The following is a 57111-nucleotide window of genomic DNA, read 5'->3' on the forward strand; positions in this document are numbered from 1 at the left end:
GGCCAGCAGACGTCCCTGACCGGAATCGCCGCGCACCTGTACGCTGCCTTCGGCTACCTCGATGCGCGCCTGCTCGCGCCGCAGCGACACGTCGAACGTCGTGCCGATATCGCGCACCTCCAGCCCGGCCGCATGCACCGCGAAGGGACGGCGCTCCTCGGCCACCACAAAGCTCGCCTGCCCGCGCGAGAGCTCCACGCGGCGGCTCAACAAGGTGAAGCGGATCGACAGTTCACTTTCCGCGTTCAGATGCACGACGGTGTGGTCCGGCAGCGCAAATCGCTGCGGTGCGCCGTGTGCCGCCACATAGTGGCGGGTCTGTGGCCACGCCATGTGCCCGGCGAACGCAACGCCCAGCAGCAACGCGGCCGCCGCGGCGATGCCCGGCAGGTGCCGGCGCGGCGCACGGGAGGCCGCGGGCGGTGGAGGGCGTCGCCGTACCGGCAAGGCCACCACGTTGTCGTCGGCGGGCGGTGGCCCGGCGGCGATCAGTGCGTCCAGATCCACTGCCATGTCACGCAGCGCATCGCCGAGTTCGGTGGCGACGCGGCTGACCGTGATGTACTCGCGCAGGTGCGCCGGTGAGGTCACCAGCCACGTCATGAACTGGCGTTGTTGTTCGGCGGTCAGCCCGCCCTGGCGCTGCAGCGCATGCCAGTGCGCGGCCTCGCTGGCGAGGGAAGGACGCGGTGCGGGAAACTCGCTCACCACGCCTCCGCGTGGCCGGCCAATGCACGGCGGCACACGGAAAGTCCGCGTACCACGTGCTTCTTGACCATGTGCGAGGACACGCCCAGCCGCTCGGCGATTTCCTTGTAACTGAGGCCGTCACGGTACTGCATCACCAGCACCGCGCGGGTGTGCTCGGGCAAGGTGCCCAGCAGGGCCTGCAGCTGCACGCGGCGCTGCTCGCGCTCGGCGGCATCCTCCACGGTTTCTTCGCCGCTCAGCAGCGTGGTGAGGTGTTCAAGATCGTCGATGGGCAGCATCGACCAGCGCCGCCGTGCGGCCTGCTCGCGTGCGAGATTCTGCGCGACGGTAAACAGGTAGGCCTCGGGATTGGCGATTGCCTCGCCTTGATCCTCATGTGCGCGCAGCAAGCGCAGATAGGTCTCCTGCACCATGTCCTCGGCATCCTGGCGCGCGCCGCGGCGGGTGAAGAATCCCCGCAGCACCGGCCCCTGCTCCAGAAACATGCGCGCCAAACGCCGTTTTGCGTGTTCGGCCACGATCCCACCTCGCCCCCAGGTGCGGCGAAGGTACGTGGCCCGCATGACGATTCGATGACGCAGGCGACACGGTACCGCCGCGCGGCGATACCGTGGACACGCGCCTCAGGTGGTACGAACGTCGATCAGGTCAATCAGAACGTGTGTTCCGGGCCGGGGAAGGTGCCTGCCCCAACCTCTTCCGCGAACTCACGCGCGGCCTTCTGCAACACGCCGTGCATATCCGCGTACTGCTTCACGAAGCGCGGCAGCTTGCCGGTGCGCAGCCCGGCCATGTCCTGCCAGACCAGCACCTGTGCATCGCAGTCGCTGCCGGCCCCGATGCCTACCGTCGGAATCTTCAGCGCGGCGGTGATCTGTGCGGCGACCGCGCCGGGCACCATCTCCATCAGCACCGCGAACGCACCTGCGGCTTCCAGCGCGCGCGCTTCCTCGATCAGCCGTGCGCCATCCTCGCCCCGCCCCTGCACACGGAAGCCACCGAGCTGGTGCTCCGATTGCGGGGTGAAGCCGATGTGCGCCATCACCGGGATGCCGCAGCTGACCAGCTTGCGGACCTGCGGCACCATCTCGATGCCGCCCTCCAGCTTGACCGCATGGGCGCCGCCTTCCTTCATGAAGCGCACCGCCGTGTGGAAGCACTGCTCCGGCGAGGCCTGATAGGAACCGAACGGCAGATCGGCGATCACCAGCGGTCGCCGCGTGCAGCGGCTCACCGCGCGCACCAGCGGCATCAGCTCATCAACCGTGACCGGCAGCAGCGAGTCGTTGCCGAACACGTTGTTGGAGGCCGAATCGCCGATCAGCAGCACCGGAATGCCGGCGTCTTCGAAGATCGCCGCGGTGTACATGTCGTAGGCGGTGAGCATGGCCCACTTCTCGCCGCGCTCCTTCATCTGCTGCAGATGCGGAATGCGCACGCGCGGTGCCGGGACCGGGGCGCTGCCCGGCGTCGCGTAGGGATGGAGCTGTTCGGTCATGCCAAGGATCCTCGTGGGGACAACGTGGGGGTCAGAGTGTGCCGGTTCCGCTCAGCAACAGCACGGCGATCAGGATCATGGCGGCGCCCGAGATGCGGCCGACCATGCGTGATGCACGTGGGCGGGTGCGCAGCACGGCACCGGCGCCATAGCCGACGGCCAGATAGACCGCCCCGCAGCTGACCAGGTGCACCATGCCCAGTGCGATGATCTGCACCGGCATCGCCCATGCCGCGCTGGCGGAAATGAACTGGGGCAGCAGCGCCAGAAACAACAACAGCACCTTGGGATTGAGGCCGCTGACGCAGGCGCCCTTGACTGCCCAGTGGCGCCATCCCGTCACCGCTCCCGCATCTTCGGCTGCGGCCACCGGCGGATGGCGCAGCAGGCCGATGCCCAGCCACAGCAGATACAGCGCGCCAAGCACGGTCAGCACGTGCAGCGCGACCGGCGCACGGGCGAACATCGCGCCAACGCCCGCGGCGACCAGCCCGATCGCCAGCAGATGGCCAGACAACAGTCCGGCCACCGCAGGCACGACCGCCCGCCCGCGCAGGCCGGCGGCGATCGCATGCGCCCAATCCGCACCGGGGGTGAGCACGAAGAGGATCGAGACCGCCCAGAAGGCGACGATGACGCTGGGTTGCATGGGGTCCAATGGGCGGTCTTGCCGCGATCTGCGTGCCAGACAGAAGAATATTCCCGCGACTCTGGAATGTGCTTCCAAAGACTTGCCCTGCGCCGGCCTGCAGGAGGAAACTCTTGCGCATGGATGCCACCGACCAGCGAATTCTTGCCGAGCTGCAGAAAGACGGCCGCCTCACCGTGACCGAATTGGCCGAGCGCATCGGCCTGAGCGTCTCGCCCTGCCACCGCCGCGTGCGTGCGCTGGAGCAGTCCGGCGCGATCCGCGGCTACCGCGCCGAGCTGGATCCCGCCGCCTTGGGCCTGAAGTTCTCGGCGCTGGTGTTCATCACCCTGCGCGACGGCGACCGCCACGCGGTGGACGCCTTCGAGCATGCCGTCGCCGACGTGCCCCAGGTGCTGCAGGCGCAGCGCCTGTTCGGCGATCCGGACTACCTGCTGCACGTCATCACCCGCGACCTGGCCGCGTTCCGGCAGCTCTACGACGAACACCTCTCTGCCCTGCCCGGTGTGCAGCGGCTCACATCGACCCTGGTGATGAAAGATGTGGTGATCGACCGGCCGCTGCCGTTGCACGGGCATTGACGCAACGGCGTCATACCTTCCGACCGCGGCCTGCATCCAACGGTGAGTGACCCGCCGGAAGAGATGTGCGACCGACGTACTACGCACCGGCGGCAAGGACAACCGGACAACCGGACAACGCCAAGGTGATCGCCACGTTGATCGAGCGGTGGTATGACGGGCAACCCACAGCAGCCCAAAAAGAAAAAAGGCCTGCGCATCGCTGCACAAGCCTTTGATCGAATCACCAACATTGGTCGGGACGGCCGGATTTGAACCGACGACCCTCTGCCCCCCAGGCAGATGCGCTACCAGGCTGCGCTACGCCCCGATGATGCTGGCAATGTCCCCGCCTCTCAGCGGGCCGACGAGTATAACGGGTTTGCGTGAAAAATGGTTCAGCGGCGCAGCAATTGCAGCACTTCTTCCAGTTCCATCCGCGTCTGCTTGATGATCTGGTTGCTCAGCGCCGATTCCTCGCGCGCATCGGCACCTTCCAGGCGCAGGCGCGCGCCGCCGATCGTGTAGCCCTGCTCGTACAGCAGGCCGCGGATCTGGCGGACCATCAGCACATCGTGGCGCTGGTAGTAGCGGCGATTGCCGCGGCGCTTGGCCGGCTCGAGACTGGGGAACTCGGTTTCCCAGTAACGCAGCACGTGCGGCTTGACGTCGCACAGTTCGCTGACCTCACCGATGGTGAAGTAGCGCTTGGCCGGTATCGGCGGAAGCTCTCGGTTACTGCCCGGATCCAGCATATGCCTCTACCCTTTCCTTGAGCTTCTGGCCCGGACGGAAGGTGACCACCGTACGGGCGGAAATCGGAATTTCCTCACCGGTCTTGGGGTTGCGACCCGGGCGCTGGTTCTTGCGCCGCAGGTCGAAATTCCCGAAGCCGGACAGCTTCACCTGACGTCCCTGTTCCAATGCTTCACGCAGCACATCGAAGAACGCGTCGACAAATTCCTTGGCTTCGCGCTTGTTCAGACCGACTTCGTCGAACAGCTTCTCGGCCATCTCCGCCTTGGTCAATGCCATTGCCTGCTATCCCCCATGCTTCCCGCTCAACCGCGGATCCGGGCGTGATGTTCACGCTCCATGGCAGAGACCGCCTCGGCCACCACCGCATCCACGTCGCGGTCCGTCAGAGTGCGCGACTTGTCCTGCAAAATCAAGCCCATAGCGAGACTCTTGAACCCCGGCTCGACCCCCTGGCCGACGTACCGGTCGAACAGGGTGACCTCCCGCAGCAGCGGGCCGACGGCGCGGCGCAGGGTCGCTTCCAGGTCGGCCCAGGCCGCGGCCTCGGGCACCAGGAACGCCAGATCGCGGCGCATCGACGGGAAGCGCGACAGCTCGGTCGCGCGCGGCAGCGCGCGGGCGGCCAACGGCGCCAGGTCCAGCTCGAAGGCGAACACGTCCACGTCAATCTCCATGGCCTTGGCCAGGCGCGGGTGGATCTGGCCGATCCAGCCCAGGCTGACGCCGTCACGGGAGACCTCGGCCGACCGTGCGGGGTGGCCATACGGACGCTGCGACGGCGTGAACACCAGCGCGGCGCCACTGGCCGCGGCCAGCGATTCCAGGTCGCCCTTGAGGTCGTGGAAATCGACCTTGCGGGTCGGCAGACCCCACTGCTGGGTGTCGGCATCGCCACAGATCGCGGCGGCCACGCGCTGGGTTTCCAGCGGCGCGGGCTGGCCTTCGCCGGCCTGCTGATGGAATACGCGGCCCAGTTCGAACAGGCGCACGCGGCCCAGCTGGCGCGCGGCGTTGCGGCCCAGGGTGGCGACCAGACCCGGCAGCAGCGACGGGCGCATCACCGCCAGTTCTGCGGAGAGCGGGTTGGCCAGCGCGACCAGACCCTCGCCCAGCTGCCACTGTGCAAGCAGCGCGGCATCGACGAACGCGTAGTTGATGGTTTCCTGCAGGTCACGAGCGACCAGCTGGCGACGGACGCTCAGATCGTCCAGACGGGTCTCGGTCGGCATCGCCACGCGCGAGGCACCGCCCGGCAGCGTGGTTGGAATCTGCTCGTACCCGTGGATGCGGGCCAGCTCTTCGATCAGGTCTTCTTCGATGGCGATGTCGAAGCGGCGGCTCGGCGCGGTGACCTGCCAACCATCGGCGGTCGCGGCCACCTCCATGCCCAGCGCGCGCAGGATGCGCTCCACATCGGCATCGGCGATCTGGATGCCCAGCACGCGCGCGATACGGGCGCGGCGCAGGCCGATGGTGGTGGTCGCGGGCAGGTCAGTCTCAGCCGCTCCCGGCATCCTGCCTCCCGCGGCACTGGCGCTGTCCTGCGCGGCGCGCGCCTCGGTGACCGGCGCCGGGGTGCCGCCGGCCAGATCCAGGATCAGGCGGGTGGCGTACTCGATCGCCGTGCGCGGCAGCGCCGGGTCGACGCCGCGCTCGAAGCGGTGGCCGGCATCGGTGTGCAGGCCCAGCTTGCGGCCACGGCCCATGATCGCGGCGGGCGCGAAGTGCGCGGCCTCCAGGAAGACGTTCGTGGTGTCGTCGGTGACGCGCGTATCGAAGCCGCCCATCAGGCCGGCCAGCGCGATCGGGCGGTCCGCATCGGTGACGAGCAGGAAGCTGTCGTCCAGCGCGGCGTCGCGGCCGTCGAGCAGTTTCAGGGTTTCACCCGTACGCGAACGGCGCACGCCGATGCGGCCCTGCAGGGTGCCCAGATCGAAGGCATGCATCGGCTGGCCGAGTTCCAGCATCACGTACTGGGTGACGTCCACCAGCAGCGAGACCGGGCGCACGCCACTGCGGCGCAGGCGCTCGGCCATCCACAACGGGGTGGCGGCGCGGGCGTTGACGCCTTCGATCACGCGGCCCACGTAACGCGGGGCCTCGGCGCCGGCGTCCAGCTGGATCGTCAGCTCACGCGAGCCCACGGCGGCGACCGGCGCAGCATCGAACGGCACCACTTCACTGGCGCACGCGGCGGCCACGTCGAAGGCGATGCCGCGGATGCTGAAGCAATCGGCGCGGTTGGGGGTCAGCTTGATCTCGATGCTGGCGTCGGGCAGGCCGAGGTACTCGATCAGGGTCTGGCCGACCGGCGCATCGTCCGGCAGTTCGAACAGGCCCGAGGCATCGGTGTCCAGGCCCAGCTCCTTGGCCGAGCACAGCATGCCGTTGGAGTCCACGCCACGCAGCTTGGCCGGCTTGATCTTCAGATCGCCGATCTGCGCGCCGACCATCGCCAGCGGCGCGACCAGACCCGGGCGCGCGTTCGGCGCGCCACAGACGATCTGCAGGTGCTCGCCCTGCCCCGCATCGACCTGGCAGATCTGCAGGCGGTCGGCTTCGGGATGGCGTTCGGCGGAAATGATCTTCGCCACGACCACATGCTGCAGGCCATCGCCCAGCGCATCGACCTCTTCCACTTCCAGACCGATCGCGGTCAGCACCGCGCTGAGTTCATCGCGCGAAACGGTGGTCGGGACGTGGCTGCGCAGCCAGTTTTCAGAGAATTTCATGGTGTCACCCTGGTGGGCCCGGCGCAGGCGCCTGGGCCGTGATGGTCTTCAATCCTGTCCAGCCGGGCATGGCCCGGCGCTACGCTGACGCGCTTACGCGAACTGCTTCAGGAACCGCACGTCGTTTTCGAAGAATGCGCGCAGGTCGTTGACGCCGTAACGCAGCATCGCAAAGCGCTCCACGCCCAGGCCGAAGGCGAAGCCGGTGTAGCGCTCCGGATCGATGCCAACGCTGCGCAGCACGTTCGGGTGGACCATGCCGCAGCCGAGCACTTCCAGCCAGCGGGTGCTGCCATCGGGCTGCTGCCAGGCAATGTCCACTTCCGCGCCCGGTTCCACGAAGGGGAAGTAGCTGGGACGGAAACGCATCTCGAAATCGCGCTCGAAGAACGCGCGCACGAACTCGGACAGCGTGCCCTTGAGATCGGCAAACGTGGAGTGCTCATCGACCAGCAGACCTTCCACCTGGTGGAACATCGGCGAATGGGTCTGGTCGCTGTCGCTGCGGTACACCTTGCCAGCGGCGATCATGCGCAGCGGCGGTGCGTGCTCGCCCATGTAGCGCACCTGCACACCGGAGGTATGCGTGCGCAGCAGGCGGCCGTCGCCGAAATAGAAGGTGTCGTGCATCGCGCGCGCCGGGTGGTGCGGCGGGAAGTTCAGCGCTTCGAAGTTGTGCCAGTCATCTTCGATTTCCGGACCTTCGGAGAGCTCGTAACCGAGCCGGCCGAAGATCTCGGTGATGCGCTCCAGGGTACGGGTCACCGGATGCAGGCCACCGCGCTCTTCGCGACGGCCCGGCAAGGTGATGTCGATCGCTTCAGCGGCCAGGCGCGCGTCCAGCGCAGCGTCTTCCAGCACGGTCTTGCGATCACCCAGCGCGCTGGTCAGCGCGTCACGGGCACGGTTGATGGCTTCGCCGGCGGCTTTGCGCTCTTCGGCCGGCAGGCCACCGAGCTGCTTGAGCTGGGCGGTGATGCTGCCGTTCTTGCCCAGCAGGGCCACGCGCAGGGCTTCCAGCGCATCGGGGCTCTGGGCAGCGGCCACGTCGGCCAGTGCCTGCGTGGTCAGGGATTGGATGTCACTCATGGATAGCCGGAGCCTCGCGTCGGTATGCCATCGCGATGCGCGTCGGGCCGACCCCCGTCGCCACCGCTGTCGATCGATGGCACCGGGAGGGCCACCGCCAACACAAAAAAGAATGGGGAAGGACTTGCGCCCTTCCCCATGCATTTGCCTTACCCACAGCCGTTGCGCGTGAACGGCAACGGCAGGGGAATGGACTTATGCCGCCAGTGCGCCCTTGGCCTTTTCGGCCAGTGCAGCAAAACCAGCTGCGTCGTGCACGGCGATGTCAGCCAGAACCTTACGGTCCAGGGTGATGCCGGACTTGAGCAGGCCGTTCATGAAACGGCTGTAGCTCAGGCCGTTGATGCGGGCAGCCGCGTTGATGCGGGTGATCCACAGCGAACGGAAGTTGCGCTTCTTCTGCTTACGACCGATGTAGGCGTACTGCTGTGCCTTGATCACGGCCTGCTTGGCAACGCGGAAGACCTTGCGGCGAGCGTTGTAGTAACCCTTCGCCAGGGTCAGAATTTTCTTGTGGCGGCGACGCGCCTGTACGCCACGCTTTACTCGTGCCATGGGTCAGTCCTCAGAGGTAGGGAAGCATACGGTTCAAACGGCCTGCGTCTTCTGCACGAACATGGTTCGTCTGACGCAGATTGCGCTTCCGCTTGGTCGACTTCTTCGTGAGGATGTGGCTACGGTTGGCGTGGCCAGCCTTGAACTTGCCGGACGCGGTCTTGCGGAAGCGCTTGGCCGCCGCCCGGTTGGTCTTGATCTTGGGCATTGCTATGTCCTTGATGATGTTTTGTCACTGACCAGGGCGGTGGCATTGCCACACTTTCCGTCCGTGCCCTTGCCTGCTTGTAAGCCCGGGATCCCCTATGGGAACCAGGCCGGTCCTGTTTGCCGTTGAAACAGCGTGCCTTTATGGGGCGGGAAACCGTTCAAAACAGCACCCCCGCAAAACGGGGCCGCCCATTATGCCCGTGAACACGGGAGGTTGCAAACTGTTGATTGGGCGAATGTTTACCGCGGGGCGGACGAACCTGAACGGAACGGCCGCGAGGGCCGGCGTCATGCCAAGCCGCGCACGCGGAAAACGGCAGAAGGCGCCGGTGGGCGCCCGCCGTGTGGTGCGCGAAGCGGGGAAGCCGAGCGAGCGCTCGGTGCAGCCGACCAACGGTCGGCTCTACCCATCGCCACGGTGGGGTGTGCAGCCGACCAACGGTCGGCTCTACCCCCCCGGTGGGCGGTTACTTCTTCTTGGGCGCGATCATCATCACCATCTGCCGGCCTTCAAGGCGCGGACGGGACTCGATCACGATGTCCTCGCCCAGATCACCTTCGATCCGGCTGGCCATCTCGCGACCCAGTTCCTGATGGCTCATTTCACGGCCACGGAAGCGGATGTTGACCTTGATCTTGTCGCCCTCTTCCAGGAAACCGCGCATCTTGCGCAGCTTGATCTGGTAATCACCTTCATCGGTGACCGGGCGGAACTTCACTTCCTTGATCTCGACCTGCTTGGTCTTCTTCTTGGCCTCATTGGCCTTCTTCTGCGCTTCGAACTTGAACTTGCCGAAGTCCATGATCTTGCACACCGGCGGATCAGCCTGCGGCTGAATCTCGACCAGGTCCAGACCTTCGTCTTCGGCCATCGACAGCGCTTCGTCACGCGTCAACACACCAATCATTTCTCCGTCGCTGCCGATCACGCGGACGCGCGGCACCCGGATTTCCTGATTCTTGCGGTTCTGTTTGTTGTCAGGGGTACTGATATTGCAATCTCCCAGAGGAATCAAACCGGCCCATCGCGGAGCATCCGCAGGGCCGGGACTTTCTTACACGGACTGTTCTGCCTGCAACCGCTCGATGAAGGCCTGGACGGACATGCTGCCCAGATCTTCGCCAGAGCGCGTACGCACGGCCACGGCGCCATTTTCCTTCTCACGGTCGCCAACCACCAGCAGGTACGGGACCCGCTGCAGCGTATGCTCGCGAATCTTATATCCGATCTTCTCGTTGCGCAAATCGGCGTTCACGCGGAAGCCTTGATCTGCAAGGGTTTTCCGCACTTCGCTGACGTATTCAGCCTGCGCATCGGTGATATTGGCCACCACCACCTGGGTCGGGGCCAGCCAGGCCGGGAACTGGCCGGCATGGTGCTCGATCAGGATGCCCAGGAAACGCTCCATGGAACCGACGATCGCGCGGTGCAGCATGACCGGATGCTTCTTCTGGCTGTTTTCGTCCACATACTCGGCGCCAAGGCGGCCAGGCATCATGAAGTCGACCTGCATCGTGCCCAGCTGCCAGGTACGGCCGATGGCATCCTTGAGGTGGTACTCGATCTTCGGGCCGTAGAAGGCGCCCTCGCCCGGCAGCTCCTGCCACTCCACCCCGCAGCTGGACAGGGCCGAGCGCAATGCGCCCTCCGCCTTGTCCCACGTGCTGTCATCGCCCAGGCGCGATTCGGGGCGCAGCGCGATCTTGACCTGGATCTCCTCGAAGCCGAAGTGCTGGTACACCGCCAGCGCCTGCTGGTGGAACGCGGTCACTTCCGCCTCGACCTGGTCTTCGGTGCAGAACACGTGGCCGTCGTCCTGGGTAAAGCCACGCACGCGCAGGATGCCGTGCAGCGCGCCGGAGGGCTCGTTGCGGTGGCAGGCACCAAACTCACCGTAGCGGATCGGCAGATCGCGGTAGCTGTGCAGCCCCTGGTTGAACACCTGCACGTGGCCCGGGCAGTTCATCGGCTTGAGCGCGTAGGTACGCTTCTCCGACTCGGTGAAGAACATCGCGTCCTGGTAGTTGTCCCAATGGCCGGACTTCTGCCACAGCGACACGTCCAGGATCTGCGGGCAGCGCACTTCGCCGTAGCCGGTATTGCGGTACACCTTGCGCATGTACTGCTCGACCACCTGCCACAGCGCCCAGCCCTTGGGGTGCCAGAACACCAGTCCCGGGGCCTCTTCCTGCAGGTGGAACAGGTCCTGCTGCTTGCCGATGCGGCGGTGATCGCGCATTTCGGCTTCTTCGATGCGCTTGATGTACGCATCGAGCTGCTTCTTGTCGGCCCAGGCGGTGCCGTAGACGCGCTGCAGCTGCTCGTTCTGCGCGTCGCCGCGCCAATAGGCGCCGGAAATGCGGGTCAGCTTGAAGGCCTTCAGGAAGCGCGTGTTGGGCACGTGCGGGCCGCGGCACATGTCCACGTATTCCTGGTGGTAGTACATGCCCATGGCCTGAATATCCGGCGACATGTCGTCGATCAGGCGCAGCTTGTAGTCTTCTCCACGGGCCTTGAAGATCTCGATGACCTCGGCACGCGGAGTGACCTTCTTGATGACGTCGTAGTCCTGCGCGATCAGCTCGCCCATGCGCTTTTCGATGGCGGCCATGTCCTCGGGCGTGAACGGACGCTCGGAGTAGATGTCGTAGTAGAAGCCTTCGGCGATGACCGGGCCGATCACCATCTTGACGTCCGGGTACAGCTGCTTGACCGCATGACCGACCAGATGGGCGGCGGAGTGGCGGATGATCTCGACGCCCTCCTCGTCCTTGGCGGTGATGATGCGCAGGCTGGCATCGTGGTCGATGACGTCACTGGCATCGACCAGCACGCCATCCACCGAACCGGCGATGGTGGCCTTGGCCAGGCCGGCGCCGATCGACTGGGCGACGTCCATGACACTGACGGGATGTTCGAATTCACGGCGGCTGCCGTCGGGGAGCGTGATCGCGATCATGAGAGTGCTTTGGTCTGGTGGCCCGCAGGGGGCCTGGAGAATCCGGGGGCGAGGCAATAAAAAAAGCGCCACGAAGGCGCCTGCGTCAGGGGCCGTCGGGGGCGTTCAGCGGTGGGCGGTGGTAGTGCTCATGTCACACGCTAGACCGGCGCAGGGCGCGGGCCACCTTGTTGCCTCGATAGAGATGCCCTGATCTTAAACCAATCCGCCGATGAATGCGCCGCTCCGGCGGCGGCCAGGCAACGGGACCGCCTGAATGCGCCCGTGTGGCGCCCACAAACCGCAATGATTACCATGCGCGGATTACTGTCCTGCCCAGGACAGGATTGCCGATTGGATTCCCCCATGCCCTGCCCCGCTTCCTTCCCGGCCTGCCGCGCTCTGTCGCCCATGCCGGCAGCCGCCCGATGATTACCGTCGCCCTGACCTCGCTTGGCTTCTGCAGCCTGGCGCTGGCCGGCTCGGCGTTCTCGGCGCTGGCGCTGTATGCCGCCTCACCGCACTGCCGCTGGCCGCGCCTGCGCCGTGCCGGCCGCCTTGGCCGGCAGATCAGTCTGGTGGCTGCGGTGGCGGCGCTGTGGCTGTGGATCGCCAACCTGGGCATCGCCACCGGCGTGGTGGTGATGCTGTGCAGCTGGATGCTGGTGGCGATCGCGCTGCCGCTGCTGGCCGCGTGGCATCGTCCGGCACAGGTGATGCGCTGATGTGGGTCCGCGCGGGCGCCGGCCTCCTGGCGGGATTCTTCGTCGCGGCCGCGGCCACCGGCCTGGTCGCCTGGCTGCCGCCGGGGCCGTGGCAGAGCGCGCTGGTGCCCAGCCTGATCGCCTTCATTCCGCTGTGGATGCTGGCGGCGATCTGGGCCTTCAGCTTCCGCACCGGGCTGCGGGCGTGGGCCGTGATGAGCGCGACCGCCCTGGCCGGATTCGGCCTGTTGTGGCTGCTGCGCCTGACCGGCGCGGTGCAATGAGAGCGATACGATGAAGTTCAGTTCCCATACCCTGCGCACCTTCACCACGCTGCATACGTGGGTCGGCCTGGTCGCCGGTTTCGCCCTGTTCGTGGCGTTCTACGCCGGTGCGCTGACCCTGTTCCACCACGATCTGCCGCTGTGGCAGACGCCGCATGCGGTGGATACCCCGGCCGCGAGCCTGGACGACGCGCAGCGCCTGCTCGAGGGGGTGCTCGAGCGCCATCCGGCCGCACGCGCCCATGTGGGCATGACCTTCCCGGGGGCGGATCATCCACAGCCGATCGCGTATTGGCAGGATGCCAAGGGCACCTGGCTGTACGCCTGGCTGGACCATTACGACGGCAGCGTGACCCCGCCACAGACCGGACTGGCCGAGCTGGTCAACGAGCTGCATTACAGCCTGGGCCTGCCGGTCGCGGGCACCTACCTGATGGGCATCGTCAGCCTGCTGTATGGCGTGGCCCTGCTCAGCGGCCTGGTCATCCACCTGCCCAGACTGCTGGGCGATCTGTTCGCACTGCGCCCGGGCCGCAATCTCAAGCAGATGTGGCAGGACGCGCACAACGTGATCGGCGTGCTCAGCCTGCCCTTCCACCTGATGTTCGCGGTCACCGGCGCGCTGCTCTGCCTGATCTTCCTGCAGATGGCGGCGCTGAATCCGCTGATCTTCGACGGCAAGCTGCTGCAGGCGGTGCCGGCAGCGATGGACACCGCGCCGGTACGCGAGCCCAGCGGCCAGCCAGGCGATGAAACCAACCTGCGCATGCTGCATGCCCGCGCCATCGAGGTGGCCCGGGCGCAGGGCGTGGCCGATTTCGAGCCGGCCTTCCTCAAGCTCGCCCATGCCGGCGATGCCAACGCCACGATCGAGATCACCGGCGAATCCGGGGGCACCCTGGGGCCGCTCGGCGCGGTCGGCCTGGATGCGGCCAGCGGCCGCCTGCTGAGCAGCCAGCTGCCTGGCCAGCGCGATGCCAACCACGCCACCCTGAGTGCCGCCTACGCGCTGCATTTCGGTGAATTCGGCAATGGCGTGGTGGTGTGGTTGTACTTCCTGCTCGGCCTGGGCGGCGCCTTCCTGTTCTACTCCGGCAACCTGCTGTGGATCGAATCGCGTCGCAAGCGGCGCCAGGTGGAACAGGGGCGCGCGCAGATCAATATGGCCCGGGCCACGGTGGGGGTCTGCATCGGGCTGTGCGTGGCAGTCTCGGCGAGCTTCGTGGGCGCCCAGATCCTGGAGCAGGTCGCGCCGCAGGCCGTGGATCACGGCATCCGCTGGATCTGTTTCGCCACCTGGGCCGCGTGTGCGCTGTGGGCGGCACTGCGTCGCCCCGACCAGGCGGCCCGTGAGCTGCTGTGGGCGGCCGCGATCAGCACCGCGCTGGTAGCGGTGGTGCACGGCGGCCTGACCGGCTACTGGCCATGGGCGAGCGCGGCACGGGGCTACTGGCCGCTGTTCTGGGTGGACGCGGTGGCGCTGGCACTGGCCTTTGGTTTTGCCACGCTGGCCCGTGCGAGCCTGCGCCGCGCGCAGCAGGGCGACCCGAACAGCGTCTGGAGTGCACCGCGCTGATGACCCTGGAGGCCTGCTGCGGCGGGCTTTCAGAATTCTTCAGACGCCTTTCCAGCACTTCAGACCGCGTCATGGCGTAGTCGGCCCTCATCTCGAGGAGCCTTGCCCATGCACCCCTACCGACACCGACTTGCCGCCCTGGTCTTCGCCCTGGCGGCCGCCCTGCCACTGGCTGCTTCCGCCACACCCGCGGTGCTGGACAGCGCCCGGATCACCGCACTGGAGTCGGCGCTCGCCAGCCAGGACATCAAGCAGGTCACCAGCATCCTGCTGCTGGTGGACGGCCAGGTGGCGTACGAGGGCTACTTCAACGGCGGCACGGCGGAGACCCTCAATGACGTGCGCTCGGCCAGCAAGAGCGTGACCGCGATGCTGGTCGGCGCGGCCATCGGCGACGGGTCCCTGCCCGGCGTACAGGCCCGTGTGTACGACTACTTCCCCGCGTTCACGGCTGGCCATCCAGTCGATCCCCGGCTGCGCGCGATGACGGTGGAAGATCTGCTCACCATGAGCACGCTGTGGGAGTGCGATGACGAGAATGCGTTCTCGGCCGGCAATGAAGAGCGCATGTACGTGACCGAGCACTGGCTGGACTTCGCGCTGTCGCTGCCGGTCAAGGGTTTCGCACCGTGGATGACGCGACCGGAAGACAGCCCGCACGGCCGCGCGCATGCCTACTGCACGGCCAATTCCTTCGTGCTCGGCGCAGTACTGGAACAGGCCACGAAGCGGCCCTTGGCCGACTACGCCGCGCAGGTGCTGGAGCGCCCGCTGGGCATCACCACGAGCACGTGGAACCGCTCACCGGAAGGCATCGGCATGGGCGGCGGTGGGACGCGTTACCGCAGCCGGGACCTGGCACGGTTGGGCGAACTGGTGCTGGCCGAGGGACGCTGGCAAGGCAAACAATTGATCCCGACCCGCTATGTGCGGGCGATGCTCAGCGCGCAGGCCACCGCCGGTGATGGCAGCGACTACGGCTATCAATGGTGGGGGCTGAAGCTTCCGGTCGACGGGCACGACAGCACCGTGTGGACGATGTCCGGCAACGGCGGCAACTACGTGTTCGTGATACCCGGCAAGAAGCTGGTCGCGGTGATCACCAGCCAGGCCTACAACCGCAGCTACGCCCACCCGCAGTCGCGCCGCATCCTTACCGAGTTCCTGCTGCCCGCGCTGCGCTGAGGCCGTCGAGGTCTGTTGGCCGCCATGGAGCGGCCAACACCCGGGCGCGCTGGGCGGATACGTCTTTCTCGATCATGTCGAGCAGTTCCTGCCAGCCGGCCGCACCGTGCAGCGGCGCAAACAAAGGGGTGGCGCGCAACCACGCCGCGTCGCGGAAGCCGGCGTTCACCGCGTGATGCAGGGCCACCAGCGCAGCGGCCTCATCGCCCTGGGCCTGCAGCACCATCGCACGCTCCAGTGCGGTGTCGGACCAGCCATCATCGCCTTGCCCTTCCAGCATCTGCAGGCGCTCGGCGATCCAGGTCGGGGCAGGCGCCGGATCGCCATAGAGGCCGGCCAGGGTCTGCCCCATCGACTGCTGCGGGCGCAATGCCCGGCTCTGCTCGAAGGCTTCGGCGGCGCCCTTCCGATTCCCGCGCAACAGCAGCATCTCGCCCTGCAGGCGCAGCAACTGCGGATGTGGCGTCCCGCGAGCCAGTGCCTGATCCAGCGCCTGCTGTGCTTTTGCCGACTCCCCCATTGCCAACAGGCTGTGCGGCCAGGCGATGTTGGCGAACACATTGTCCGGATAGAGCTGGAAGTTGTGCGCGTGCCGGCGAGCGGCCGCATCGGTGAACCCCAACAGCTCCAGTTCGCGTGCGACCTGTACGTCGCGGAAGCGAACCCGCTCGGGCGCGCGCAGTGACAGGTTGTCCTGCAAGGCCTGCGCGAGGTCGCCTTTTTCCTGCTGCAGATAGGCCAGCGATGCGCGCGTGCGCTCGTCACCCGGGTCGCGCCGCAGGGCCTGCCGGTAGTCCGCCATGGCGTGCGACATCGCGCCGAGGCAGTCGTGGGCATAGCCGCGTGCGGCCCAGCCGGCGGCATCTTCCGGCGCCTTGAGCACCAGCTGGCTGCTCAACACCAGCGCCTCCTGCGCACGCTCGCGCGCGCCGTTGAACAAGCAGGCATCGGCCGCCAGCGCTCGGGCGAGTCCACGCCGTGCGCTTAGCGATTCAGGGTCGATCTGCAGCGCCTGGCGGTACAACGCGATCGCCCGTTCGTTGTTGCTGGCCTGGCCGATGCCCGCGTAATAGGCGGCGCGCTGCAGCACCGCCTCCGCTGGCGACGCCGGTGCGCTGGCGGGACGTACCAAGGCGAACACAACGGCAGCAGCGACGACCGTTACCCCAGCCAGCCAGACCCACCGTGCGGGTGCGCGCGCGCCGGGTGCGACGGGAGCGCCCTCCGTGCCGGCGCTGGCAACGGCATCACGCATCACCGGCTGCGGCGAGGCGCACAACTGGTAGCCACGGCCACGAACCGAGCGGATGTAGCGCGGCCGACGGCCGTCATCGCCCAGCGCCTGCCGGAGCAGCTTCACCCGCTGGCTGATCGCATCCTCGCCGACCACCGCCGGTGCCCAGACCTGATCGGCGAGCGTGTCGAAATCGACGACGGCGTTGCCGTGGGCCAGCAGGCAGTCCAGCAGCCGCCAACTCAACCCGCCGACCGGCAATACCTGATCCCCTCGCCGCACCTGCTGGGCAGGGCGGTCGATGTGCAGATCCAGCAGGCGGACGGTCTCCATGGCGGCAAGCATAGGGCACGCCGCGTGCGTGGCGGCGGCCTTCGGCGCGCTTACTTCGCAGGTTCCCGGAACGGCGCCACCATGGCCTTGAGCAGGCTGCCCTGCGCGTCGTCACCGGTCAGCTCCCACATGAAGACGCCGCGCAGACCGCTGTCCTTGGCGAAGGTGGCGCGCAGACCGATCGAGGTCGGATCCTCATAGCTGACGAAGACCTTCCCGGTGGCGTTGTACAACCACGGCGTCTGCGCGACCGGGTGCCAGTGCCGCTCCCAGCCGGGCTGGCCGAGCATGCTGGCCTGGATCTGCCGCCAGTCGCCGGCCGGATGCGGCGCGCTGTAGTGCTGGTAGAGGCCCTGGTTGGCATCGCCCTCCAGCTGGAAGCCACGGCCGTAGAACGGCACGCCGAGCACCAGCTTGTCTTTCGGCACACCGTGCTGCTCGTAGTAGGACACCGCCCCGGCCACGCTGTTCCAGCGTTTCAATTCCGGCGCCAGCGGATCTTCCGGCACCTCATGCAGCGGCGCGTTGAAGGTGGACACCGCCGAGAAGCCGGTGCCCATGTCGTAGCTCATCAAGTTGATGAAATCGAGCGCGCGGCCGAGCTCCTTGAGTTCGTAGCTGCGGGCCGGATCATACGGGCCATCGGTCTGCACGCGGCCGGCAGGCAGCGCGGCGGTGACCAGCCGGTGCTGGCCGTCTTTCTTGTCCAGCGCATCGAGCTGGCGGCGGAACTCGCGCACCAGCAGGGTCATGTTGCGGCGATCTTCCGGGCGGTCGGTGATCTGGGTCGGGCCGCCATATACCGGGAACTCCCAGTCGATGTCCACGCCATCGAAGCTGCCGCGATGGCGCTCGAAGAACATCGCCACGCAGGAGGCCGCGAAGCGTTCGCGGCTTTCCGCGGTCAGCGCCGCATCGGAGAACCCGCCCGCGTTCCAGCCGCCGATCGAGATCAGGGTGTGCAGCGTCGGATGCGCACGCTTGAGCGCGGCCAGTGCCCTGAAATGCGCATCGGCCTGCGGCGCGACCGCGCATTGACCTTGGTCGATGGTGGCGAACGCATAGAACAGATGGGTGAGCGTATCGGCCGGAATGGTCTCCACCGGGTAGCGGTCCGCCGAACCCCCCGGGTAGTACGCGCCGATCACCTTGGGCAACGACTCCATGGCAGAGGCGGCCTGCGGCATCACGCTGGCGATCAGAACGGCCAGGACAGCGACGGTTGGACGGAACATGGGATCTCCCGGGGCGAAGGCGAAGCCACGTTAGCAGCGTGCTGTGGTGCGTGGGCGCTTTGCGCGGTGATGTCCTGCGAATCCGTCCAGCGGACACTGACGGCTGACCCACGCAGGCCTGGCGGCTGTCCACAGGCCGTACGGCAACACCCGGTACACGCCACGGACGCGTCACTCGAAGTCGCCGCCCGCAGCGGACGACCGCGCGGTCTGTCCCGCTCTGCCGCGCGGCCCGCCCGCCCGCATGTATGCCTGCATGCCTGCATGCGCGCCTGCCTGACGGCGACAGGTGTTCACCCCCGCCTTGCGTCATCGGTTTTACAGTTCAGCGATAGTGACTGCTTGCTGCGTGACACCGATGACCGACCTGCATATCGACCGATTGGACCACCTGGTCCTGACCGTGGCGGATGTCGCCGCGACCTGTGAGTTCTACCACCGCGTGCTGGGCATGGAGGTGGATACCTTCGGCGAGGGGCGCAAGGCGCTGCGCTTCGGGCTGCAGAAGATCAACCTGCATGCACAAGGGCGCGAGTTCGAGCCAAAGGCCGAGCGCCCCACGCCCGGCTCGGCGGACCTGTGCCTGATCACCTACGCGACGATGGACGAGATCCTGGCGCACCTGCAGGCGCAGGGCGTGACCGTCGAAGAAGGACCGGTCCAGCGGACGGGTGCCACCGGACCGATCCTGTCGGTGTATTTCCGCGATCCGGACCGGAATCTGATCGAGGTATCTCGCTATCTGGCGTAATGCGCCCCCACCCAACGGCAGCCATGCGTGGCATGGCATGGCACTCCACCGCGAACCGGCGCTGTTGGTTGGACATGCGGGCACAAAAAAAGCGGGCCGAAGCCCGCTTTTTCTTGTCTGCGAAAGCGTGAGGACCAACGGTCCTCGCCTACCGACCGGGAAGCGTGAGGACCAACGGTCCTCACCTACCGACCGGGAAGCGTGAGGACCAACGGTCCTCACCTACCGCGAGATCGGCGTTGGCCGATTACTCGGCGGCGGGGGCGCCCTCGCCTTCTTCGACGGCCTTCATCGACAGGCGGATACGGCCCTGCTTGTCGACTTCCAGCACCTTGACCTTGACCACATCGCCTTCCTTCAGCACATCGCCGACCTTCTCGACGCGATCGCTGGAGATCTGCGACACGTGGACCAGACCGTCCTTGCCCGGCAGGATCGTGACGAACGCACCGAAGTCCATGATCTTGGCGACCTTGCCTTCGTAGATGCGGCCCGGCTCGACGTCCGAGGTGATCTGCTCGATGCGGGCCTTGGCAGCCTGCGCAGCGCTGGCGTTGACCGACGCGATGACGATGGTGCCGTCATCCTGGATGTCGATCTGGGTGCCGGTTTCCTTGGTGATGGCCTGGATGGTGGAACCACCCTTGCCGATCACTTCGCGGATCTTGTCCGGGTGGATCTTGATGGTCAGCAGGCGCGGCGCGTAGTCCGACAGCTCTTCGCGCGGGGCGGTCAGGCCTTGGGCCATTTCACCCAGGATGTGCAGACGGCCAGCCTTGGCCTGCTGCAGTGCCTGCTTCATGATCTCTTCGGTGATGCCTTCGATCTTGATGTCCATCTGCAGGGCGGAGATGCCCTCAGCGGTACCGGCGACCTTGAAGTCCATGTCGCCCAGGTGATCTTCGTCACCCAGGATGTCGGACAGGACGACGAAGCGCTCGCCTTCCTTGACCAGACCCATGGCGATACCGGCCACCGGCGACTTCACCGGCACGCCGGCGTCCATCAGGGCCAGCGAGGAACCGCAGACCGAGGCCATCGACGAGGAGCCGTTGGATTCGGTGATTTCCGAGACCACGCGGATGGTGTACGGGAAGGCTTCCAGCGACGGCATCACTGCCAGCACGCCGCGCTTGGCGAGACGGCCGTGGCCGATTTCGCGACGCTTCGGGCCCATCATGCGGCCGGTCTCACCCACCGAGTAGGGGGGGAAGTTGTAATGGAAGAGGAAGTTTTCCTTGTACTCACCGGCGACGGCATCGATGACCTGGCCATCACGGGCGGTGCCCAGGGTGATGGTCACGATGGCCTGCGTTTCACCGCGGGTGAACAGCGAGGAGCCGTGGGTACGCGGCAGGATGCCGGTCTTCACCGAGATCGGGCGGACGGTGTCCAGCGCACGGCCGTCGATGCGGACCTTGGTGTCGAGCACCGAGTTGCGCATGGTGCTGTATTCCAGCTCGCCGAATTCCTTCGACAGCTCGGCCGGGTTCCAGCCTTCGGCGGCCACACGGCCAGCCAGCGACTCGACCACGTCCTTCTTGATCGCCGAGATGGCGTCACGGCGCTGCAGCTTGTCGCGCACCTGGAAGGCTTCGCCCAGACGCGGGCCGATGGCTTCCTGCAGGGCGCTGATCAGCACGTCGTTCTTGGCCGGGGCTTCCCAGGTCGACGGCTTGGTGCCGGCTTCCACGGTCAGCTCGTTGATCGCGTTGATGACCTTCTGCATTTCGCGGTGACCGAAGGTCACAGCGCCCAGCATCACGTCTTCGGACAGCAGCGCGGCTTCGGATTCCACCATCAGCACGGCGTTGGCGGTACCGGCGACAACCAGTTCCAGCTCCGAATCCTTCAGTTCGGTCACGGTCGGGTTGAGGATGTACTCACCGTTCTTGTAACCCACCTTGGCGGCGGCGATCGGACCCTTGAACGGGGTACCGGCCAGCGACAGCGCAGCCGAGGCGCCGATCAGCGCGGCGATGTCGCCATCGATGTCCGGGTTCAGCGACATCACGGTAGCGATGATCTGAACTTCGTTCTTGTAGTCTTCCGGGAACAGCGGACGGATCGGGCGATCGATCAGGCGCGAAATCAGCGTCTCTTTTTCGGTCGCGCGGCCTTCGCGCTTGAAGAAACCGCCCGGGATACGGCCACCTGCGTAGAACTTCTCCTGATAGTCGCAGGTCAGGGGGAAGAAGTCCTGGCCCTCACGCGCGCTCTTGGCGGCAACGGCGGAGACCAGCAGCACGGTGTCGTCGAACTTGACGATGACGGCACCGCCGGCCTGACGGGCGATTTCGCCGGTTTCAAGCGTGACGGTGTGCTTGCCGTACTGGAAGGTTTTGGTGATTTTTGCCACGGGGGTTTCCTTGGATGATGCTTTCTTCAATGGACCGCTGGCGACCCTTGCCGCCGACGGGTGACCGGTTGTCCGGCCCATACGTTTGATGCGGTACTGCCAAAACAAAACCGCGGCGCATTCCTGCGCCGCGGTGGGGGTTCGTGCTTAGCGACGCAGGCCGAGCTTTTCGATCAGGGCCTTGTAACGCGGAGCGTCTTTCTTCTTCAGGTAGTCGAGCAGGCTGCGGCGGCGGTTGACCATCTGCAGCAGACCACGACGGCTGTGGTGATCCTTCTTGTGGGTCTTGAAGTGGCCGGTCAGCAGTTCGATGCGGGCGGTCAGCAGAGCGACCTGGACTTCCGGGGAGCCGGTGTCAGCCGCGCTGCGCTTGTTGTCTTCAATGACTTTCTGGGTGTCGATCGACATATCTGTTTTCTCTTGGATGCGTGGCCCGCAGAAACGTCCCATTGACGTACCGCGCGACTCGCCGTTAACGAAAGGATGAACCCGCAGAACGCGGGAAGCCTGAAAAGGCCGCGGAATTGTAACGTCCGCGGGCGTCCGGAACAAGGACCGGGGTGGCGCCCGGCCCGCTCGCTCAGAGGTTGAACAGGCGCTGCGGGGCCAGCAGACCGGTCTCGTCGACCTGGCCCAGGCCCTGGATCGCCTCGACCGGGCCGAAGACCACCACCCCACCCTGCGGCCAGCTGGCGTCGCGGATGCGCTGCCCCACCCGGAACCGACGGGCCTGCTCGTCGTCCAGCGTGACCCGCGGGTAATGGGCCAGACCCGCGTCCAGCGGCAGCAACAGGGCCTCCATGCCGGCCTCATCGCCCTGCTCGGCCAAGGCGCGCAGGGTGTCCAGGGTGACCATCGGCGCCTCACGGAAGGGATCCACCCACAGCCGACGCAGGCCGGCGATATGGGCGCCGCAGCCCAGCGTCTCGCCAAGGTCGCGGGCCAGGCTGCGGATGTACGTGCCTGAACCGCAGGTCACCCGCAGCGACAGCCGGGTCGGCTGCTGGTCCAGCACCTCCAGGGCGTGGACCTCCACATCGCGCTCCGGCGCTTCGATCGCCTCGCCACGGCGGGCCTTCAGGTACAGCGGCTCGCCGCCCTGCTTGAGCGCGGAGTAGATCGGGGCGCGCTGGCGGATGCGACCGCGCAGCGGTGCCAGCGCCGCCTCGAGCTCGGCCGCAGTGATGGCCGGGACCGGCCGCTCGCGCAGCACGGTGCCATCGGCATCATCGGTATCGGTGGTCTGGCCCAGCACCACGTCGGCGTCATAGGCCTTGGCGGAGCCGAGCAACAGGCCGGCAATCTTGGTGGCCTCACCGAAGCACAGTGGCAGCAGCCCGGTGGCCAGCGGATCCAGGCTGCCGGTGTGGCCGCCCTTCTCGGCGCGGTACAGGCGGCGAGCCACCTGCAGGGCCGCGTTGGAGCTCATGCCGGTCGGCTTGTCGAGCAGCAGGATGCCATCCAGGCGGCGGAATGAAATTCGGGGTGCCATGCATTCAATTCAAAACGGCGCCGTGTGGCGCTGCCGGTCAATCCGGCCTCCGGCGGAGCGGTCGCACTGCGACAGGCCCCACCCCATAAGACAACAGCCCTTTCGGGCTGTTGGTCCATCAGGCTTTCTTGTCGCCTTCGTCGGCGTCTTCGCCTTCGTCGACGTCATCTTCGCCGCCGTCATCGCCCTGCCGACTTTTTTCTGCCGCCAGCGTATCGGGCAGATCGCGCAGGATGTTGTCGATGCGCTCGCCGCGATCCACCGAATCATCGTAGTGGAAGTGCAGCTCGGGCACGTGGCGCAGCTTCATCGCACGCGCCAGCTCCATCCGCAGCTCCCAGGCCAGTTCCTTCAGGCCTTTCATGGCTTCTACCGAACGTTCGGGCATCAGCGCGGTGACGAAGATCTTGGCATGCGCCATGTCACGGGTGATTTCCACGTCGGAGACGCTCACCGAAGGCAGGCCGTGTACACGCACGGCGTTGTGCACGAGCGTCCCCAGTTCGCGGCGGATCTGGGCGGAAACACGGTCGGTTCGATGGAAGGTCTTTGGCACGAGGCACTCTTGATTCGGTGGTCGCCCGACCAACGGTCGGGCGCTACAGGTATACGGGACCCGACCAACGGTCGGGCGCTACATCACGGTAGGGGCCGCCCGATGGTCGGGGCACCGCGGCCATACAGGGTGCGCGGCACTTCGCTACGCGCGAAGCCCACGATAAGATGACCCGGCTTGACGTCGTTTTAAGCCTTCACGCCGATACCGCATTCGGTACCGTTGCGGACTTCTTCGACGTTCTCCTTGAAGCGACGCAGCGATTCCAGCTCGCCTTCGAAGACCACGACGCTGTCGCGCAGGACGCGGATCGGCTTGCTGCGCTTCACCGTACCTTCGATGATCATGCAGCCTGCGACCGCACCGAACTTCGAGCTGCGGAACACATCGCGGACCTGGGCGATACCGATGATCTCTTCGCGGATTTCCACGCCGAGCAGACCGGAGGCCACCTGCTTCACCTGATCGATCACGTCATAGATGATCGAGAAGTAACGCAGGTCAACGCCGTTGGATTCAATGATGCGACGGGCCGAAGCATCCGCACGCACGTTGAAGCCGATCACGGTGGCCTTGGAGGCAACCGCCGAGTTGGCGTCCGATTCGGTGATGCCGCCCACGCCGGAGTGGATCACGTTGATGCGGATGTCGTCGTTGGACAGCGCGACCAGTGCCTGGCTCAGCGCCTGCACCGAACCCTGCACGTCAGCCTTGATCACCAGGTTCAGCACCTGCTGGCCATCGCCCTTGCCCAGGGTCGCCATGATGTCTTCCATGCGGCTGCCGGCGGACTGCACCAGGCGCGATTCACGGCGCTTGGTTTCGCGCTGCTGCGCGACGTCCTTGGCCAGACGCTCGTCTTCAACCACGACGAAGTCATCACCGGCATCCGGCACGCCGGACAGACCCAGCACCTGCACCGGAATCGACGGGCCAGCCTGGTCGGGCTGTGCGCCGGTTTCATCGAACAGCGCGCGCACGCGGCCGTACTGGATACCGCAGACCAGGTAATCGCCCTTCTTCAGCGAACCCTGCTGCACCAGCACGGTAGCGATCGGGCCACGGCCCTTGTCCAGCGAGGACTCGATGACCACGCCGCTGGCGCGACCGTCGGCCACGGCCTTCAGTTCCAGCAGTTCGGCCTGGATCGAGATCGCGTCCAGCAGGTCGTCGATGCCCAGACCGGCCTTGGCCGAGATCTCGACCATCTGCACGTCACCACCGAAATCTTCGGAGACGACCTGCTCGGTGAGCAGTTCGTTCTTGACGCGCATCGGATCGGCGCCGGACTTGTCGATCTTGTTGATCGCCACGATCAGCGGCACACCCGCCGAACGGGCGTGCTGGATGGCTTCCTTGGTCTGCGGCATGACGCCGTCATCGGCCGCCACCACCAGCACCACGATGTCGGTCAGCTTGGCACCGCGGGCACGCATGGACGTAAACGCCGCGTGGCCCGGGGTATCCAGGAAGCTGATCACGCCCTTCGGCGTTTCAACGTGGTACGCACCGATGTGCTGGGTGATGCCACCGGCTTCGCCCGTGGCGACCTTGGTGCGGCGGATGTAATCCAGCAGCGAGGTCTTGCCGTGATCGACGTGGCCCATGATGGTGACCACCGGCGGACGTGCCACCGGCTCGCCCTGGTTGCCACCGGCCAGCGCCAGCAGCGCGTCTTCGGCGTCGTTGGTGTTGGCACGGATCACGTTGTGGCCGAGTTCTTCGGTCACCAGCGCAGCAGTGTCATGGTCGATGGTCTGGGTGATGGTCGCCATGACGCCCATCTTGAACAGCGCCTTGACCACATCGCCGCCCTTGACGGCCAGCTTCTGGGCCAGATCGGCGACGGTGATGGTGTCGCCGATGGTGACGTCACGCACGATCGGCGCGACCGGACGTTCGAACCCATGGGCACCACCGCCGCTGCGCGACTGGTTGCTGTCACGGCGGCTGCCGTGCTGCACGCGCCCGGTCGGACGACCGCGCGAGTTGCTGTTGTTGCCGCGGCGGGCACGATCGGCGGCCGACAGATGCAGCTGACCGGCGAAGCGGTTGCCACCATCGTCGTCGCGCTTGGCGCCCGGACGGTTGTTGTTGTTGTTCGAGTTGCGATCGTCCGAACGCGGTGCCGGACGGGCAGCCGACGGTGCAGCCGGACGCGCATTGCGGGCCGGTGCATCGGCAGCAGCCGGCTTGGCGGCAACCGGGGCCGGGGCCGGCGGTGCGTTCTTGGCCGCTTCTGCAGCGGCTTCGGCCGCCTTGCGCTCGGCTTCGGCACGTTCCTTGGCGTCGATCTCTTCCTGACGCTTGCGGGCGATTTCTTCATCGCGCGCACGGTCCTTCTCGGCCAGTGCGCGCTGCTCGTCCAGATTGCGCTGGCGGGATTCCTCCAGCTTGCGCAGGATGTCGGCGCGCTCCTCATCCGCGGTCATCGGCTTGCCGCTGGCGTCCTTCATGTAGGTACGCTTCTGGCGCACTTCCACGTTGACGGTGGTCTTGCTGCGGCCGGCGCTGACGGTCACTTCCTGCAACTTGCGACGGTTCAGGGTGATCTTCTTGGCGGCCTCGTCATTGCTCTCGACGGGCTGCTCGGTCTTGCCGTGCGAACGACGAAGGAAGCCCAGGAGCTTCACCTTCTCGGTACTGGTCACGACCTGGTCGGGACCGCTGAACTTCATGCCGGCTTCGGCAAGTTGTACGAGCAGTTTATCGACCGGGGTGTTGACCAGTTCGGCAAGCTTGCGGATGGTGGTTTGCTGCGACATTCGGATCCTATGATCTGGTTGGCGCTCCCTCGAAACGTGCGAAGGCAGCGCGGAGTCTAAGCCCTGAGCGGGTCAGGGCACTGTTCATCGCTGGCTCATTCGCCGCGCTCCAGGCGGGCGATCTCCTCGGCTCGGGCGGCAAGGATCAGGGCGGCGGCGCGCTCCTGGTCCATGTCCTCGATGCCGAACTCGAGGATCTCGTCGGCGGCCAGGTCCGACAGGTCCTCACTGGTACGCACGCCGTGACCGGCCAGGGCGTAGGCAGTTGCCTCGTCCATGCCTTCCAGGGCGAGCAGGTCTTCCGACGGCGAACCGTCCTCCAGACCTTCTTCCACCGCCAGCGCTTCGTTGAGCAGCGCATCGCGGGCACGGGCACGCAGCTCTTCGACGATGTCTTCGTCGAAGCCTTCCACGGCCAGCAGTTCGCCGACCGGGACGTAGGCGATTTCTTCCACGGTGTTGAAGCCTTCGGTCACCAGGATGGCGGCGATTTCTTCATCCACTTCCAGCTTGTCCATGAACAGCTGACGGGCAACGCCCTGCTCTGCCTCGGACTTGGCGGTCACCTGGTCCTGGGTCATCACATTGAGCTGCCAACCGGTCAGGCGGCTGGCAAGACGGACGTTCTGGCCGCCCTTGCCGATCGCCTGGGCCAGGCGCTCTTCCGCCACGGCCAGGTCCATCGAGTGCTTTTCTTCATCGACGATGATCGACTGCACTTCCGCCGGCGCCATCGCATTGATGACGAAGTTGGCGGGGTTCTCGTTCCAGAGCACGATGTCCACGCGCTCGCCATTGAGCTCGTTGGACACGGCCTGCACGCGCGAACCGCGCATGCCGATGCAGGCACCGATCGGATCGGTACGCGAATCGTGGGCCAGCACGGCGATCTTGGCGCGGTCGCCCGGATCACGTGCACAGGCCTTGATCTCGACCAGGCCCTGGCCGACTTCCGGCACTTCGAGCTTGAACAGTTCGATCATGAATTCCGGGGCGGCGCGGCTGATGAACAGCTGCGGGCCACGCGGTTCCGAACGGACTTCGGCCAGGTAACCGCGCACGCGGTCGCCAGCGCGCAGTACGTCGCGCGGAATGCCCTTGTCCTTCGGAATGAAGGCCTCGGCGTTGCCGCCCAGGTCCACATAGATGTTGCCGCGCTCGGCGCGCTTGACCACACCGGTGACCAGTTCGCCGACACGATCCTTCCACGCATCGACCACCTGCTGACGCTCGGCCTCGCGCACGCGCTGGACGATCACCTGCTTGGCGGCCTGTGCGGCGATACGGCCGAAGTCCGGGTTCTCGATCTGCTCTTCGATGAAATCGCCGACTTCCACGCCGTCGGCTTCATCGATGGCGTCCATCAGACGGATCTGGCGGTCCGGGGACTCCATGACCACGTCATCGGCCACCACTTCCCAGCGGCGGAAGGTTTCGTAGTTGCCGTCCTTGTGGTCGATCGACACACGGGCCAGCACTTCTTCTTCCGGGTAACGCTTTTTGGCAGCCGAAGCCAACGCTGCCTCGATGGCATCGAAGATGACTTCGCGCGGGACGCCTTTTTCGTTGGCGACCGCATCCACTACCAGCAAAAGTTCCTTGCTCATTGGCTCACTCCGCGCGCGGCTTTTTGGCCGCCGGCTCGTTGGATGGTTTCTTGTTCGCCTTGCCACCCTGTTTGGGTGCCGGGCCAGTCGGTTTGGTCGGAGCCAGGCCGAGGGCGGCCCAGTCCGGCATGATGCGCGCCTTGTCGATGTTCTCGATGTCGGCGGTAAACGGGGCATTGTCGACCTTGAAGGTGACCGTGCCTTGTTCGATATCCACGGCGAGGATCTCGCCCTGCAGACGGCGGCGGCCATCCTGCGGCAGGCTCAGCGTCACCTTGGCGGATTCGCCGATGGCGCGCTCGAACTGGTCGCCGGTGAACAGCGGGCGGTCCACGCCCGGCGAAGACACTTCCAGCGTGTAGTTCGCCGTGATCGGGTCTTCGACGTCCAGCTGGGCAGACACTTCGCGGCTGACACGTTCGCAGTCGTCGATGTTGACGATGCGCTCGGGCTGTTCGGCCAGCGGCACGTCGATGTACAGGCGCAGCGTGGCACCACCCGGGGCGGTGAGATATTCCACGCCCAGCAGCTCGAGACCCAGCGACTGAACGGTGGGGGCGAGCAGATTCGCGATTTCGGTTGCCTTGTCGCTCACAGTCGGCCTTGATTCGTTGAAAAGAAATACGGGTCTGGTCCGTTGCATGGACCACCTTCCGGAAACAACAAAGGGCCCGTTGGGCCCCTGTCCGGTACAACTCCGGTCATGCTGGATTCCGGTGCAGAGACGCACGTGGCGCGTTCCTGCGAGCCCAGCGTTCCGGGGGTCACGGCGGCCTGGGTACAGGTTGCCGTTCCTGGAAGCCGGTTGCGGGGCCTGTTCATATCCGTTGAGAGGAGATGAGTAGACAGTCCGCTAAGCCACTGATGATAGCCGTTGCACCGCGCTGGTGCAATGGCCGGGGTGGCTGCTGGCGCCTCTATTCGGAAAGCTGAACGGCAAAAGCCGTTGTTTCATCCTTCGGCGCGGGCATCGGTATGGGCAGGTCCGCGGGACGCGCCGTGACCCCCGCTCCGCGGCCCGGCCCAGCCGCTGGCGGCTGTGCGTTCGAACGCATGCGAGGCAGTGCCTCGCAAGCAATGCGCCCTCACCCTTGGGGGCTCATGGGCGACATCCATGTCGCCCCAATGGTCCCGCCAACCTGCCCACACCGCTGCCTACGGAAATGCCTGGGCAGTCACTGAAGTTGCAAGCAAAGGCGGGGCAACATGTCACGCGACGACGTGTCATTGACGCTGACTGGCTGTCGAGCATCGTCGCCGCAGCCGCCATCGCCCCACCCCGCTCCGCCGACCTTTCCACTGTCATGCCGCGTCGCCGTCCACGTCGCCGATGCCACAACGAAAAAAGCGACCTCGTTGCCGAGATCGCCTTTTCGTCTACTGCATCTGCACTGCAGATTTTCTGTGGTAGCGGGGGCAGGATTTGAACCTGCGACCTTCGGGTTATGAGCCCGACGAGCTGCCAGACTGCTCCACCCCGCAGCAGAAGCGGAATTGTAAGGGAGTTTTCACTACCGTGCAACCCCCTTGTGAAACATATCGTTCGACGTCCAGGAAAGGCAGCCGACCAACGGTCGGCTCTACCGAAAGGTCCGGAGCAGCCGGAGCAGCCGGAGCAGCCGGAGCAGCCGGAGCAGCCGGAGCAGCTGGAGCAGCTGGAGCAGCTGGAGCAGCTGGAGCAGCTGGAGCAGCTGGAGCAGCCGACCAACGGTCGGCTCTACAACGAAAAAAGCGACACCGTTTCCGGTATCGCTTGATTCGTCCACTGCCTCCGGTTTGCACCGGAGCTATATGGTAGCGGGGGCAGGATTTGAACCTGCGACCTTCGGGTTATGAGCCCGACGAGCTGCCAGACTGCTCCACCCCGCAGCAGAAGCGGATGAGTTGTGTGCCAACCAACGGCTGGCACCTACCGCAACGATGTTCTGGCGAAACCGCTGCATCAACAACTCAGGAGATGAATATTACACGAGTTGCGCACGTTTGTATCGTTTTTTACGAAATATGTGCAAATGCCTGCTGGCACCACACCATGATCGGGTTCCACGCCACGCCCAGGGCCAGCAGCGCCAAGGCATTCACGCCCAGCACAACGCCCAGCACGCGATCGTTGTTGGCCGGCAGCGGCTCGCCCACCGGCTCATCGAAGTACATGACCTTGATCACGCGCAAGTAGTAGAAGCAGCCGATCACGGCGCAGATCACGCCGACCATGGCCAGCCACAGCATGTCGCCCTGGATCGCCGCGCCAAGCACGGCCAGTTTGGTCCAGAAGCCCAGGAACGGCGGGATGCCTGCCAGCGACGCCATGATGCACAGCACCAGGCCGGCCATCCACGGGTTGCGGGCATTGAGGCCCTTGAAGTCTTCGATCTTCTCGGCTTCAAAGCCGTTGCGCGACAGCGCGATGATCGCGCCGAACGCGGCCGTGGACATGATCGCGTAGCTCAGGGCGTAGAACAGTGCCGCCGAGTAACCCCGCTCGCCACCCCCGGCCATGCCCATCAGCAGGAAGCCGATGTGCGAGACGGTCGAGAACGCCAGCATGCGCTTGAGGTTGGTCTGCGCGATCGCCATCAGGTTGCCGATCACCAACGACAGTGCGGCCAGGCCACCGATCAGGTACTTCCATTCGTCGGCCAGCGGACCCACGCCCATTTCCAGCAGACGGTAGGCCATGCCGAACGCGGCAAGCTTCGGGGCCGAGCTGATGAACAGCGCGACCGGTGCCGGGGCACCCTGGTACACATCGGGCAGCCACATGTGGAACGGGGCCGCACCCAGCTTGAAGGCCACGCCGGCGATCATGAACACCGCGCCGGTCAGCAGCAGTATCTTCTCTTCGGTATGCGGGATGGCGGCGTTGATGGCGTCCAGGTGCAGCGAACCGGTGGCGCCGTAGATCAGCGACATGCCGTACAGCAGCAGGCCCGATGCCAGCGAGCCGAGCACGATGTACTTCATCGCCGCTTCCGAGGCCAGACCGTTTTCACGGTTGCTGGCCACCAGGGCGTAGGAGCACAGCGCCAGCAGTTCCAGGCCCAGATAGACCATCAGCAGGCTGCCGGCCGAGACCAGGATCATCATGCCCGCGGTGGCGAACAGGATCAGCACCGGGATCTCGCCCTGGTAGAGCTTGCGCTCGCGCAGGTAGCTCCAGCCGTAGATCAGGGTCAGGCCGCTGCACAGCACGATCACGGTCTTCATCACGTCGGCCGCGTTGTCGCGGACGAACATGCCGTGGAAGACCTCGCCCTGCCCGCCCACTCCGGTGGCGAGCATGAAGAAGACGACCGCCAGCGCAGCGATCGAGAACAGGTGGGTCCAGATCTTGTTCTTCTCACTGATGAAAAGATCAAGCATCAACAGGGCGAACGCACTGCCAACCAGCACCAGCTCGGGAGCGAGCGGCGGGAGGTCAGCGGCGGTCAGTGGCAACAGCGGCGAGGTGGTCATCATCAAATCCTGGAATCAATACTCTCGACGGCCCGATTACAGCAGCTTGCTGGATGCGATCTGCATCGCCAGCTTCGCGATCGAGGGCTCCATCAGGTCGGTCAGCGGCTTGGGGTACAGGCCCAGGGCAAGGGTGCCCACGGCGAATACACCCAACACCAGCCACTCGCGACCGTTGATGTCCTTCAGTTCGGCGACATGGGCGTTGGCCACTTCACCGAAGAACACGCGCTTGTACAGCCACAGCGTATACGCCGCGGTGATCACCAGGGTGCTCGCCGCGCCGAGTGCCAGCCACGGATTGCGCTGGAAGCTGGCCATGATGATCATGAATTCACCGACGAAACCGCTGGTACCCGGTAGGCCGGCATTGGCCATGAAGAACAGCATGGCGAAGGTGGCGAACCAGGGCATCACGTTGACCACGCCGCCGTAATCGGCGATGCGGCGGCTGTGCATGCGGTCGTACAGCACACCCACGCAGGAGAACATCGCGCCGGACACGAAACCGTGCGAGACCATCTGCACCATCGCGCCCTGCAGGCCCAGGCGGGCTGCGTCCGGGTTGCCGGCGTCACGCACCAGCCACAGAGCGATGAAGGTGCCCAGGGTGACGAAGCCCATGTGGGCGATCGACGAATAGGCGATCAGCTTCTTCATGTCGTCCTGCACCAGGGCGACCAGGCCGACGTAGATCACCGCAATGAGCGACAGCGCGATCACCAGCCAGGCCCATTCATGCGAGGCGTCCGGCACGATCGGCAGGTTGAAGCGCAGGAAGCCGTAGCCACCGATCTTCAGGGCGATGGCGGCCAGGATCACCGAACCGGCGGTCGGCGCTTCCACGTGGGCGTCCGGCAGCCAGGTGTGGACCGGGAACATCGGCACCTTGACCGCGAAGGCGATCAGGAACGCGAAGAAGATCCAGGTCTGTTCCTTGCCCGACAGCTGCAGCTGGTACAGGTCGGCCAGCTGGAAGCTGCCGCCCTTCAGGTACAGGTAGATCAGCGCAACCAGCATCAGCACCGAGCCGAGGAAGGTGTACAGGAAGAACTTCAGCGCGGCGTAGATGCGGCGCGGGCCGCCCCAGACACCGATGATCAGGAACATCGGGATCAGCATCGCTTCGAAGAACACGTAGAACAGCATCGCGTCCGTCGCAGAGAAGATACCCACCGTGACACCTTCCAGGATCAGGAAGGCGGCCACGTACTGGTTCACGCGCTTGTCGATCGCGCTCCAGGCACCGATCAGGGCCAGCACCGAGACCAGCGTGGTCAGCAGGATCAGCGCGATCGCGATGCCGTCGACGCCGAGGTTGTAGCCGATGTCGTAGGCGGGAATCCAGGCGCGGGTCTCGACGAACTGCAGCGCGTCGATTCCCGTGTCATAGCCGCTGAGCAGCGACAGGCTGGCCACGAAGGTCAGCACCGCGACGCCCAGGGACGCCCACCGGGCGGTTTGGGCATCACGGATGGCAAGGATCAAGGCACCGCCGATGATCGGCAGCCAGATGAGAACACTAAGTAGGGGCCAGTTCGACACGTCTTCTTATTCCGTACAGGTCATCAACGCAGGTAATGCATCAGGACGCCCAGAAGGGCAATCAGGCCGATGATCATCGCGAAGGCGTAGTGATAGAGGAAACCGGATTGGGTGCGACGCAGCAGGTTGGCCGCCAGATCGATCAGGCGCGCCGAACCGTTGACCACCACACCATCGACCACATTCGTGTCGATCGCGCGCGAAACCTTGCCGAGCTTGATACCGCCGCCGGCGAACCCGCCGATCCAGAGCTTGTCGAAGCCGTACTTGTTCTCCAGCACCGACACGATCGGCGCGAAGGTCTTGCGGGCCTTGCCGGCCAGTTCCGGCTTCCACAGGTAGAACAGCGCCGCCAGCAGGAAACCGACCACCGTCAGGATGAAGGCCGGGGCCATCATGCCGTGAATGGCGAAGGCCACCGGGCCGTGGAACTCTTCGGCCAGCGCACCAATGGTGTTGCGCGCCGGGTCGTAGAAATCAACGATACCGGTGAAGAACGAATGCACCTGGCCCGGGATGGCAGCGTCGGCATGGTGGCCGGCCCAGTCGGTGCCGTACAGCATCGGACCGATGCTGAAGAAACCGATGACCATCGAGGGGATCGCCAGCAGGATCAGCGGCAGCGTCACCACCCACGGGGTCTCGTGCGGCTCATGCGCGCCATGGCCGTGGCCATGATCGTCATGATGCGCGTCGCCATGGTGGGCATCGGCTGCATGCGCGTCAGCGGCGTGGTGACCGTCATGGCCATGGCCGTGATCGTCATGCGCATCGCGGAAGCGTTCCTTGCCATGGAAGGTCAGGAACAGCAGACGGAAGCTGTAGAAGCTGGTCACGACCACGCCACCCAGCACCGCCCAGTACCCGTAGGTTGCCACCCAGCTCGAGGACACATGCGCGTGGTGCTGCGCGGCCTCGATGATGGTGTCCTTGGAGTAGAAGCCGGAGAAGAACGGGGTACCGACCAGGGCCAGCGTACCGATCCACATGGTGACGAAGGTGATCGGCATGTACTTGCGCAGGCCGCCCATCTTGCGCATGTCCTGCTCGTGGTGCATCGCGATGATCACCGAGCCCGCGCCGAGGAAGAGCAGCGCCTTGAAGAAGGCGTGGGTCATCAGGTGGAACACGGCGGCCGAATAGGCCGACACACCCAGCGCCACGGTCATGTAACCCAGCTGGGACAGCGTGGAGTACGCGACGACGCGCTTGATGTCGTTCTGCACGATGCCGATCAGGCCGGTGAAGAACGCGGTGGTGGCGCCGATGAACAGCACGAAGTTCAGCGCGGTCTGCGACAGCTCGAACAGCGGCGACATGCGGGTGACCATGAAGATGCCCGCGGTGACCATGGTCGCGGCGTGGATCAGGGCCGAGATCGGGGTCGGGCCTTCCATCGAGTCCGGCAGCCAGACGTGCAGCGGCACCTGGGCCGACTTGCCCATCGCACCGATGAACAGGCAGATGCAGATCACCGTGGCAACCGACCAGATCACCGGCTCGCTCATCACCGGGATGGAGGTGCCGAACAGGTCGATCGTGCCCGACCAGATCTGGATCAGCGCGTCCGGATGGCCCAGCACCTGGGCATTGGCGAACACGGTGGCGTAATCGAGGGTGCCGAACACCCACAGCACGCCGGCGATGCCGAGGATGAAGCCGAAGTCACCGACACGGTTGACCAGGAAGGCCTTCATGTTGGCGAAGATGGCGGTCGGGCGCTTGAACCAGAAACCGATCAGCAGGTACGAGACGAGGCCCACCGCTTCCCAGCCGAAGAACAGCTGCAGGAAGTTGTTGCTCATCACCAGGGTGAGCATCGAGAAGGTGAACAGCGAGATGTAGCTGAAGAACCGCTGGTAGCCCGGGTCATCCTGCATGTAGCCGATGGTGTACACGTGCACCAGGAACGACACGAAGGTCACCACGACCATCATCATCGCGGTGAGCTTGTCGACCATGAAGCCGACGTGCGCCGAGTACTGGCCCACTTCGAAGAACGTATAGAGGTTCTGGTTGAACGGCTGGGCGCCGCCCCACAGCAGCATGTACAGCACGTAGCTGGACAGCACGCAGCTGACCGCCACGCCGAGGATGGTGACCGCCTGCGCGCCAGCGCGACCGACCTGACGACCGAACAGGCCGGCGATGATGCTGCCGAACAGCGGTGCAAGCACCACTGCGATCAACAGACTCTTGGAGAGAGTGATTTCCATCTACGGATCAGCCCTTCAGCGAATCGACTTCGCCGACATTGATGGTGCGGCGAGTACGGAACAGGGTTACCAGGATCGCGAGGCCGATGGCGGCCTCGGCCGCGGCCACGGTCAGGATGAAGAAGACGAACAGCTGTCCGGCCGTATCACCCATCTCACGCGAGAACCCGACGAAATTGATGTTGACCGACAGCAGCATCAACTCGATGGACATCAACAGCACGATGATGTTCTTGCGGTTGAGGAAGATGCCGGCAAGGCTGATGCAGAACAGCACCGCACCCAGCGCCAGAATATGGCCAAGCGTGATCATGGCTGCGCCTCCTCGTTGCTGGACGGCTTGATGTTGGTGTGCACGACCGGCTTCTCCACATCCATCTTGACGATGCGCAGGCGATCGCTGCCCTTGACCATGGTCTGCTCGGACGGGTTCTGTGTCTTCAGGCCGGTGCGGCGACGCAGGGTCAGCATCACGGCGGCAACCACGGCCACGGTCAGGATGACGGCGGCGAACTCGAACGGCAGCAGGTACTCGGTGAACAGGCTGCGGGCCAGCCAGGTGATGTTGGAGGTGTCGGCGGCCAGCGCGGCAGCGTTGTCGGCCGGGAACGGATTGACCGCCCTGCCCTTCACGCCGATCAGCACCAGCATCTGCACCAGCATCGTCACCGCCACCACCAGGCCGAGCGGCAGGTAACGCACCCAGCCCTCACGCAGGTTGGAGGGATCGATGTCCAGCATCATCACCACGAACAGGAACAGCACCATCACCGCGCCGACGTAGACCAGCACCAGCGCGACACCGAGGAACTCGGCCCCGACCAGGATCCAGATGCAGGCCACGGAGAAGAAGGTCAGGATCAGGCACAACACGGCGTAGACCGGATTGCGCACGCTGATCACCGCCGCAGCGGAAATGCCCGCCACGATGGAGAAGACCCAGAAACTGATATTTACCCAATCCATCATTCGACCTCAGCGGAAAGCGGCATCGGCGGCGCGACGCTCGGCGATCTCGGCTTCAAGCCGATCACCGATGGCCAGCAGCTGCGGCTTGGTAACGATGTTCTCGCCACGGTTCTCGAAGTGGTACTCGAGAATGTGGGTCTCGACGATCGAGTCCACCGGGCAGCTTTCTTCACAGAAGCCGCAGAAGATGCACTTGAACAGATCGATGTCGTAACGGGTGGTACGGCGGGTGCCGTCCTCGCGCTTGGCCGAATCGATGGTGATCGCCAGCGCCGGGCACACCGCTTCGCACAATTTGCATGCGATGCAGCGTTCCTCACCGTTGGGGTAGCGGCGAAGTGCATGCAGACCGCGGAAACGCGGCGACTGCGGGAACTTCTCCATCGGGTACATCATCGTGTACTTCGGCTTGAAGGCGTACTTCAGGGTCAGCCACAGACCACCGAGCAGCTCAAGGAGCAGCAGGCTTTTGAAGTAATGAGTAATTCGGTTCATCGCTTAGACGCCCTTCTGGATCACGCCGTAAAACACCATCAACGCCGTCACTGCAATCCAGAAGATGGTGAGCGGGATGAAGACCTTCCAGCCCAGACGCATGATCTGGTCGTAACGGAAGCGCGGGAAGCTGGCACGGAACCAGATGTAGGAGCTGGCGAAGAAGAAGACCTTCAGCAGCAGCCACGGCCAGCCGCCCTTCCAGATCCAGTCGATCCACGGCGAGATGTCTGCCGTGATCCAACCCTGGAGCGGGCTCAGCCAACCACCGAGGAAGAAGATCGAGATCAGGAAGCTGATCAGGATCATGTTGGCGTATTCGGCCAGGAAGAACAGCGCGAAGGCACCACCGGAGTATTCGACCATGTGGCCGGCCACGATTTCCGATTCACCTTCCACCACGTCGAACGGCGCGCGGTTGGTTTCGGCGACGCCGGACACCCAGTACACGATGAACAACGGGAACAGCGGCAGCAGGAACCAGTCGAACAGACCGGAGTTGCCCGCCTGCGCCATCACGATGTTGCTCAGGTTGAGGCTGCCCGAGGCGATCATCACGCCGACCAGGGCAAAACCCATCGCGATTTCGTAGCTGATCATCTGCGCCGAGGCGCGCATGGCACCCAGGAACGCGTACTTCGAGTTGGAGGCCCAACCTGCCAGGATGATGCCGTACACGCCCAGCGAGGTCATCGCCAGCAGATACAGCAGGCCGGCGTTGGCGTTGGACAGCACGATCTTGGCGTCGAAGGGAATCACCGACCAGGCCGCGAAGGCCGGGCCCAGCGTGATCAGCGGCGCAAGGATGAACATCGCCTTGTGCGAGCTGCTCGGCTGGATGATTTCCTTGAACAGCAGTTTGAAGACGTCGGCGAAGGCCTGGAAGATGCCCATGCCGACATACATCGGGCCATGACGCACGTGCATCCAGCCGATCAGCTTGCGCTCCCAGACCACGTAGAAGGCCACCGAGATGATCACCGGCATGGCGATCACCAGGATCTTCAGGATGATCCAGAGCAGCGCGCCGATGTCGCCCAGTGACAGCAGCCACTGGTGCAGCGGGTCGACCGCGTTCAACAGCAATTCGTTCATGCAGCCACCACCGTTACGCGTGCGGCACCCAGCGGTGCGGTTGCACCGTGGCCCGATTCAATCCAGACCGACCCCGCGGCGACGCGGGCGTCGACCACCACCGGCAGGGTGGCGCGACCGGCATCGGTGCCGACCTTGGCCATCTGCCCTTCGGCCAACTGCAGGCGGGCGGCATCGGCGGTGTTGAGCACGATGCGCGGCGCGGTGTTGAGCGGATGCGACTGCAGTGCCTGGGCGCGACGGACCACCGCATCGGTGCGGTAGATCGCGGCGGTCGAGGTCACTTCCAGGCCCTCACCTGCCACCGGCGTTGCCGCCGAGGACGAGACGGTGACGCTGACCGGTGCCAGGCTGGCGCGCAGGCCGGCCAGATCGGTGAACTCGAAACCGGCCAGCGACAGTTCGCCGCCCAGTGCACGCAGCACACGCCAGCCTTCACGCGCCTCACCCGGCAGCTTGCCGCCGGCACGGGCCGACTGCTCGCGACCATCAAGGTTGGTCAGGGTGGCATCCACTTCCGGCAGCGCGCCGATCGGCAGGATCACGTCGGCGACGTCGCGGGTGGAGGCACAGGCGAACTGGCTGAAAGCCACCACCTGGGCACCGGCCAGTGCCTTGCGGGCAGCGGCGGCGTCGGCGAAGTCCAGGCCCGGCTCGATGCCGTAGATGGCATAGGCCTTGCGCGGCTGGGCCAGCATGGCGTTGACGTCCTTGCCGGCCGGCAGCACGCCGGCGCGGGTCAGACCCACGGCATTGGCGCCCTGCGGGATACGGCACAGCTTGGCACCGGTGGCAGCGGCGAAATCACGCGCAGCGGCGCGGATCGCGGCAGCCTGCGGGTGGTTTTCGGCGATCCCACCGACGATCAGCACGGCGTTGCTTGCGCCCTTGACGGCGTCACGCAGCTCGGCGTTGCCCAGTGCGTCGATGAAGGCCGACGGGGCGACGATCTGCTTGCTGGCCAGCTTGAACGCGAAATCGAAGTCCACCGGATTGACGGCGTGGATCTTCGCATTGCGCGTGGTCTGCGCCTTGCGCAGGCGGGCATGCAGCAGCGGCAGCTCGTGGCGGATGTTGCTGCCCAGCACGACGATGCTGTCCGCGCCTTCGATCTCGGCCAGCGGCAGGCCGAACACTTCGGCGGTGGCGGCGTCGGAGAAGTCGCGGTTGTTGATGCGGTGGTCGATGTTGGTGGTGCCCAGACCGGCAGCGAGACGGGCCAGCAGTGCGCCCTCCTCGTTCGAGGCCGACGGGTGCACCAGCACGCCGAGGTCATCGCCCTGATGGGCGGCGAAGATTTCCTTGGCAGCGGCCAGGCCTTCAGCCCAGCTCACTTCCTTCCACTCGCCATTGAGCTTGCGCAGCGGCTTGACCGCACGGTCATCGCTGTACAAGCCCTGGTGCGAATAGCGGTCGCGATCGGACAGCCAGCATTCGTTGACCGACTCGTTGTCGCGCGGCACGGCGCGCAGCACTTCGCCGCGGCGCACGTGCAGGAACAGGTTCGAGCCCATCGCGTCGTGGTAACCCAGCGACTCGCGCGCGGTCAGTTCCCACGGACGGGCGCGGAACTGGAACACCTTGTTGGTCAGCGCGCCGACCGGGCAGACGTCGACGACGTTGCCGGACAGCTCGGTGGTCAACGGCTTGCCGTCGTAGGTGCCGATCTGCAGGTTCTCACCGCGGTACATGCCACCCAGCTCGTAGGTACCGGCAACGTCGGCGGTGAAGCGGACGCAGCGGGTGCACTGGATGCAGCGGGTCATTTCGGTGGCGACCAGCGGACCGATGTCCTCGTCGGGCACCACGCGCTTGCGCTCGTTGAAGCGGCTGACCGAACGGCCATAGCCCAGCGACACGTCCTGCAACTCGCACTCGCCGCCCTGATCGCAGATCGGGCAGTCCAGCGGATGGTTGATCAGCAGGAATTCCATCACCGAGCGCTGGAACTTCAGCGCCTTTTCACTGCGGGTGGCGACCTTCATGCCATCCATGACGGGCGTGGCGCAGGCCGGTGCCGGCTTGGGCGACTTTTCCACGTCGACCAGGCACATGCGGCAGTTGGCGGCGATCGGCAGCTTCTCGTGGTAGCAGAAGCGCGGGATCGGAATGCCCGCCTTGTCGGCGGCCTGGATGATCATCGAGCCCTTGGGCACGACCAGGGACTGGCCGTCGATTTCGACGGTCACATGATCCGGTGGCACGCTCGGGTTTACGGGTTGCGCGCTCATGCGGCGGCTGCCTCCACCTTCTTGCCGTCAACCATCGAATGACCGTTGACGATGTAGTACTCGAATTCGTCCCAGAACTGGCGCAGGAAGCCCTGGATGGGCCATGCCGCCGCTTCACCGAACGCGCAGATGGTGTGGCCTTCAATCTGGCCGGCCACCGTCCTCAACTGATGCAGGTCTTCCATCGTGGCCTTGCCGGCGACGATGCGCTCCAGCACACGGTGCATCCAGCCGGTGCCTTCACGGCACGGGGTGCACTGCCCACAGGATTCCTTGTGGAAGAACTGGCTGATGCGGCAGGCGAACTTGACGCAGCAGACGCTGTCATCGAGCACCACGATGGCGCCCGACCCCAGACCGGTGCCCAGGGCACGCAGGGTGTCGTAGTCCATCTGCAGGCCCTTGAGCTCTTCGGCCTTCAGCACCGGCATCGAGACGCCGCCCGGGACCGCGCCCTTGAGCGTGCGGCCCGGCTTCAGACCACCGGCCATTTCCAGCAGGTCGTCAAAGGTGGTGCCCAGCGGCACTTCGAAGTTGCCGCCCTTCTGCACGCAACCGGAGACCGAGAAGATCTTCGGACCGCCGTTCTTGGTCAGGCTCAGGCCTGCGAACCATTCCGGGCCGTTGCGGATGATCGCCGGCACCGAGGCATACGTCTCGGTGTTGTTGATCGTCGACGGCTTGCCGTACAGGCCGAAGTTGGCCGGGAACGGCGGCTTGTAGCGCGGCTGGCCCTTCTTGCCTTCCAGCGATTCCATCAGCGCGGTTTCTTCGCCGCAGATGTAGGCGCCAGCACCCAGCGCACCGTAGATGTCGATGTCCACGCCGCTGCCGAGGATGTCCTTGCCCAGCCAGCCGTTCGCGTATGCGTCGGCCAGGGCCTGTTCGAAGTTCTCGAACGGCTCGTGGTGGAACTCGCCACGCAGGTAGTTGTAGCCCACGGTCGAGCCGGTGGCGTAGCAGGCGATCGCCATGCCTTCCACGACCGAATGCGGGTTGTAACGCAGGATGTCGCGGTCCTTGCAGGTCCCCGGCTCGGATTCATCCGAGTTGCACAGGATGTACTTCTGCATGGTGCCCTTGGGCATGAAGGACCACTTCAGGCCGGTCGGGAAACCCGCGCCGCCACGGCCGCGCAGGTTGGACTGCTTGACCATCTCGATGACCTGCTCCGGCGAGATCTTCTCTTCGAGGATCTTGCGCAGGGCAGCGTAGCCACCGGTCTTGAGGTAGCTTTCATACGACCACGGGGTGTCGTAATGCAGGGTGGTGTAGACCACCTGGTGCGGCAACGGTGCGGGACCGACCGGACCACTGGGTGCGTGATGATGTGCCATGTCTTACTCCAACCCGTCCAGCAGCTCGTCGACTTTCTCGACGGTCAGGCGCTCGTGGTAATGGCCATTGATGACCATCATCGGCGCACCGGCGCAACCGGCCAGGCATTCTTCTTCGCGCTTGAGGTAGATGCGGCCGTCGGCGGTGGACTGTCCGGTCTTGCAGCCGAGCTTCTTCTCGGCGTGCGCGACCAGGTCTTCGGCACCGTTCAACCAGCAGCTGATGTTCGTGCAGAAGGCGACGTTGTGGCGGCCGACCTTCTCCAGTTCGAACATCGAGTAGAAGCTGGCGACCTCGTAGGCCCACACCGGCGGCAGATCCAGGTACTTGGCGACGCCGGCGATCAGCTCGTCGGTCAGCCAGCCTGCATTCTGTTCCTGTGCGGCGTGCAGGCCCTGCAGGACAGCCGAGCGCTTGCGATCCGGCGGGAACTTGGCCAGCCAGTGATCGATGTGCGCACGGGTCTTGTCATTCAAGACCACCATCGGGTCGACGTCACGCGCCGCCTCGAAATTACCTGTCGCCTTCATCGGCCGACCTCAGCGAATACGAAATCGTTAAAAACCAGAACCTGCAGCGCCGGCAGCAGCCGGCGGGTGTCAGGCGTCGTGCAAGCGGATGCGATCACCGGTCCACCTCGCCGAACACCAGATCGTAGGTGCCGATCATGGCCACCACGTCGGCGAGCATGTGCCCGCGCACGATCGAGTCGATCGAGGACAGATGGGCGAAGCCCGGCGCGCGCAGATGCACGCGGAACGGCTTGTTGGCACCATCGGACATCAGGTAGCAGCCGAACTCGCCCTTGGGCGCTTCGACGGCGGCGTAGGTTTCGCCGGCCGGGACGCAGTAGCCTTCACTGAACAGCTTGAAGTGATGGATCAGCGCTTCCATGTCGTCCTTCATGTCTTCGCGGCTGGGCGGCGCGACCTTGAAGTTCTTGACCATGACCGGACCCGGGTTGGCCTTCAGCCAGGTCACGCACTGCTTGATGATGCGGTTGGATTCGCGCATCTCGGCCACGCGGCACAGGTAACGGTCGTAGCAGTCACCTTCCTTGCCGAGCGGGATGTCGAACTCGACCGCGTCGTACTTGGCATACGGCTGCTTCTTGCGCAGATCCCAGGCGATGCCCGAGCCGCGCAGCATCACGCCGGTCATGCCCCAGGCATGCGCCAGTTCCGGGGTGACCACGCCGATGCCGACCGTACGCTGCTTCCAGATACGGTTGTCGGTCAGCAGGGTTTCGTATTCGTCCACGCGCTTGGGGAACTCAACGGTGAAGTTCTCCAGGAAATCCAGCAGCGAACCTTCGCGCGAGGCGTTGAGGTTCTTCAGGGCCTTGCCCTTGTGCCAGCGCGATTCCTTGTACTTGGGCATGTGGTCCGGCAGGTCGCGGTAGACGCCGCCCGGACGGTAGTACGCCGCGTGCATGCGCGCGCCGGAGACCGCTTCATAGCAGTCCATCAGCTCTTCGCGTTCGCGGAAGGCGTACAGCATGACCGCCATCGCGCCCAGATCGAGCGCGTTGGACCCCAGCCACATCAGGTGATTCAGGATGCGGGTGATTTCGTCGAACATGGTGCGGATGTATTGCGCACGCTCCGGCGCCTCGATCCCCATCAGGGTCTCGATCGCGCGCACGTAGGCGTGCTCGTTGCACATCATCGACACGTAATCCAGGCGATCCATGTAGCCGATCGACTGGTTGAACGGCTTGGACTCGGCCAGCTTTTCGGTACCACGGTGCAGCAGGCCCACGTGGGGGTCGGCACGCATGATGGTTTCGCCGTCCATTTCCAGGATCAGGCGCAGCACACCGTGCGCGGCCGGATGCTGCGGGCCGAAGTTCATCGTGTAGTTGCGGATTTCCTGGCGCAGTTCGGCCGGGTTGCTCGCAAAGGCCTGGCTGGCCTGGGTGAATTCACTCACTTGCTTGCCTCCGACTGCGCGGATTCACCGGCAGCGGTCTGGAAACGGGCGTCGTCACGGATCACGCGCGGCACGCCGACACGCGGTTCGACCGAGGTCACCGGTTCATAGATGACGCGCTGTTTTTCTTCGTCGTAGCGCACTTCGACGTTGCCGATCAGCGGGAAATCCTTGCGGAACGGATGGCCGACGAAGCCGTAGTCGGTCAGGATCCGGCGCAGGTCCGGGTGACCTTCGAAGATCACGCCGAACAGATCGAACGCTTCACGTTCGAACCAGTTCAGGCCCGGCCAGATATTGGTCAGCGAGGCGACCACCGGCAGCTCCTCGTTCGGCGCAAAGCAACGGATGCGCATCGTGAGGTTGTGCTGGTAGGAACGCAGCTGGGTAACCACGGCGAAACGCTGCAGCGGGATCGGCTGCGGCTGGGCGCCATCGCTGGTTTCGCGGGTGGGGAATTCACCCCAGGCGAAACGACCGACGGACTTGCCCTCTACGCCACGGCTGAAGCCCTGGGACGACACATCGGCCGTATCCCATTCGTCGCTGCCATAGCCGAGGTAGTCCAGGCCGCACAGGTCAACCGCCTGCTCGAAACCGAATTCGTCGCGCAGCGCCAGAGCGGTGGCATGCCAGTCAGCGGCGGGCACTTCCAGCGTCACTTCGCCGCGGGGTTCGACCACGAAGACCTGCGCACCTGCGAAACGTGCGGAAAGTCGGTCGATGAAGGAATGTGCTTGCTCTGCCATGGGGGCTTGGCGTGCTCTTGTCAGGAGGGATGTCAGCGGGCGATGGTCTGCGTACGCCAGATCTTCTTCTGCAACTGCAGGATCCCGTACACCAGCGCTTCGGCGGTAGGTGGGCAGCCGGGGACATAGATGTCCACCGGCACCACGCGGTCACAGCCACGCACTACTGCATAGGAGTAGTGGTAATAGCCGCCACCGTTGGCGCAGCTGCCCATCGAGATGACCCACTTCGGGTCCGGCATCTGGTCATAGACCTTGCGCAGGGCCGGAGCCATCTTGTTGACCAGGGTGCCGGCCACGATCATCACGTCGGACTGACGCGGCGACGGGCGGAACACCACGCCGTAACGGTCAAGATCCAGACGCGCCGCACCGGCGTGCATCATTTCCACTGCGCAGCAGGCCAGACCAAAGGTCATCGGCCACATCGAACCGGTACGCGCCCAATTCAACAGCGCATCGACGCTGGTGGTCACGTAACCCTTTTCGAGCAGGGGGTTGTCGCCTTCGGGGCGCAGGATGTCATCGACCCGCCCTTCCGGGACCGGGTTGTTCATCAGGCCGTCGAGCGTCTGAATTACTCCCATTCCAGCGCTCCCTTCTTCCAGACGTAAATGAAACCGAGGAAAAGCATGCCTACGAAGAGGCCCATCGTGACCAGCGAACGTGCGCCCAGTTCCATGAAGACCTGGGTCCACGGCACGATGAAGATGATTTCCAGATCAAATACGATGAACTGAATCGCGATCAGGTAGTAGCGCACATCGAACTTCATGCGCGCGTCCTCGAAAGCCTCGAAGCCGCATTCGTACGGCGAGAGCTTTTTAAGATCAGGACGTCGGGGACCGAGGAATCGGCCAACCAGCATCAGCGCAACGCCGATACCGGTGGCAACGATCAGAAACAGCAGAGACGGCAAATATTCGGCCAGCACAGCGATTCTCTCTTGCCTCTGCCGCTGCGCCTGCAGGCGCTTTGGCATGGGGGAGTGGACGGATACCGCTACCTGGCGCTTTGCGCGCCAGACGAACCCGCTTACAAACAAATGGTGCCCAAGAGGGGACTCGAACCCCTACGACTCTCGTCGCTACCACCTCAAGGTAGTGCGTCTACCAATTCCGCCACCTGGGCTTACGATCGCACCGGTTGTTCTCCAGTGCGCCGCATATTATAACCGTCTTCAGCGAGTCTGGGTGCCTTCCGAAGGCTTTTCTTCACCAGATTTCGGCGTTTCCGCCTGAGCCGGCACAGTGGCCGACGGAACAGGCTGCTGCGACGGGGTTTCCGGGGCCTTCGGCACGGCCGGAAGCTCGCCTGCCGGGGCGGCCGGCGCAGTTGCGGCTGGCGCCGACATCAGACCCAGATCCTGCTGCGCCGCCGGGCGCGAGCCATGGCTGGCATACCAGGCCATGAAGAGGCTGATGCCGAAGAACACCACGGCCAGCCACTTGGTCGACTTGGACAGGAAGTTGGACGCGCCACGCGCGCCGAACACAGTGCCCGAGGCGCCGGCACCGAAACCCGACCCTGCGGCCGCGCCGGAACCACGCTGCATCAGGATGAGCGCGATCATGGCCACTGCGACCAGCACGTAGACCACATTGAGGATCAACATCAGCATTTCGAATCCGTCCTCGGACATGTCGTGCCGGCGGTTGAGCCGACAACGTAACTAATTAGCGCCCCGCCGCCGCGGCAGCGATGGCAAGGAAGTCCGCGGCCACCAGGGAGGCGCCGCCCACCAGCCCACCATCGACATCGGGCTGTGCGAACAGTTCCGCGGCGTTGTCGGGCTTCACGCTGCCGCCATAGAGGATCGACAGTGAATCCGCAATTCTAGCATCGAGCTTGGCCACTTCGCCACGGATGAACGCGTGGACCTGCTGGGCCTGTTCCTTGGAGGCAGTCCGGCCGGTACCGATGGCCCAGACCGGCTCATAGGCGACCACGGCCTGGGCGAAGCCGGCGGCGCCGACCAGCTCCAGCACCGGGGCGAGCTGGGCGGCGATGACCGCCTCGGTCTGATGGGCCTCACGCTGCTCGAGGGTTTCGCCCACGCACAGGATGGGGGTCAGGCCGGCATGCAGGGCGGCGGCGAACTTGCGGGCGACCAGCTCACTGCTTTCGGCGTGGTACTGGCGGCGTTCGGAGTGGCCGACCAGGCCGTAACGGGCACCGACTTCGGCCAGCATGGTGGCCGAGACTTCGCCGGTGTAGGCGCCCTTTTCGTTGCTGCTGACATCCTGGGAGCCAAAGGCGACGGCGCGCCCTTCGAAGGCTTCGACCAGTTCGCCCAGGTACGGGAGCGGCGGCAGGACCACGACTTCGACGCCCTGCAGTGGGAGGTCGGCAACCAGGTCACTGACCAGGTCGGTGGCGAATTGGCGGCTGCCGTGCAGCTTCCAGTTACCGGCGACGATCTTGCGGCGCATGGCGGGGGCTCCTTTGGGTATCAGCCGGCCATGATAACGGATGCAACGAAATGGCGTTGGCGGGAAAACGCTTACATTTCAATTGGATATTTATTTTTTGTTGCGGCCCCAAGTCAAAAGCAAGGGCGACGGGGCCGGTGGACGTGCCCGGACTGGGCGGGCGTGGGTGGGACGGCTAAGACGCGGTGGGTCGGCGTTGAATCTGCCCTGCTCTCCGGCGAGGCAATCTGTCGGGGCGAGCGCTGCCAGGCCCAGCCGGGACCGTCGTGCGCCATGGAGGGCGCACGTCGAGCCCCCATGGACGGGTTTACGGCGCGTCCCGGCTGGGCATGGCAGCGCTCGCCCAACACGGGGCAGCAAATAGCCGAATGCAACCAGGGCAGCAATGTTTGGAGCCAGCCAGAGGCAGGCAATACACCGAATGAAGAAGGCCGCCTCGCGGCGGCCTTCTCTCTTGTTTCGGCAGGATCGCTTACTTCAGCTTGATCTCGCGCAGGCGCTCTTCCAGGAAGCCGTGGGCGGTGATCGGCTCCGGGTAGCGGCTCGGGTTTTCCGGGGTGATGCAGGTCGGCAGCACGTCGATCAGGAAATCCGGATTCGGGTGCAGGAAGAACGGCACCGAATAACGCGGCTGGCGCGCCTGCTCACCCGGGGGATTGACCACGCGGTGGATCGTCGAGGGATACACATGGTTGGTGAGGCGCTGCAGCATGTCGCCGATGTTGACCACGATGGTGTCCGCGTCCGAGGTGAACGGCACCCACTTGCCTTCGTGCGACTGGACTTCCAGGCCGGCCGCGCTGGCGCCGACCAGCAGCGTGATGAAGTTGATGTCGCCATGGGCACCGGCGCGCACGTTCGGGATGTTCTCGGCGGTGATCGGCGGGTAATGGATCGGACGCAGGATGGAGTTGCCGTTGTTGGTCTTGTCCGCGAAGAAATCCTCCGGCAAGCCAATGTGCAGCGCCAGGGCCGACAGGACGCGCGAACCCAGCTTGTCCAGGGCCTGGTAGATGCCGTAGCCACGCTCGCGGAAGCCCGGGACCTCGCTCGGCCACAGGTTCGGGGCCATCACGTCACGGTACGGGGAGTCGTCCGGGATCTCCCGACCGATGTGCCAGAACTCTTTCAGATCAAAGTGCTGCGAGCCCTTGGCGGTCTCCACGCCGAAGGCGGTGTAGCCGCGCGCGCCGCCGCTACCGGGCACGTGGTACTGGCGCTTGGTCTCTTCCGGCAGCGCAAAGAAGGCCTTGAAGACCTCATACGCCGCGTCGATATCGGCCTGCGGAATGCCGTGGTTGCGGATGCCAGCAAAGCCCCATTCGCGGTAGGCCGCACCCAGCTCGGCCACGAACGCGTCGCGGTCGGTGTCAAAACGGGTGATGTCGAGGGTGGGGATCTGGCTCACAGCGATTCCTGCTTGTTCATGGTGGTCGGTGGGCCAGCTGTGGCCCGGCTGAACATTGTGCCAGATCGGGCCAACCCCGCCACCGATACATTGATACAAACCGATACAATGCGCGCGCCCAGACGGCCAGAACGGGCCAACGGCGACGCTCACGCGCCGCCCCCTTTACTCCCAGCGTCGCCCGGTCCGCCTCATGGATGCCCTGCCCTCTTCCTCATCGCCAATGGCGTTGCGCTGGCTCGCGCGGGCAGGGCCCAGCCTGTGGCCGATGGACCCGCATGACCTTCCACCCACGGCACCGCACAGCGCATGGGATGCGCTGGTGCGATCCCGCAGGCAATGACGATGGCCGCCCGCGCAGGCCGCGGGCGCTTTTCCACACATGGACTGTCCACCGATGAACGTGCCACTGAAAATTCTCCATACCGAGGCTGCCAAGGGATTTGGCGGGCAGGAGATCTACATCTATCGCCACATGCTGGCCATGCGCGAGCGCGGCCATGACGTCTCCCTGCTCTGCCAGCCCGGCGCCCGCCTGGGCGAGATGGCGCGCGAAGCCGGCTTCACCGTCCACGCGCTGAAAATGGGCGGTCTGCTGCGCATGCTGCGGGGGATCTGGTCAGTCTCGCGCCTGGTGCGCCGCCAAGGCTACGACGTGGTCAACACCACCAGCCGCCGCGACAGTCTGATCGCCGCTGCCGGTGCACGCCTGGGCGGCACGCCCCTGGTGGTGCGCTCGCGCCACCTGATGAGCCCGATCAACTCGCTGCTGACCTACACCGGCCTGCCCCATCGGGTGATGACGGTGAGCAGTTTCGTGAAGAAGCTGATGGTCAGCCGCGGCATCGAGGACGCGCACGTCGGCATCGTCCCGCCGATCGCGGTACCGCCGCAGTGGTCGCAGATCGCCAAGCGCGATCCCTGGCAGTGCCTGCAGGACACCCGCGCGGACGTGCGCGCGGAGCTGGGCTTCAACGACGAACAGATCGTGGTCGGCTGCGTCGCGGTGCTGCGCGAACCCAAGGGCCACCTGGAGCTGCTGCAGGCCATGGCACCGCTGTGCCGCGCCGATGCGCGGGTGCAACTGGTGATCGTCGGCGACGGCCAGCCGATGATGGACCGCCTGATCGCCCTGCGCGAGCAGCTCGGCATCGCCGCCCAGGTGCACTTGCTGGGCTACCGCCAGGGCGCTTGCCGGCTGATGACCGGTTTCGATATCTTCGCCCTCGCCACCCACAAGGAGGCAGCCGGCACGGTGTTTCTCGAAGCGGCGTACGTCGGCGTGCCGATCGTCGCCACGCGCGTGGGCGGTGTGCCGGAGATGGTGGTGGAAGGCAGTAACGCCCTGCTCGCGCCACTGGGCGACCAGACTGCGTTGACCAACGCACTGCGCACCCTGATCGAGCAGCCCGACCGCCGCCAGCAGATGGGCCTGGCGGGCTGGGAGTGGATGCGCAGCGCCCACCGTTTCACCCCGACCGGTCACACCGAAGCGACCGAACACTATTACCACCAGTGGTTGAAGGAACTGGGCCATGGCCAACGCTAGATCCGTCCCGGTGCTGATGCACCACCATGTCTCCCCCTCCCCGGGGATGATCACGGTGTCGCCGGAGAACTTCGAAAGCCAGATCGCCTGGCTGGCGGCCAACGGCTGGACCTCGCTGACGCTGGACCAGTACGCCGACTTCCTCGCCGGCAAGCCGACCCCCGCCAAATCGATCGTGATCACTTTCGATGACGGCTACCTGGACAACTGGGTGTACGCGCACCCGATCCTGGCCAAGTACGGGATGCACGCCGTGGTGTTCGTGGTCACCGGCTGGATGGGCGAAGGCGATGTCCGCCCGCACGCCGGCCAGCCCGGCGCCACCGTGCCCGCAACGCCGGACCATCGCGGCTGCGAGGCGGCGATCCTGCGCGAGAACCGTCCGGACGAGGTGATGATGCGCTGGAGCGAAGCGCGCGCGATGATCGCCGCCGGCACGTTCGAGGTGCACTGCCACACCCACACGCACACGCGCTGGCTCAAGCAGGATATCTCCCGCGAGCACAAGCGGCAGGGCATCAGCGGCGACCTCTCGGTGGCACGCGAAGTACTGCAGCAGCAGTTGGGCGCGGTCTCGGACACGCTGTGCTGGCCGTACGGCGATTTCGACGAGGACTACGTGCAGATCGCACGGGCACAGGGCTTCAAGTACCTGCACACCACTCATCCGTTCGGCCGCAATGTGGTCGGCGGCGATCCGGGACACATCTACCGGTTCGCGATCCGCAACCGGCCGGCGAGCTGGCTGCGCAAGCGCATCGCCTACAGTTACCACCCGTTGATCGCCCCCCTGTTCAACCGCTTCAAGGCGAAGAAAAAGAAGATGGTGGCGGGGCCGTAACGCGCCACCGCGCTGCAACGAAAACGCCCCGGTCTCCCGGGGCGTTTTCAGTTTCCGGCATCACTGCACGGCTCAGGCCGCGGCAGCTGCCTTCACCGCTGCCGAGAGGCTGTCCAGCGTGGACTGCATCAGCTCGGCGCTGTCTGCCTCGACGGTGACGCGCACCACCGGCTCGGTGCCCGACGGGCGCAGGAACGCACGGCCGCGCCCCTTCACTGCCTGCTGCGCAGCCGCCAGCGCGGCTTGCACGCTCTCGGCCTGCACGGTGGCCTTGGCCGCGCCCTGCAGACGCACGTTGACGGTCTTCTGCGGCACCTTGTTGAGCACCGACAGCACCTGGCGCAGCGAGGTCCCGTCACGGCGCAGCACTTCCAGCACCTGCAGCGCGCTGACGATCGCATCACCGGTGGTGGCGCGATCCAGGCACAACAGGTGACCGGAGGCTTCGCCGCCGAGCACGCCGTTGTTTTCGACCAGGGCCTGATGCACGTAGCGGTCGCCGACGTTGCTGCGCTGGAACGGGATGTTCAGCCGTTCCAGTGCCTGCTCCAGGCCGAAGTTGGTCATCAGCGTACCGACCACCGGGCCATGCAGGCGACCGCTGCGCTGCCAGGCCTGGGCCAGCACGAACAGCAGGTCATCACCATCGACCGGGTTGCCCTGGTCGTCGGCCATCAGCACGCGGTCGCCATCACCGTCGAAGGCGATACCGAAATCGGCGCCGACCTCGCGCACTTTCGCCGCGAGATTGTCGATGTGCATCGAGCCGACGCCATCGTTGATGTTCAGACCGTTGGGCGCATCGCCGATGCTGACCACCTCCGCGCCCATCTCGCGGAACAGCAGCGGGGCGACGTGATACGTAGCGCCGTGCGCGCAGTCGAGCACGATCTTCAGCCCACGCAGATCGAACCCGCGCGGCACGCTGGCCTTGCAGAATTCGATGTAGCGACCGACCGCATCGCGCGCACGCATGGCCTTGCCCAGCCGCTCGGACTCCACCGTGGTGAACGGCGCATCGAGCGCGGCTTCCAGCGCCAGCTCGGTGGCGTCATCGAGCTTCTCGCCATCGGCGGAGAAGAACTTGATGCCGTTGTCGTAGTGCGGATTGTGCGAGGCGCTGATGACGATGCCCGCATCCGCACCGAGGGTGCGGGTGAGGAAGGCCACCGCCGGCGTCGGCATCGGGCCGAGCAGCTGCACATCGGCGCCGGCGGCGACCAGCCCGGCTTCCAGTGCGGCTTCGAACATGTAGCCGGAGATACGGGTGTCTTTGCCGATCACCACCACCGGGCGGTGCCCGTTGCGCTCGGTCAGCGCACGCCCGAGCGCATTGCCCAGGCGCAGTACGAAATCGGCGGAGATGACGCCCTCACCGACCTTGCCGCGGATGCCATCGGTGCCGAAATACTTGCGCGACGCCATCAGGCCGCCGCATCCGGTGCCGGTGCGGGCTGACGCGCCAGCATGGCCAGGAGCTCCGACAGGCGGTCGCGCATCTCGCGGCGGTCGCAGATCTGATCGATCGCACCGTGCTCGAGCAGGAACTCCGAGCGCTGGAACCCTTCCGGCAGCTTTTCGCGCACGGTCTGCTCGATCACGCGCGGGCCGGCGAAGCCGATCAGTGCCTGCGGCTCGGCGATGTTGATATCGCCCAGCATCGCGAACGAAGCCGACACGCCACCGGTGGTCGGATGGGTCAGCACCGAGATGTACGGCAGGCCGGCATCGCGCAGGCGACCCAGCGCGGCCGAGGTCTTGGCCATCTGCATCAGCGAGAACAGGCCTTCCTGCATGCGCGCGCCGCCACTGGCGGAGAAGCACACGTAGGGCGCGCCGATCTCCAGCGCCTTTTCCGCGGCCAGCGAGAAACGCTCACCGACCACCGAGCCCATCGAGCCGCCCATGAAGGCGAAATCGAAGGCCGAGGCAACCAGCGGGCGACCCTTCATCAGGCCCTGCATGGCGATCAGTGCGTCGTACTCGCCGGTGTTCTTCTGCGAGGCCTTGATGCGCTCGCTGTACTTCTTCTGGTCCTTGAACTTGAGCAGGTCCGTCGGCCCCAGGCGCGCACCGATCTCGGTGGTGCTGTCCGCATCGAACAGCGCGGCCAGGCGCGCACGCGCGCGGATGGCCATGTGGTGGCCACACTTGGGGCAGACTTCCAGGTTCTCTTCCAGCTCAGGACGGTAGAGCGCGCTGCCGCAGCTGCTGCACTTCTCCCACAGGCCCTCGGGGACGCTGCGCTTCTTGCTGGGGACGTTGTCGGTGCGGATGCCAGACGGCATCAACTTGCTGAGCCAACTCATGCGGGATGCTACTTCCGTTCAGGGCGGCCCGGGGGCCGCAAAGGCGGACAGTCTAGCTCACCGTTTCCATGCTCGGGCACCCCCCGGCGGTTGCCGGGGGGCTGACGCAAACCATTCTGGTACGTACGTTTACGTGCTTCAGGCAGCGTCGAGGGCGCGTCGCAGCGGCGTGAGGAATGCCTGCGCGGTTGCCGCCGCGGCCGTGGCGTCGGGCGCCACACCCAGCGCAGCCACCAGCGCACTGCCCACCACCACGCCATCGGCCTCCACGGCCATGGCGGCGGCACTGGCCGCATCCTTGATCCCGAAGCCGGCCACCACCGGCACGCTGGAGCGGCGGCGCAGGTCGCGCAGGCGGGCACTGGCGGCGCCGCTGTCCAGGCGCTCGGACGCACCCGTCACGCCGGCGAAGCTCACGTAATACAGGTAGCCCTGGGCCATCGCGGACAACGTATCCAGACGGGTATCGGCGGTCGTCGGCGACGCCAGCAGGATCAGTGCCAGGCCGGCCGCGGTGAAGATCTCGCGGGTTTCAGCCGCTTCTTCCGGCGGCAGATCGACCAGCAGGATGCCGTCCACGCCCGCGGCGATGGCGGACTGCGCGAAGCGGGCCGTGCCGTGGATCTCGATCGGGTTGAGATAGCCCATCAGCACCACCGGCGTAGTGGCATCGTCCCTGCGGAACGCGGCGACGGTCTCCAGCACATAGCGCAGCCCTGCCCCACGGGCCAGCGCACGCTCGGAGCTGCGCTGGATGGTCGGGCCGTCGGCCATCGGGTCGGAGAACGGTACCCCCAGCTCGATCACGTCCGCACCGGCGGCGGCCAGTGCATGCATCACCGGCACGGTGGCCTCCAGGCCCGGATCACCGGCGGTGATGAAGGGGATCAGCGCCTTGCGGCGCTCATCGCGCAGGCGGGCAAAACAGGCATCGATACGGTCCACGGACATCTCAGGCACATCCTTCAATCAGTTCAACGGCGCCACTGGCGCCCCAGTACAGCTTCGATATCACCCCGTCGAAGATCTCCAGCCGGATCGCCAGATCCGAACCGGGGTCCTGCCAGGTCAGGTACTCGCCCGTTTCCGGGTCATAGGCATGCGGTGCGCGGGTAGTGCCGGGCGGCAGGCGCTTGAGCGCGTCATCCAACGTCATGCCCAGCCGCAGCCCGAACGGCCCCGGCTGGGTGATGGCCTCGTAGGACTCCTCGATCGGGGCCAGCTCGAAGCGCTGCACGTGGTCATCCTCGACCATCATCGAGACGCCTTCGGGCAGGTTGCCACGTTCGTAGTACTCGCAGGCGCCGTTGGGCTCGCCTTCGCTCAGGCCGGCCGAATGCCACGGGCCATCGGCGGCGAGCTCGGTGAAGCGCTGCCCGATGAGCACATCGCCGGCATGATCCAGCGCGACCGAGACCACCGACGGCGCAGCGTCATCCACAACAGGCGCATCGACAGCCCTGGGCGCTTCCGGCGCGTCCTCGATGGGGCGGTTGGCAATGTCATCATCATTGCTCGCCAGCTGCCGCGCCGGCGCCACCGCGCCCACAGGCGCGGCAGGGGCCGGCAACACCGGCGGATCCGGCGGCGCGCAGCCGGTCAGGCCGACCACCATCAGCAGCGCACTTCCCTGGCGCAGCAGCGGATTCACAGAACGAGACCCTCGCGGGCAGCAATGGTATGTACGTCCTTGTCGCCACGGCCGGACAGGTTGCACAGCACCAGCTTGTCGCGCGGCAGCTCGCGCGCGATCTTGATCGCCTGGGCCACTGCATGACTGGATTCCAGCGCGGCCAGGATGCCTTCGCTGTGGGCCAACTGGTGGAATGCAGCCAGCGCTTCGTCATCGGTGATACCGACATACTCGGCGCGGCCGGCATCGGCCAGGAACGCGTGCTCCGGGCCGACGCCCGGATAATCCAGGCCGGCCGAGACCGAATGGGTCTCGGTGATCTGGCCGTCGTCGTCGCAGATCACATAGGTGCGGTTGCCGTGCAGCACGCCCGGGCGGCCGGCCGCGATGGAGGCAGCATGGCGACCGGTCTCGATGCCATCGCCGGCGGCTTCGGCACCGACGATGCGCACGTCGCGATCATTGAGGAAGGCATGGAACAGACCGATCGCATTGCTGCCACCGCCAACGCAGGCGGTGATCGCATCGGGCAGGCGGCCGTAGTCGGTCAGCATCTGCGCGCGCGCTTCGCGGCCGACGATGGCATTGAAGTCACGCACCATGCGCGGGTACGGGTCCGGGCCGGCCACGGTGCCGATGATGTAGAAGGTGTCGCGCACGTTGGTGACCCAGTCGCGCATCGCTTCGTTGAGCGCGTCCTTGAGCGTGGCCGAGCCGGAGGTCACCGGTACGACGGTCGCCCCGAGCAGCTTCATGCGGTAGACGTTGATCTTCTGCCGTTCGATGTCGGTGGCGCCCATGTAGACCACGCATTCCAGGCCCAGCCGGGCGGCCACGGTGGCACTGGCCACGCCGTGCTGGCCGGCGCCGGTCTCGGCGATGATGCGCGTCTTGCCCATCCGCGCGGCGAGCAGCGCCTGGCCGATGGTGTTGTTGATCTTGTGCGCGCCGGTGTGGTTCAGGTCCTCGCGCTTGAGCAGGATCTGCGCGCCGCCGACCTGCTGGCTGAGGCGCTCGGCGTGATAGATCGGGCTGGGACGGCCCACATAGTGGGTCAGATCCTTGTCGTAGGCGGCGATGAAGGCCGGATCGCGACGCGCTTGGTCATAGGCGGCCGCCAGCTCCTGCAACGGCCCGATCAGGGTCTCGGCGACGAAACTCCCGCCGTAGCGGCCGAAATGGCCGTTGGCATCGGGGTAGGCGTGGAAATCGACGATGGGGGAGATGGGGGAAGCAGACATAGCGCGACAGCCGGTGGAGACAGGCTGCCAATTTAACGCACCTGTCATGACAGGAATATCGATAATATCTGCCACAACCTGTCAGGAAAACTCACATGACCGACGGACCGTTGCCCCCGCTCAATGCCCTGCGCAGCTTTGAAGCGGCCGCCCGGCTGGGCGGGGTTGGCCGTGCGGCGGAGGCACTGCATGTCACCCATGGCGCGATCAGCCGCCAACTGCGCCTGCTGGAGGAGCACCTGGGTGTCGTGCTGTTCCAGCGCGAAGGGCGTGGGCTGCGCCTGACCCGCGCCGGCGAGGATCTGCAGGCCGCCTGCGAAGGCGCCTTCGACCAGATCCGCGAGGCGGTGGTGGCGCTCAAGCGCCAACAGCGGCCCGAAGCGTTGGTACTCGGCTGCAGCGGCAGCATCCTGGCGCGCTGGATGATTCCCCGCCTGCAGGCGCTGCAGAGCGCCCTGCCCCAGCTGCCGCTGCATTGGTCCGCGCAGGACGGGAGCTTCACCGCCGAACAGCAGGGCCTGGATGCGGTCCTGCTGCTCGCCCAGCCGCCGTGGCCGCGCGGCTGGCGGGTGCGGGAACTGGCGCCGGAGCGGGTGGGCGTGGTGGTCAGCCCGCAGCACCCGGCCGCGGCGCGGCTGGCGCATCAGCCGCCCTCCTCCTTGTTGGGCGAATCGCTGTTGCATACGACCTCACGCCCGCAGGCGTGGCCGGCCTGGGCCCTGTCGCATGGGCTGGCGCCGGCACAGCTGCAGCTGGGCAGCGGCTTCGAGCATCTGTATTACCTGCTGGAGGCGGCGGTTGCCGGACTGGGCGTGGCGATCGCGCCGGAGCCGCTCGTGGCCGATGAATTGGTCGCAGGTCGGTTGCTGGCACCGTGGGGATTCGGCGCGACCGGGGGGTTCTGGGTACTGGCCACGCCGGAGGGCGCGGCGGACCCACGGGTGGATGCGCTGGCCGGGTGGCTGCAGGAGCAGCTGGCGGGATGACGCCGCCACGACCAACGGTCGTGGCCTACACGTTGGGCGGGCGGATCAATCCGCCTCGTGGCAATCGGCGCGACGCACTTCTTCGACGAACTTGCGCATCTTGTAGCCGTCCTTGATGCCCGGTTCGGATTCGATGCCACTGGACACATCCACACCCCACGGCAGCGTGGCCACGATCGCGTCGAACACGTTGTCCGGGGTGATCCCGCCGGCCAGCAGGAACGGCCGGTGCAGGCCGGTGGGCAGGCGCGTCCAGTCGAAGGCGACGCCGGTGCCACCGCCGCCACCGGGGGCATGACTGTCGAACAGGAAGCCGGCCGCGCTGGGATAACGCAGTTGCAGCTGGCGGGCGTTGACCTCGTCCTTGCCCCCCATCGCCACGGCCTTCAGGTACGGCATGTTGAAGCTGCGGCAGAACGATTCGTCTTCGTCACCGTGGAACTGCAGCAGGGTCGGCCGCACGGTGCGCAGCACTTCGCGCACCTCTTCCTTGGTGTTGTCGCGGAACAGGGCCACCACGTCCACCATCGGTGCGATCGCCTGGCGCATCGCGCGCGCCTCGGCCGGGGCGACCCGGCGCTTGCTCTCGCGGGCGAAGATGAAACCGACGGCGTCCACGCCGAGCTCGCCGGCCAGGCGTACATCGCCGGCACGGGTCATGCCGCAGAACTTGATACGGGTGCGGTAGAAGGAGCGGCTCATAAGGTGACCTCGGCAGGCAGCTGCCAGTTGTCGGGGTACAGGGGACCAACGAAGACCAATCCCTGCGGCGGAGCGGTCGGGCCGGCCACGGTGCGGTCGCGCCCGGCCAGCAGTTGCCCCATCCACGCGACCGGCTGCTCACCACAACCGACCAGGATCAATGAACCGACGATATTGCGCACCATGTGATGAAGGAATGCA

Annotated in this window: 54 protein-coding genes, 4 tRNA genes and 1 pseudogene (2 of these 59 cut by a window edge); 10 read left to right on the top strand and 49 right to left on the bottom strand. The window is 65.6% G+C overall.

Going from position 1 to position 57111, the window contains the following annotated elements:
- The 4 genes from ABE483_RS11970 to ABE483_RS11985 all read right to left on the bottom strand — a co-directional run.
- Positions 1–708, bottom strand: the 5' portion of a protein-coding gene (locus ABE483_RS11970; RefSeq protein ID WP_346481754.1) for a FecR domain-containing protein. Its footprint begins 348 nt before the window's first position; the window shows 708 of its 1056 coding nt (coding positions 1–708); its start codon is at positions 706–708; the stop codon falls past the left edge of the window.
- Positions 705–1229: a sigma-70 family RNA polymerase sigma factor gene (locus ABE483_RS11975; RefSeq protein ID WP_282262043.1), complete on the bottom strand. Its 525-nt coding sequence runs from the start codon at positions 1227–1229 to the stop codon at positions 705–707. The genes ABE483_RS11970 and ABE483_RS11975 overlap by 4 nt, the downstream gene beginning before the upstream one ends.
- Positions 1230–1363: 134 nt before the next feature.
- Positions 1364–2209 carry a 3-methyl-2-oxobutanoate hydroxymethyltransferase gene (gene panB / locus ABE483_RS11980; RefSeq protein ID WP_313218952.1) on the bottom strand — a complete coding sequence of 282 codons (846 nt, stop codon included), beginning with the start codon at positions 2207–2209 and terminating at the stop codon, positions 1364–1366.
- 31 nt (positions 2210–2240) lie between these two features.
- Positions 2241–2858, bottom strand: a complete 618-nt coding sequence (locus ABE483_RS11985) for a LysE family translocator (protein ID WP_346481755.1) — start codon at positions 2856–2858, stop codon at positions 2241–2243.
- A 119-nt stretch (positions 2859–2977) separates the two neighbouring features.
- On the opposite strand from ABE483_RS11985, the gene ABE483_RS11990 reads away from it, so the two are divergent.
- Positions 2978–3439 carry an Lrp/AsnC family transcriptional regulator gene (locus tag ABE483_RS11990; RefSeq protein WP_313208979.1) on the top strand — a complete coding sequence of 154 codons (462 nt, stop codon included), beginning with the start codon at positions 2978–2980 and terminating at the stop codon, positions 3437–3439.
- Between the two features lie 233 nt (positions 3440–3672).
- On the opposite strand, the gene ABE483_RS11995 is transcribed toward ABE483_RS11990, so the two are convergent.
- The 9 genes from ABE483_RS11995 to thrS form a co-directional block, all read right to left on the bottom strand.
- Positions 3673–3749 (bottom strand) — tRNA-Pro (locus ABE483_RS11995).
- A gap of 67 nt (positions 3750–3816) precedes the next feature.
- Positions 3817–4173 (bottom strand): MerR family transcriptional regulator, encoded by a 357-nt coding sequence (locus ABE483_RS12000; RefSeq protein WP_019182707.1) that lies wholly within the window; start codon positions 4171–4173, stop codon positions 3817–3819.
- Entirely contained in the window at positions 4154–4453 is a 300-nt protein-coding gene (locus tag ABE483_RS12005; RefSeq protein ID WP_005410432.1) for an integration host factor subunit alpha, read from the bottom strand. The genes ABE483_RS12000 and ABE483_RS12005 overlap by 20 nt, the downstream gene beginning before the upstream one ends.
- A 26-nt stretch (positions 4454–4479) precedes the next feature.
- Entirely contained in the window at positions 4480–6909 is a 2430-nt protein-coding gene (gene pheT, locus ABE483_RS12010; protein WP_346481756.1) for a phenylalanine--tRNA ligase subunit beta, read from the bottom strand.
- Between the two features lie 93 nt (positions 6910–7002).
- Positions 7003–7998: a phenylalanine--tRNA ligase subunit alpha gene (locus ABE483_RS12015; protein WP_313208977.1), complete on the bottom strand. Its 996-nt coding sequence runs from the start codon at positions 7996–7998 to the stop codon at positions 7003–7005.
- Positions 7999–8193: 195 nt separating this feature from the next.
- Complete coding sequence (rplT, locus tag ABE483_RS12020; RefSeq protein WP_017355264.1) at positions 8194–8553, bottom strand: 50S ribosomal protein L20; 360 nt, start codon at positions 8551–8553, stop codon at positions 8194–8196.
- Between the two features lie 10 nt (positions 8554–8563).
- Complete coding sequence (gene rpmI / locus ABE483_RS12025; protein ID WP_017355265.1) at positions 8564–8761, bottom strand: 50S ribosomal protein L35; 198 nt, start codon at positions 8759–8761, stop codon at positions 8564–8566.
- Positions 8762–9230: 469 nt separating this feature from the next.
- Positions 9231–9770, bottom strand: coding sequence for a translation initiation factor IF-3 (infC, locus tag ABE483_RS12030; protein ID WP_172838068.1), 540 nt, complete (start codon positions 9768–9770; stop codon positions 9231–9233).
- A 48-nt stretch (positions 9771–9818) separates the two neighbouring features.
- Positions 9819–11723, bottom strand: coding sequence for a threonine--tRNA ligase (thrS, locus tag ABE483_RS12035; RefSeq protein WP_313218960.1), 1905 nt, complete (start codon positions 11721–11723; stop codon positions 9819–9821).
- 407 nt (positions 11724–12130) lie between these two features.
- Here thrS and ABE483_RS12040 point away from each other — a divergent pair, with 407 nt between their 5' ends.
- The 4 genes from ABE483_RS12040 to ABE483_RS12055 all read left to right on the top strand — a co-directional run bounded on the left by ABE483_RS12040 (position 12131) and on the right by ABE483_RS12055 (position 15451).
- Positions 12131–12427: a hypothetical protein gene (locus ABE483_RS12040; RefSeq protein WP_088432535.1), complete on the top strand. Its 297-nt coding sequence runs from the start codon at positions 12131–12133 to the stop codon at positions 12425–12427.
- Complete coding sequence (locus ABE483_RS12045; RefSeq protein WP_313218962.1) at positions 12427–12690, top strand: hypothetical protein; 264 nt, start codon at positions 12427–12429, stop codon at positions 12688–12690. Before ABE483_RS12040 ends, ABE483_RS12045 begins: the two co-directional genes overlap by 1 nt.
- Before the next feature lie 10 nt (positions 12691–12700).
- Complete coding sequence (locus ABE483_RS12050; RefSeq protein WP_346481757.1) at positions 12701–14266, top strand: PepSY-associated TM helix domain-containing protein; 1566 nt, start codon at positions 12701–12703, stop codon at positions 14264–14266.
- A 108-nt stretch (positions 14267–14374) separates the two neighbouring features.
- The gene (locus tag ABE483_RS12055; RefSeq protein WP_346481758.1) at positions 14375–15451 is read left to right on the top strand and encodes a serine hydrolase; all 1077 of its coding nucleotides are present in this window, start codon (positions 14375–14377) and stop codon (positions 15449–15451) included.
- On the opposite strand, the gene ABE483_RS12060 is transcribed toward ABE483_RS12055, so the two are convergent.
- Positions 15420–17018 carry a winged helix-turn-helix domain-containing protein gene (locus tag ABE483_RS12060; protein WP_346481759.1) on the bottom strand — a complete coding sequence of 533 codons (1599 nt, stop codon included), beginning with the start codon at positions 17016–17018 and terminating at the stop codon, positions 15420–15422. The two genes, ABE483_RS12055 and ABE483_RS12060, sit on opposite strands and share 32 nt — an antisense overlap.
- A gap of 50 nt (positions 17019–17068) precedes the next feature.
- Positions 17069–18253, bottom strand: coding sequence for a glycoside hydrolase family 18 protein (locus ABE483_RS12065; protein ID WP_346481760.1), 1185 nt, complete (start codon positions 18251–18253; stop codon positions 17069–17071).
- 367 nt (positions 18254–18620) lie between these two features.
- On the opposite strand from ABE483_RS12065, the gene ABE483_RS12070 reads away from it, so the two are divergent.
- Positions 18621–19004 (top strand): VOC family protein, encoded by a 384-nt coding sequence (locus ABE483_RS12070; RefSeq protein WP_313209015.1) that lies wholly within the window; start codon positions 18621–18623, stop codon positions 19002–19004.
- A gap of 247 nt (positions 19005–19251) precedes the next feature.
- On the opposite strand, the gene pnp is transcribed toward ABE483_RS12070, so the two are convergent.
- From pnp to ABE483_RS12110, 8 genes and pseudogenes are all read right to left on the bottom strand, one after another.
- Positions 19252–21363: a polyribonucleotide nucleotidyltransferase gene (pnp, locus tag ABE483_RS12075; protein ID WP_346481761.1), complete on the bottom strand. Its 2112-nt coding sequence runs from the start codon at positions 21361–21363 to the stop codon at positions 19252–19254.
- A 147-nt stretch (positions 21364–21510) separates the two neighbouring features.
- On the bottom strand, positions 21511–21771 hold the full coding sequence (gene rpsO / locus ABE483_RS12080) for a 30S ribosomal protein S15 (protein ID WP_038687260.1): 261 nt from the start codon (positions 21769–21771) through the stop codon (positions 21511–21513).
- 172 nt (positions 21772–21943) lie between these two features.
- Positions 21944–22855, bottom strand: coding sequence for a tRNA pseudouridine(55) synthase TruB (truB, locus tag ABE483_RS12085; protein ID WP_346481762.1), 912 nt, complete (start codon positions 22853–22855; stop codon positions 21944–21946).
- 118 nt (positions 22856–22973) lie between these two features.
- Positions 22974–23411 (bottom strand): 30S ribosome-binding factor RbfA, encoded by a 438-nt coding sequence (gene rbfA, locus ABE483_RS12090; RefSeq protein WP_123730643.1) that lies wholly within the window; start codon positions 23409–23411, stop codon positions 22974–22976.
- Between the two features lie 191 nt (positions 23412–23602).
- Positions 23603–26176, bottom strand: a pseudogene (gene infB, locus ABE483_RS12095) (translation initiation factor IF-2); the annotation flags it as partial.
- A 95-nt stretch (positions 26177–26271) separates the two neighbouring features.
- On the bottom strand, positions 26272–27783 hold the full coding sequence (gene nusA, locus ABE483_RS12100; RefSeq protein ID WP_019182690.1) for a transcription termination factor NusA: 1512 nt from the start codon (positions 27781–27783) through the stop codon (positions 26272–26274).
- 4 nt (positions 27784–27787) lie between these two features.
- A complete protein-coding gene (gene rimP / locus ABE483_RS12105; protein ID WP_313208968.1) occupies positions 27788–28378 on the bottom strand; it encodes a ribosome maturation factor RimP in 591 nt (196 codons plus the stop codon).
- An 810-nt stretch (positions 28379–29188) separates the two neighbouring features.
- Positions 29189–29265, bottom strand: a tRNA-Met gene (locus ABE483_RS12110).
- 47 nt (positions 29266–29312) lie between these two features.
- Between ABE483_RS12110 and ABE483_RS12115 the strand changes: the two genes are divergently transcribed.
- Positions 29313–29540, top strand: coding sequence for a hypothetical protein (locus ABE483_RS12115; protein ID WP_346481763.1), 228 nt, complete (start codon positions 29313–29315; stop codon positions 29538–29540).
- Positions 29541–29575: 35 nt separating this feature from the next.
- Here the strand turns inward: ABE483_RS12115 and ABE483_RS12120 are convergent.
- From ABE483_RS12120 to ABE483_RS12210, 19 genes are all read right to left on the bottom strand, one after another.
- Positions 29576–29652 (bottom strand) — tRNA-Met (locus tag ABE483_RS12120).
- 126 nt (positions 29653–29778) lie between these two features.
- Positions 29779–31239: an NADH-quinone oxidoreductase subunit NuoN gene (gene nuoN / locus ABE483_RS12125; protein ID WP_346481764.1), complete on the bottom strand. Its 1461-nt coding sequence runs from the start codon at positions 31237–31239 to the stop codon at positions 29779–29781.
- A 36-nt stretch (positions 31240–31275) separates the two neighbouring features.
- Positions 31276–32784: an NADH-quinone oxidoreductase subunit M gene (locus ABE483_RS12130; protein WP_282260951.1), complete on the bottom strand. Its 1509-nt coding sequence runs from the start codon at positions 32782–32784 to the stop codon at positions 31276–31278.
- Positions 32785–32807: 23 nt separating this feature from the next.
- Positions 32808–35000, bottom strand: a complete 2193-nt coding sequence (nuoL, locus tag ABE483_RS12135; protein WP_313208966.1) for an NADH-quinone oxidoreductase subunit L — start codon at positions 34998–35000, stop codon at positions 32808–32810.
- 7 nt (positions 35001–35007) lie between these two features.
- Positions 35008–35313: an NADH-quinone oxidoreductase subunit NuoK gene (gene nuoK, locus ABE483_RS12140; protein WP_019182685.1), complete on the bottom strand. Its 306-nt coding sequence runs from the start codon at positions 35311–35313 to the stop codon at positions 35008–35010.
- Entirely contained in the window at positions 35310–35966 is a 657-nt protein-coding gene (locus ABE483_RS12145) for an NADH-quinone oxidoreductase subunit J (RefSeq protein WP_121041162.1), read from the bottom strand. The genes nuoK and ABE483_RS12145 overlap by 4 nt, the downstream gene beginning before the upstream one ends.
- 9 nt (positions 35967–35975) lie before the next feature.
- Positions 35976–36464, bottom strand: coding sequence for an NADH-quinone oxidoreductase subunit NuoI (nuoI, locus tag ABE483_RS12150; RefSeq protein ID WP_121038409.1), 489 nt, complete (start codon positions 36462–36464; stop codon positions 35976–35978).
- 3 nt (positions 36465–36467) lie between these two features.
- Positions 36468–37559 (bottom strand): NADH-quinone oxidoreductase subunit NuoH, encoded by a 1092-nt coding sequence (nuoH, locus tag ABE483_RS12155; RefSeq protein WP_313208965.1) that lies wholly within the window; start codon positions 37557–37559, stop codon positions 36468–36470.
- Positions 37556–39790 (bottom strand): NADH-quinone oxidoreductase subunit NuoG, encoded by a 2235-nt coding sequence (gene nuoG / locus ABE483_RS12160; protein WP_346481765.1) that lies wholly within the window; start codon positions 39788–39790, stop codon positions 37556–37558. Before nuoG ends, nuoH begins: the two co-directional genes overlap by 4 nt.
- A complete protein-coding gene (gene nuoF / locus ABE483_RS12165) occupies positions 39787–41127 on the bottom strand; it encodes an NADH-quinone oxidoreductase subunit NuoF (protein ID WP_346481766.1) in 1341 nt (446 codons plus the stop codon). The genes nuoG and nuoF overlap by 4 nt, the downstream gene beginning before the upstream one ends.
- Before the next feature lie 3 nt (positions 41128–41130).
- The gene (gene nuoE / locus ABE483_RS12170; RefSeq protein ID WP_121038421.1) at positions 41131–41658 is read right to left on the bottom strand and encodes an NADH-quinone oxidoreductase subunit NuoE; all 528 of its coding nucleotides are present in this window, start codon (positions 41656–41658) and stop codon (positions 41131–41133) included.
- A 94-nt stretch (positions 41659–41752) separates the two neighbouring features.
- Positions 41753–43060 carry an NADH-quinone oxidoreductase subunit D gene (locus tag ABE483_RS12175; protein ID WP_313208961.1) on the bottom strand — a complete coding sequence of 436 codons (1308 nt, stop codon included), beginning with the start codon at positions 43058–43060 and terminating at the stop codon, positions 41753–41755.
- Entirely contained in the window at positions 43057–43809 is a 753-nt protein-coding gene (locus ABE483_RS12180; RefSeq protein WP_313208960.1) for an NADH-quinone oxidoreductase subunit C, read from the bottom strand. The genes ABE483_RS12175 and ABE483_RS12180 overlap by 4 nt, the downstream gene beginning before the upstream one ends.
- A 32-nt stretch (positions 43810–43841) precedes the next feature.
- Positions 43842–44396, bottom strand: a complete 555-nt coding sequence (locus ABE483_RS12185) for an NADH-quinone oxidoreductase subunit B (protein WP_019182677.1) — start codon at positions 44394–44396, stop codon at positions 43842–43844.
- Complete coding sequence (locus tag ABE483_RS12190) at positions 44387–44743, bottom strand: NADH-quinone oxidoreductase subunit A (protein ID WP_026069699.1); 357 nt, start codon at positions 44741–44743, stop codon at positions 44387–44389. Before ABE483_RS12190 ends, ABE483_RS12185 begins: the two co-directional genes overlap by 10 nt.
- 112 nt (positions 44744–44855) lie before the next feature.
- Positions 44856–44940: transfer RNA gene (locus ABE483_RS12195), tRNA-Leu, on the bottom strand.
- Positions 44941–44989: 49 nt separating this feature from the next.
- Positions 44990–45430 (bottom strand): preprotein translocase subunit SecG, encoded by a 441-nt coding sequence (gene secG, locus ABE483_RS12200; protein ID WP_346481772.1) that lies wholly within the window; start codon positions 45428–45430, stop codon positions 44990–44992.
- 55 nt (positions 45431–45485) lie between these two features.
- A complete protein-coding gene (tpiA, locus tag ABE483_RS12205) occupies positions 45486–46241 on the bottom strand; it encodes a triose-phosphate isomerase (protein ID WP_121038430.1) in 756 nt (251 codons plus the stop codon).
- 472 nt (positions 46242–46713) lie between these two features.
- On the bottom strand, positions 46714–47649 hold the full coding sequence (locus tag ABE483_RS12210; protein ID WP_313208958.1) for a 2-oxoglutarate and iron-dependent oxygenase domain-containing protein: 936 nt from the start codon (positions 47647–47649) through the stop codon (positions 46714–46716).
- A 397-nt stretch (positions 47650–48046) separates the two neighbouring features.
- Between ABE483_RS12210 and ABE483_RS12215 the strand changes: the two genes are divergently transcribed.
- Both ABE483_RS12215 and ABE483_RS12220 read left to right on the top strand, forming a co-directional pair.
- Positions 48047–49198 (top strand): glycosyltransferase family 4 protein, encoded by a 1152-nt coding sequence (locus ABE483_RS12215; RefSeq protein ID WP_346481767.1) that lies wholly within the window; start codon positions 48047–48049, stop codon positions 49196–49198.
- A complete protein-coding gene (locus ABE483_RS12220) occupies positions 49185–50039 on the top strand; it encodes a polysaccharide deacetylase family protein (RefSeq protein WP_313218983.1) in 855 nt (284 codons plus the stop codon). Before ABE483_RS12215 ends, ABE483_RS12220 begins: the two co-directional genes overlap by 14 nt.
- A gap of 72 nt (positions 50040–50111) precedes the next feature.
- On the opposite strand, the gene glmM is transcribed toward ABE483_RS12220, so the two are convergent.
- The 5 genes from glmM to trpB form a co-directional block, all read right to left on the bottom strand.
- Positions 50112–51464 carry a phosphoglucosamine mutase gene (gene glmM, locus ABE483_RS12225; protein WP_088433292.1) on the bottom strand — a complete coding sequence of 451 codons (1353 nt, stop codon included), beginning with the start codon at positions 51462–51464 and terminating at the stop codon, positions 50112–50114.
- Positions 51464–52348 (bottom strand): acetyl-CoA carboxylase, carboxyltransferase subunit beta, encoded by an 885-nt coding sequence (accD, locus tag ABE483_RS12230; protein ID WP_070470925.1) that lies wholly within the window; start codon positions 52346–52348, stop codon positions 51464–51466. The genes glmM and accD overlap by 1 nt, the downstream gene beginning before the upstream one ends.
- 138 nt (positions 52349–52486) lie before the next feature.
- On the bottom strand, positions 52487–53293 hold the full coding sequence (gene trpA / locus ABE483_RS12235) for a tryptophan synthase subunit alpha (RefSeq protein WP_346481773.1): 807 nt from the start codon (positions 53291–53293) through the stop codon (positions 52487–52489).
- Positions 53294–53300: 7 nt separating this feature from the next.
- Positions 53301–53999 (bottom strand): hypothetical protein, encoded by a 699-nt coding sequence (locus ABE483_RS12240; protein ID WP_313208955.1) that lies wholly within the window; start codon positions 53997–53999, stop codon positions 53301–53303.
- Entirely contained in the window at positions 53996–55222 is a 1227-nt protein-coding gene (gene trpB, locus ABE483_RS12245; RefSeq protein WP_313208954.1) for a tryptophan synthase subunit beta, read from the bottom strand. Before trpB ends, ABE483_RS12240 begins: the two co-directional genes overlap by 4 nt.
- A 95-nt stretch (positions 55223–55317) precedes the next feature.
- Here trpB and ABE483_RS12250 point away from each other — a divergent pair, with 95 nt between their 5' ends.
- Positions 55318–56208, top strand: coding sequence for a LysR family transcriptional regulator (locus tag ABE483_RS12250; protein WP_346481768.1), 891 nt, complete (start codon positions 55318–55320; stop codon positions 56206–56208).
- Between the two features lie 45 nt (positions 56209–56253).
- Here the strand turns inward: ABE483_RS12250 and ABE483_RS12255 are convergent, their stop codons facing one another.
- Both ABE483_RS12255 and truA read right to left on the bottom strand, forming a co-directional pair.
- Positions 56254–56910, bottom strand: a complete 657-nt coding sequence (locus ABE483_RS12255; RefSeq protein ID WP_088433287.1) for a phosphoribosylanthranilate isomerase — start codon at positions 56908–56910, stop codon at positions 56254–56256.
- Positions 56907–57111, bottom strand: the end of a protein-coding gene (truA, locus tag ABE483_RS12260) for a tRNA pseudouridine(38-40) synthase TruA (protein WP_346481769.1). The gene runs 569 nt beyond the window's last position; the window shows 205 of its 774 coding nt (coding positions 570–774); the start codon falls outside the window, past its right edge — the gene reads right to left on this strand; it ends in the stop codon at positions 56907–56909. Before truA ends, ABE483_RS12255 begins: the two co-directional genes overlap by 4 nt.

Source organism: Stenotrophomonas sp. TWI602 (assembly GCF_039674045.1).
GTDB lineage: Bacteria > Pseudomonadota > Gammaproteobacteria > Xanthomonadales > Xanthomonadaceae > Stenotrophomonas.

Excerpts from the sequence above, each read along its gene's own strand:
- panB (WP_313218952.1), bottom strand. The coding sequence starts at position 2,209 with ATGACCGAACAGCTCCATCCCTACGCGACGCCGGGCAGCGCCCCGGTC.
- ABE483_RS11985 (WP_346481755.1), bottom strand. The coding sequence starts at position 2,858 with ATGCAACCCAGCGTCATCGTCGCCTTCTGGGCGGTCTCGATCCTCTTC.
- ABE483_RS11990 (WP_313208979.1), top strand. The coding sequence starts at position 2,978 with ATGGATGCCACCGACCAGCGAATTCTTGCCGAGCTGCAGAAAGACGGC.
- ABE483_RS12000 (WP_019182707.1), bottom strand. The coding sequence starts at position 4,173 with ATGCTGGATCCGGGCAGTAACCGAGAGCTTCCGCCGATACCGGCCAAG.
- ABE483_RS12005 (WP_005410432.1), bottom strand. The coding sequence starts at position 4,453 with ATGGCATTGACCAAGGCGGAGATGGCCGAGAAGCTGTTCGACGAAGTC.
- pheT (WP_346481756.1), bottom strand. The coding sequence starts at position 6,909 with ATGAAATTCTCTGAAAACTGGCTGCGCAGCCACGTCCCGACCACCGTT.
- ABE483_RS12015 (WP_313208977.1), bottom strand. The coding sequence starts at position 7,998 with ATGAGTGACATCCAATCCCTGACCACGCAGGCACTGGCCGACGTGGCC.
- rplT (WP_017355264.1), bottom strand. The coding sequence starts at position 8,553 with ATGGCACGAGTAAAGCGTGGCGTACAGGCGCGTCGCCGCCACAAGAAA.
- rpmI (WP_017355265.1), bottom strand. The coding sequence starts at position 8,761 with ATGCCCAAGATCAAGACCAACCGGGCGGCGGCCAAGCGCTTCCGCAAG.
- thrS (WP_313218960.1), bottom strand. The coding sequence starts at position 11,723 with ATGATCGCGATCACGCTCCCCGACGGCAGCCGCCGTGAATTCGAACAT.
- ABE483_RS12040 (WP_088432535.1), top strand. The coding sequence starts at position 12,131 with ATGATTACCGTCGCCCTGACCTCGCTTGGCTTCTGCAGCCTGGCGCTG.
- ABE483_RS12045 (WP_313218962.1), top strand. The coding sequence starts at position 12,427 with ATGTGGGTCCGCGCGGGCGCCGGCCTCCTGGCGGGATTCTTCGTCGCG.
- ABE483_RS12050 (WP_346481757.1), top strand. The coding sequence starts at position 12,701 with ATGAAGTTCAGTTCCCATACCCTGCGCACCTTCACCACGCTGCATACG.
- ABE483_RS12055 (WP_346481758.1), top strand. The coding sequence starts at position 14,375 with ATGCACCCCTACCGACACCGACTTGCCGCCCTGGTCTTCGCCCTGGCG.
- ABE483_RS12060 (WP_346481759.1), bottom strand. The coding sequence starts at position 17,018 with ATGGAGACCGTCCGCCTGCTGGATCTGCACATCGACCGCCCTGCCCAG.
- ABE483_RS12065 (WP_346481760.1), bottom strand. The coding sequence starts at position 18,253 with ATGTTCCGTCCAACCGTCGCTGTCCTGGCCGTTCTGATCGCCAGCGTG.
- rpsO (WP_038687260.1), bottom strand. The coding sequence starts at position 21,771 with ATGTCGATCGACACCCAGAAAGTCATTGAAGACAACAAGCGCAGCGCG.
- truB (WP_346481762.1), bottom strand. The coding sequence starts at position 22,855 with ATGGCACCCCGAATTTCATTCCGCCGCCTGGATGGCATCCTGCTGCTC.
- nusA (WP_019182690.1), bottom strand. The coding sequence starts at position 27,783 with ATGAGCAAGGAACTTTTGCTGGTAGTGGATGCGGTCGCCAACGAAAAA.
- nuoN (WP_346481764.1), bottom strand. The coding sequence starts at position 31,239 with ATGACCACCTCGCCGCTGTTGCCACTGACCGCCGCTGACCTCCCGCCG.
- nuoL (WP_313208966.1), bottom strand. The coding sequence starts at position 35,000 with ATGGAAATCACTCTCTCCAAGAGTCTGTTGATCGCAGTGGTGCTTGCA.
- nuoK (WP_019182685.1), bottom strand. The coding sequence starts at position 35,313 with ATGATCACGCTTGGCCATATTCTGGCGCTGGGTGCGGTGCTGTTCTGC.
- ABE483_RS12145 (WP_121041162.1), bottom strand. The coding sequence starts at position 35,966 with ATGGATTGGGTAAATATCAGTTTCTGGGTCTTCTCCATCGTGGCGGGC.
- nuoI (WP_121038409.1), bottom strand. The coding sequence starts at position 36,464 with ATGAACCGAATTACTCATTACTTCAAAAGCCTGCTGCTCCTTGAGCTG.
- nuoH (WP_313208965.1), bottom strand. The coding sequence starts at position 37,559 with ATGAACGAATTGCTGTTGAACGCGGTCGACCCGCTGCACCAGTGGCTG.
- nuoG (WP_346481765.1), bottom strand. The coding sequence starts at position 39,790 with ATGAGCGCGCAACCCGTAAACCCGAGCGTGCCACCGGATCATGTGACC.
- nuoF (WP_346481766.1), bottom strand. The coding sequence starts at position 41,127 with ATGGCACATCATCACGCACCCAGTGGTCCGGTCGGTCCCGCACCGTTG.
- nuoE (WP_121038421.1), bottom strand. The coding sequence starts at position 41,658 with ATGAAGGCGACAGGTAATTTCGAGGCGGCGCGTGACGTCGACCCGATG.
- ABE483_RS12180 (WP_313208960.1), bottom strand. The coding sequence starts at position 43,809 with ATGGCAGAGCAAGCACATTCCTTCATCGACCGACTTTCCGCACGTTTC.
- ABE483_RS12185 (WP_019182677.1), bottom strand. The coding sequence starts at position 44,396 with ATGGGAGTAATTCAGACGCTCGACGGCCTGATGAACAACCCGGTCCCG.
- secG (WP_346481772.1), bottom strand. The coding sequence starts at position 45,430 with ATGCTGATGTTGATCCTCAATGTGGTCTACGTGCTGGTCGCAGTGGCC.
- tpiA (WP_121038430.1), bottom strand. The coding sequence starts at position 46,241 with ATGCGCCGCAAGATCGTCGCCGGTAACTGGAAGCTGCACGGCAGCCGC.
- ABE483_RS12215 (WP_346481767.1), top strand. The coding sequence starts at position 48,047 with ATGAACGTGCCACTGAAAATTCTCCATACCGAGGCTGCCAAGGGATTT.
- ABE483_RS12220 (WP_313218983.1), top strand. The coding sequence starts at position 49,185 with ATGGCCAACGCTAGATCCGTCCCGGTGCTGATGCACCACCATGTCTCC.
- glmM (WP_088433292.1), bottom strand. The coding sequence starts at position 51,464 with ATGGCGTCGCGCAAGTATTTCGGCACCGATGGCATCCGCGGCAAGGTC.
- accD (WP_070470925.1), bottom strand. The coding sequence starts at position 52,348 with ATGAGTTGGCTCAGCAAGTTGATGCCGTCTGGCATCCGCACCGACAAC.
- trpB (WP_313208954.1), bottom strand. The coding sequence starts at position 55,222 with ATGTCTGCTTCCCCCATCTCCCCCATCGTCGATTTCCACGCCTACCCC.
- ABE483_RS12250 (WP_346481768.1), top strand. The coding sequence starts at position 55,318 with ATGACCGACGGACCGTTGCCCCCGCTCAATGCCCTGCGCAGCTTTGAA.
- ABE483_RS12255 (WP_088433287.1), bottom strand. The coding sequence starts at position 56,910 with ATGAGCCGCTCCTTCTACCGCACCCGTATCAAGTTCTGCGGCATGACC.